The 57,671-nt window shown below is 36.5% G+C and carries 58 protein-coding genes, 2 pseudogenes and 1 other annotated feature (2 of these 61 cut by a window edge); of the genes and pseudogenes, 33 read left to right on the forward strand and 27 right to left on the reverse strand.

Going from position 1 to position 57,671, the window contains the following annotated elements; all coding sequences use genetic code 11:
- On the forward strand, nt 1-434 hold the 3' portion of the coding sequence (locus D0S48_RS13840) for an SDR family oxidoreductase (RefSeq protein ID WP_144541108.1). The gene continues 298 nt to the left of window position 1, outside the view; the window shows 434 of its 732 coding nt (coding positions 299-732); the start codon falls outside the window, past its left edge; it ends in the stop codon at nt 432-434.
- Between the two features lie 652 nt (nt 435-1,086).
- Here D0S48_RS13840 and D0S48_RS13845 read toward each other — a convergent pair.
- The 3 genes from D0S48_RS13845 to D0S48_RS13855 all read right to left on the reverse strand — a co-directional run bounded on the left by D0S48_RS13845 (nt 1,087) and on the right by D0S48_RS13855 (nt 3,394).
- Nucleotides 1,087-1,476: a DUF3185 domain-containing protein gene (locus D0S48_RS13845; RefSeq protein ID WP_144541111.1), complete on the reverse strand. Its 390-nt coding sequence runs from the start codon at nt 1,474-1,476 to the stop codon at nt 1,087-1,089.
- A 201-nt stretch (nt 1,477-1,677) separates the two neighbouring features.
- Nucleotides 1,678-1,914 carry a hypothetical protein gene (locus D0S48_RS13850; protein WP_151112174.1) on the reverse strand — a complete coding sequence of 79 codons (237 nt, stop codon included), beginning with the start codon at nt 1,912-1,914 and terminating at the stop codon, nt 1,678-1,680.
- Between the two features lie 127 nt (nt 1,915-2,041).
- The gene (locus D0S48_RS13855) at nt 2,042-3,394 is read right to left on the reverse strand and encodes an MATE family efflux transporter (RefSeq protein WP_144541115.1); all 1,353 of its coding nucleotides are present in this window, start codon (nt 3,392-3,394) and stop codon (nt 2,042-2,044) included.
- Nucleotides 3,395-3,524: 130 nt separating this feature from the next.
- Here D0S48_RS13855 and D0S48_RS13860 point away from each other — a divergent pair, with 130 nt between their 5' ends.
- Nucleotides 3,525-4,205 carry a TetR/AcrR family transcriptional regulator gene (locus D0S48_RS13860; RefSeq protein WP_144541117.1) on the forward strand — a complete coding sequence of 227 codons (681 nt, stop codon included), beginning with the start codon at nt 3,525-3,527 and terminating at the stop codon, nt 4,203-4,205.
- Between the two features lie 187 nt (nt 4,206-4,392).
- Here the strand turns inward: D0S48_RS13860 and D0S48_RS13865 are convergent, their stop codons facing one another.
- Nucleotides 4,393-5,388, reverse strand: a complete 996-nt coding sequence (locus tag D0S48_RS13865) for a glutaminase (protein WP_144541119.1) — start codon at nt 5,386-5,388, stop codon at nt 4,393-4,395.
- Nucleotides 5,389-5,779: 391 nt separating this feature from the next.
- A complete protein-coding gene (locus D0S48_RS13870) occupies nt 5,780-6,607 on the reverse strand; it encodes a TrmB family transcriptional regulator (RefSeq protein ID WP_144541121.1) in 828 nt (275 codons plus the stop codon).
- Nucleotides 6,608-6,743: 136 nt separating this feature from the next.
- On the opposite strand from D0S48_RS13870, the gene D0S48_RS13875 reads away from it, so the two are divergent.
- From D0S48_RS13875 to D0S48_RS13890, 4 genes are all read left to right on the forward strand, one after another.
- The gene (locus D0S48_RS13875; RefSeq protein ID WP_144541123.1) at nt 6,744-7,373 is read left to right on the forward strand and encodes a homoserine/threonine efflux transporter; all 630 of its coding nucleotides are present in this window, start codon (nt 6,744-6,746) and stop codon (nt 7,371-7,373) included.
- A gap of 1,233 nt (nt 7,374-8,606) precedes the next feature.
- Nucleotides 8,607-9,692 (forward strand): hypothetical protein, encoded by a 1,086-nt coding sequence (locus tag D0S48_RS13880; RefSeq protein ID WP_144541124.1) that lies wholly within the window; start codon nt 8,607-8,609, stop codon nt 9,690-9,692.
- A 53-nt stretch (nt 9,693-9,745) separates the two neighbouring features.
- Complete coding sequence (locus D0S48_RS13885) at nt 9,746-10,216, forward strand: hypothetical protein (RefSeq protein ID WP_144541126.1); 471 nt, start codon at nt 9,746-9,748, stop codon at nt 10,214-10,216.
- 1,297 nt (nt 10,217-11,513) lie between these two features.
- On the forward strand, nt 11,514-11,882 hold the full coding sequence (locus D0S48_RS13890) for a PH domain-containing protein (protein WP_144541128.1): 369 nt from the start codon (nt 11,514-11,516) through the stop codon (nt 11,880-11,882).
- A gap of 475 nt (nt 11,883-12,357) precedes the next feature.
- On the opposite strand, the gene D0S48_RS13895 is transcribed toward D0S48_RS13890, so the two are convergent.
- Entirely contained in the window at nt 12,358-13,113 is a 756-nt protein-coding gene (locus D0S48_RS13895) for a hypothetical protein (RefSeq protein WP_144541130.1), read from the reverse strand.
- Between the two features lie 384 nt (nt 13,114-13,497).
- Here D0S48_RS13895 and D0S48_RS13900 point away from each other — a divergent pair, with 384 nt between their 5' ends.
- The 3 genes from D0S48_RS13900 to D0S48_RS13910 all read left to right on the forward strand — a co-directional run bounded on the left by D0S48_RS13900 (nt 13,498) and on the right by D0S48_RS13910 (nt 15,191).
- On the forward strand, nt 13,498-13,971 hold the full coding sequence (locus D0S48_RS13900) for a GyrI-like domain-containing protein (protein WP_144541132.1): 474 nt from the start codon (nt 13,498-13,500) through the stop codon (nt 13,969-13,971).
- A 30-nt stretch (nt 13,972-14,001) separates the two neighbouring features.
- Complete coding sequence (locus D0S48_RS13905; protein ID WP_151112175.1) at nt 14,002-14,658, forward strand: uridine kinase family protein; 657 nt, start codon at nt 14,002-14,004, stop codon at nt 14,656-14,658.
- Nucleotides 14,659-14,792: 134 nt separating this feature from the next.
- Nucleotides 14,793-15,191, forward strand: a complete 399-nt coding sequence (locus D0S48_RS13910) for a cytidine deaminase (protein ID WP_144541136.1) — start codon at nt 14,793-14,795, stop codon at nt 15,189-15,191.
- 289 nt (nt 15,192-15,480) lie between these two features.
- Here the strand turns inward: D0S48_RS13910 and D0S48_RS13915 are convergent, their stop codons facing one another.
- A complete protein-coding gene (locus tag D0S48_RS13915; RefSeq protein WP_144541138.1) occupies nt 15,481-16,866 on the reverse strand; it encodes a DHA2 family efflux MFS transporter permease subunit in 1,386 nt (461 codons plus the stop codon).
- Nucleotides 16,867-17,005: 139 nt separating this feature from the next.
- On the opposite strand from D0S48_RS13915, the gene D0S48_RS13920 reads away from it, so the two are divergent.
- The 4 genes from D0S48_RS13920 (at nt 17,006) to D0S48_RS13935 (ending at nt 20,298) form a co-directional block, all read left to right on the forward strand.
- Nucleotides 17,006-17,545 carry a TetR/AcrR family transcriptional regulator gene (locus tag D0S48_RS13920; protein WP_144541140.1) on the forward strand — a complete coding sequence of 180 codons (540 nt, stop codon included), beginning with the start codon at nt 17,006-17,008 and terminating at the stop codon, nt 17,543-17,545.
- A 440-nt stretch (nt 17,546-17,985) separates the two neighbouring features.
- The gene (locus D0S48_RS13925; RefSeq protein ID WP_144541142.1) at nt 17,986-18,102 is read left to right on the forward strand and encodes a YjcZ family sporulation protein; all 117 of its coding nucleotides are present in this window, start codon (nt 17,986-17,988) and stop codon (nt 18,100-18,102) included.
- Nucleotides 18,103-18,495: 393 nt separating this feature from the next.
- The gene (locus D0S48_RS13930) at nt 18,496-19,272 is read left to right on the forward strand and encodes a MerR family transcriptional regulator (RefSeq protein WP_144541144.1); all 777 of its coding nucleotides are present in this window, start codon (nt 18,496-18,498) and stop codon (nt 19,270-19,272) included.
- On the forward strand, nt 19,273-20,298 hold the full coding sequence (locus tag D0S48_RS13935; protein ID WP_151112177.1) for a C45 family autoproteolytic acyltransferase/hydrolase: 1,026 nt from the start codon (nt 19,273-19,275) through the stop codon (nt 20,296-20,298).
- A gap of 164 nt (nt 20,299-20,462) precedes the next feature.
- Here D0S48_RS13935 and D0S48_RS13940 read toward each other — a convergent pair whose 3' ends face one another.
- Entirely contained in the window at nt 20,463-20,867 is a 405-nt protein-coding gene (locus D0S48_RS13940; RefSeq protein ID WP_151112180.1) for a hypothetical protein, read from the reverse strand.
- Nucleotides 20,868-21,196: 329 nt separating this feature from the next.
- On the opposite strand from D0S48_RS13940, the gene D0S48_RS13945 reads away from it, so the two are divergent.
- The 8 genes from D0S48_RS13945 to D0S48_RS13980 all read left to right on the forward strand — a co-directional run bounded on the left by D0S48_RS13945 (nt 21,197) and on the right by D0S48_RS13980 (nt 26,784).
- Nucleotides 21,197-21,697 carry a DUF2798 domain-containing protein gene (locus tag D0S48_RS13945; RefSeq protein ID WP_151112182.1) on the forward strand — a complete coding sequence of 167 codons (501 nt, stop codon included), beginning with the start codon at nt 21,197-21,199 and terminating at the stop codon, nt 21,695-21,697.
- Nucleotides 21,698-22,087: 390 nt separating this feature from the next.
- The gene (locus D0S48_RS13950) at nt 22,088-23,278 is read left to right on the forward strand and encodes a YhgE/Pip domain-containing protein (protein ID WP_151112184.1); all 1,191 of its coding nucleotides are present in this window, start codon (nt 22,088-22,090) and stop codon (nt 23,276-23,278) included.
- A 44-nt stretch (nt 23,279-23,322) separates the two neighbouring features.
- Nucleotides 23,323-23,862 carry a PadR family transcriptional regulator gene (locus D0S48_RS13955; protein ID WP_151112185.1) on the forward strand — a complete coding sequence of 180 codons (540 nt, stop codon included), beginning with the start codon at nt 23,323-23,325 and terminating at the stop codon, nt 23,860-23,862.
- 72 nt (nt 23,863-23,934) lie between these two features.
- Entirely contained in the window at nt 23,935-24,285 is a 351-nt protein-coding gene (locus tag D0S48_RS13960; protein WP_151113825.1) for a GntR family transcriptional regulator, read from the forward strand.
- 116 nt (nt 24,286-24,401) lie between these two features.
- A complete protein-coding gene (locus tag D0S48_RS13965; RefSeq protein WP_151112187.1) occupies nt 24,402-24,872 on the forward strand; it encodes a YjdJ family protein in 471 nt (156 codons plus the stop codon).
- Between the two features lie 15 nt (nt 24,873-24,887).
- Complete coding sequence (locus D0S48_RS13970) at nt 24,888-25,244, forward strand: peptide ABC transporter permease (protein ID WP_151112189.1); 357 nt, start codon at nt 24,888-24,890, stop codon at nt 25,242-25,244.
- A gap of 265 nt (nt 25,245-25,509) precedes the next feature.
- The gene (locus D0S48_RS13975) at nt 25,510-26,457 is read left to right on the forward strand and encodes a cation diffusion facilitator family transporter (protein ID WP_151112191.1); all 948 of its coding nucleotides are present in this window, start codon (nt 25,510-25,512) and stop codon (nt 26,455-26,457) included.
- Nucleotides 26,458-26,478: 21 nt separating this feature from the next.
- A complete protein-coding gene (locus D0S48_RS13980) occupies nt 26,479-26,784 on the forward strand; it encodes an ArsR/SmtB family transcription factor (protein WP_151112193.1) in 306 nt (101 codons plus the stop codon).
- Nucleotides 26,785-26,930: 146 nt separating this feature from the next.
- On the opposite strand, the gene D0S48_RS13985 is transcribed toward D0S48_RS13980, so the two are convergent.
- The 7 genes from D0S48_RS13985 to D0S48_RS14015 form a co-directional block, all read right to left on the reverse strand.
- A complete protein-coding gene (locus tag D0S48_RS13985; RefSeq protein WP_191963805.1) occupies nt 26,931-27,575 on the reverse strand; it encodes a hypothetical protein in 645 nt (214 codons plus the stop codon).
- A gap of 118 nt (nt 27,576-27,693) precedes the next feature.
- On the reverse strand, nt 27,694-29,055 hold the full coding sequence (locus D0S48_RS13990) for a right-handed parallel beta-helix repeat-containing protein (protein WP_191963806.1): 1,362 nt from the start codon (nt 29,053-29,055) through the stop codon (nt 27,694-27,696).
- 318 nt (nt 29,056-29,373) lie between these two features.
- The gene (locus D0S48_RS13995; RefSeq protein WP_144541167.1) at nt 29,374-29,568 is read right to left on the reverse strand and encodes an alpha/beta-type small acid-soluble spore protein; all 195 of its coding nucleotides are present in this window, start codon (nt 29,566-29,568) and stop codon (nt 29,374-29,376) included.
- Nucleotides 29,569-29,703: 135 nt separating this feature from the next.
- A complete protein-coding gene (locus tag D0S48_RS14000; RefSeq protein WP_151112199.1) occupies nt 29,704-29,988 on the reverse strand; it encodes a hypothetical protein in 285 nt (94 codons plus the stop codon).
- A gap of 217 nt (nt 29,989-30,205) precedes the next feature.
- Nucleotides 30,206-31,609 carry a DHA2 family efflux MFS transporter permease subunit gene (locus D0S48_RS14005; protein WP_151112201.1) on the reverse strand — a complete coding sequence of 468 codons (1,404 nt, stop codon included), beginning with the start codon at nt 31,607-31,609 and terminating at the stop codon, nt 30,206-30,208.
- Between the two features lie 615 nt (nt 31,610-32,224).
- Nucleotides 32,225-33,241, reverse strand: coding sequence for an HAAS signaling domain-containing protein (locus tag D0S48_RS14010; RefSeq protein ID WP_225321625.1), 1,017 nt, complete (start codon nt 33,239-33,241; stop codon nt 32,225-32,227).
- The gene (locus D0S48_RS14015) at nt 33,219-33,566 is read right to left on the reverse strand and encodes a PadR family transcriptional regulator (RefSeq protein WP_151112205.1); all 348 of its coding nucleotides are present in this window, start codon (nt 33,564-33,566) and stop codon (nt 33,219-33,221) included. Before D0S48_RS14015 ends, D0S48_RS14010 begins: the two co-directional genes overlap by 23 nt.
- A gap of 274 nt (nt 33,567-33,840) precedes the next feature.
- Here D0S48_RS14015 and D0S48_RS14020 point away from each other — a divergent pair, with 274 nt between their 5' ends.
- The 3 genes from D0S48_RS14020 to D0S48_RS14030 all read left to right on the forward strand — a co-directional run bounded on the left by D0S48_RS14020 (nt 33,841) and on the right by D0S48_RS14030 (nt 36,132).
- The gene (locus D0S48_RS14020; protein WP_151112207.1) at nt 33,841-34,602 is read left to right on the forward strand and encodes a glucose 1-dehydrogenase; all 762 of its coding nucleotides are present in this window, start codon (nt 33,841-33,843) and stop codon (nt 34,600-34,602) included.
- A 143-nt stretch (nt 34,603-34,745) separates the two neighbouring features.
- On the forward strand, nt 34,746-35,555 hold the full coding sequence (locus tag D0S48_RS14025) for an undecaprenyl-diphosphate phosphatase (protein ID WP_144541178.1): 810 nt from the start codon (nt 34,746-34,748) through the stop codon (nt 35,553-35,555).
- 190 nt (nt 35,556-35,745) lie between these two features.
- Complete coding sequence (locus D0S48_RS14030) at nt 35,746-36,132, forward strand: Hsp20/alpha crystallin family protein (protein WP_151112209.1); 387 nt, start codon at nt 35,746-35,748, stop codon at nt 36,130-36,132.
- Nucleotides 36,133-36,226: 94 nt separating this feature from the next.
- Here D0S48_RS14030 and D0S48_RS14035 read toward each other — a convergent pair whose 3' ends face one another.
- Nucleotides 36,227-36,793, reverse strand: coding sequence for an NADPH-dependent FMN reductase (locus D0S48_RS14035; RefSeq protein WP_151112211.1), 567 nt, complete (start codon nt 36,791-36,793; stop codon nt 36,227-36,229).
- A gap of 12 nt (nt 36,794-36,805) precedes the next feature.
- Nucleotides 36,806-37,861 carry an LLM class flavin-dependent oxidoreductase gene (locus tag D0S48_RS14040; RefSeq protein WP_151112213.1) on the reverse strand — a complete coding sequence of 352 codons (1,056 nt, stop codon included), beginning with the start codon at nt 37,859-37,861 and terminating at the stop codon, nt 36,806-36,808.
- Between the two features lie 153 nt (nt 37,862-38,014).
- On the opposite strand from D0S48_RS14040, the gene D0S48_RS14045 reads away from it, so the two are divergent.
- Complete coding sequence (locus tag D0S48_RS14045; protein ID WP_144541184.1) at nt 38,015-38,365, forward strand: winged helix-turn-helix transcriptional regulator; 351 nt, start codon at nt 38,015-38,017, stop codon at nt 38,363-38,365.
- Nucleotides 38,366-38,437: 72 nt separating this feature from the next.
- Here the strand turns inward: D0S48_RS14045 and D0S48_RS20980 are convergent.
- Nucleotides 38,438-38,556, reverse strand: a pseudogene (locus tag D0S48_RS20980) (transposase); the annotation flags it as partial.
- A gap of 705 nt (nt 38,557-39,261) precedes the next feature.
- Between D0S48_RS20980 and D0S48_RS14055 the strand changes: the two are divergent.
- Nucleotides 39,262-40,458, forward strand: coding sequence for a tape measure protein (locus D0S48_RS14055; protein ID WP_151112217.1), 1,197 nt, complete (start codon nt 39,262-39,264; stop codon nt 40,456-40,458).
- A gap of 104 nt (nt 40,459-40,562) precedes the next feature.
- On the opposite strand, the gene D0S48_RS14060 is transcribed toward D0S48_RS14055, so the two are convergent.
- Nucleotides 40,563-41,291: a DsbA family oxidoreductase gene (locus D0S48_RS14060; protein ID WP_144539188.1), complete on the reverse strand. Its 729-nt coding sequence runs from the start codon at nt 41,289-41,291 to the stop codon at nt 40,563-40,565.
- A gap of 208 nt (nt 41,292-41,499) precedes the next feature.
- Between D0S48_RS14060 and D0S48_RS14065 the strand changes: the two genes are divergently transcribed.
- Nucleotides 41,500-43,107 carry a thiamine pyrophosphate-binding protein gene (locus D0S48_RS14065; RefSeq protein WP_151112219.1) on the forward strand — a complete coding sequence of 536 codons (1,608 nt, stop codon included), beginning with the start codon at nt 41,500-41,502 and terminating at the stop codon, nt 43,105-43,107.
- Between the two features lie 220 nt (nt 43,108-43,327).
- Here the strand turns inward: D0S48_RS14065 and D0S48_RS20670 are convergent, their stop codons facing one another.
- Nucleotides 43,328-43,477: a hypothetical protein gene (locus D0S48_RS20670; RefSeq protein ID WP_186318196.1), complete on the reverse strand. Its 150-nt coding sequence runs from the start codon at nt 43,475-43,477 to the stop codon at nt 43,328-43,330.
- Between the two features lie 158 nt (nt 43,478-43,635).
- Between D0S48_RS20670 and D0S48_RS14070 the strand changes: the two genes are divergently transcribed.
- The 3 genes from D0S48_RS14070 (at nt 43,636) to D0S48_RS14080 (ending at nt 46,730) form a co-directional block, all read left to right on the forward strand.
- The gene (locus D0S48_RS14070; RefSeq protein ID WP_151112221.1) at nt 43,636-43,980 is read left to right on the forward strand and encodes a zinc ribbon domain-containing protein YjdM; all 345 of its coding nucleotides are present in this window, start codon (nt 43,636-43,638) and stop codon (nt 43,978-43,980) included.
- Nucleotides 43,981-44,152: 172 nt separating this feature from the next.
- Nucleotides 44,153-45,844, forward strand: a complete 1,692-nt coding sequence (locus tag D0S48_RS14075; protein ID WP_151112223.1) for a glycoside hydrolase family 13 protein — start codon at nt 44,153-44,155, stop codon at nt 45,842-45,844.
- A 1-nt stretch (nt 45,845) separates the two neighbouring features.
- Entirely contained in the window at nt 45,846-46,730 is an 885-nt protein-coding gene (locus D0S48_RS14080; protein ID WP_151112225.1) for an ROK family protein, read from the forward strand.
- 145 nt (nt 46,731-46,875) lie between these two features.
- On the opposite strand, the gene D0S48_RS14085 is transcribed toward D0S48_RS14080, so the two are convergent.
- Entirely contained in the window at nt 46,876-48,156 is a 1,281-nt protein-coding gene (locus tag D0S48_RS14085; RefSeq protein ID WP_151112227.1) for a glucose-6-phosphate isomerase, read from the reverse strand.
- Between the two features lie 181 nt (nt 48,157-48,337).
- Between D0S48_RS14085 and D0S48_RS14090 the strand changes: the two genes are divergently transcribed.
- Both D0S48_RS14090 and D0S48_RS14095 read left to right on the forward strand, forming a co-directional pair.
- Nucleotides 48,338-48,997 carry a hypothetical protein gene (locus D0S48_RS14090; protein ID WP_151112229.1) on the forward strand — a complete coding sequence of 220 codons (660 nt, stop codon included), beginning with the start codon at nt 48,338-48,340 and terminating at the stop codon, nt 48,995-48,997.
- A 290-nt stretch (nt 48,998-49,287) separates the two neighbouring features.
- Nucleotides 49,288-50,033 (forward strand): annotated as a pseudogene (locus D0S48_RS14095) (creatininase family protein).
- A gap of 94 nt (nt 50,034-50,127) precedes the next feature.
- On the opposite strand, the gene D0S48_RS14100 reads toward D0S48_RS14095, so the two are convergent.
- The 6 genes from D0S48_RS14100 to D0S48_RS14125 form a co-directional block, all read right to left on the reverse strand.
- Nucleotides 50,128-51,153 carry a PTS sugar transporter subunit IIC gene (locus D0S48_RS14100; protein WP_151112231.1) on the reverse strand — a complete coding sequence of 342 codons (1,026 nt, stop codon included), beginning with the start codon at nt 51,151-51,153 and terminating at the stop codon, nt 50,128-50,130.
- A 238-nt stretch (nt 51,154-51,391) separates the two neighbouring features.
- Nucleotides 51,392-52,222 carry an energy-coupling factor transporter transmembrane component T family protein gene (locus tag D0S48_RS14105; RefSeq protein ID WP_151112233.1) on the reverse strand — a complete coding sequence of 277 codons (831 nt, stop codon included), beginning with the start codon at nt 52,220-52,222 and terminating at the stop codon, nt 51,392-51,394.
- The gene (locus D0S48_RS14110; protein ID WP_151112235.1) at nt 52,194-53,927 is read right to left on the reverse strand and encodes an ABC transporter ATP-binding protein; all 1,734 of its coding nucleotides are present in this window, start codon (nt 53,925-53,927) and stop codon (nt 52,194-52,196) included. The genes D0S48_RS14105 and D0S48_RS14110 overlap by 29 nt, the downstream gene beginning before the upstream one ends.
- 18 nt (nt 53,928-53,945) lie before the next feature.
- Nucleotides 53,946-54,503 carry an ECF-type riboflavin transporter substrate-binding protein gene (locus D0S48_RS14115; protein WP_144539205.1) on the reverse strand — a complete coding sequence of 186 codons (558 nt, stop codon included), beginning with the start codon at nt 54,501-54,503 and terminating at the stop codon, nt 53,946-53,948.
- 45 nt (nt 54,504-54,548) lie between these two features.
- Nucleotides 54,549-55,406: an SAM hydrolase/SAM-dependent halogenase family protein gene (locus D0S48_RS14120; RefSeq protein WP_151112237.1), complete on the reverse strand. Its 858-nt coding sequence runs from the start codon at nt 55,404-55,406 to the stop codon at nt 54,549-54,551.
- 73 nt (nt 55,407-55,479) lie between these two features.
- Nucleotides 55,480-55,753 (reverse strand) — a binding site (T-box leader).
- Nucleotides 55,754-55,818: 65 nt separating this feature from the next.
- Entirely contained in the window at nt 55,819-56,367 is a 549-nt protein-coding gene (locus D0S48_RS14125; protein ID WP_151112239.1) for a GNAT family N-acetyltransferase, read from the reverse strand.
- 983 nt (nt 56,368-57,350) lie between these two features.
- On the opposite strand from D0S48_RS14125, the gene D0S48_RS14130 reads away from it, so the two are divergent.
- Nucleotides 57,351-57,671: the 5' portion of a GNAT family N-acetyltransferase gene (locus D0S48_RS14130; protein ID WP_151112241.1), read on the forward strand. Its footprint extends 129 nt past the window's final position; the window shows 321 of its 450 coding nt (coding positions 1-321); it begins with the start codon at nt 57,351-57,353; the stop codon falls past the right edge of the window.

Consider the following 57,671-nt stretch of genomic DNA (forward strand, 5'->3'; position numbering starts at 1 on the left):
AAGCATTAAAAATTGAAGAATGGAACCGGATGATTGATGTCAACATTCGCGGGGTGCTTCATGGCATTGCCACAGGTCTTCCGGTCATGAAAAAACAAGGTTTTGGACATTTTATCAACATCGCATCCATCGGCGCGTACGAAGTGACCCCGACAGCAACTGTCTACTGCGCGACCAAATATGCCGTACGTGCAATAACGGACGGTTTGCGGCAAGAGACTGTGGGTCAAGGGATCCGTGTGACCCTTGTATCGCCAGGAGTAACGGAATCAGAACTAGCTGATAGCATTACCGACAACCAGGCTAGAGAATTCATGAAGGAATACCGACGTAACGCTCTGCCAACTACTGCTATTGCCCGTGCGATCGTCTATGCTCTTGAACAGCCTGTTCAGGTCGATGTAAGTGAGCTGGTAATTAAACCTTCAATGTAAATGAAACAAAGAGAAATAAGGAATACAAAAATAGAAAAATTTAGATTTGCGAACGTATTTCGGATGACAGTCCTAGAACAACGTTCAATAGTTCTTACTTAACGGAACTGACGAACTTCTGAAGTTGCAGTTCTTATGTTAGAACATGAGGAAACTTATGTAACATCCTAAGTAAGTCAATGGTGTAAAGTATAAATCCCCCGGCTGAAAACTTCCTTGTAGATGATGGGTCAATGTGCGTTGACACTCAGCATCATACTAGAGGACTCTTTTTTCTGCAAGACCTCGAATAAGTTTCAAACAGGAATGCTGCACCATTAGTTTAAGTGAAACCCTTCACAATTTATAGCTATTTTAACATAGGTACCCAACAAAAAATCACCTCTCATTAAACTAGAGAGGTGATTTTAACGTTCGTTTAAAATATCAGTTACCTGCTTTTAATGTTAAATTACCAACTATAATGTAAAGTTACAACATAGTTGGTAACTCTAAAGCGCCGAACTGGGGAATTGCTTCTCGACATCCGTACCGACTTCGGCTAAGAAGCATATCGCCAATCAAACATTAAAAACAGGTATGTCGGTATCCTTAGAGACTGACCTACCTGTTTGAGTTATGAAATGCTATTACCACATACTTCTATCAACCATTAAACAATCGCTTTTGCTTGTAATAAATTTCGGTAGTCTGGAAAATTCCTCACCATTAAGAACACCGTCATAATGAAAATAAAGTATGCTGGGAAGCCTGTGAATGGCTCTAAGAAAATGTGGAATACAACCATATTTACTGCAAGTGACATAAAAATCAGTAACGCCAATGGCATAAAGCGTTTTGTTACAAATGATAACCCACAAATAATTTTTACAATTGCTAGCATCGGTATAAAGAAACCTGTTTCCTCCATGGCATTCATATAAAGCTGTGCTGTTTCGTTTTCGTATTCAGTTGTAAATCCCCCTGCTACGAACATAAAGATACCTGAACCAATCATCATGAAACCTAACAGAAATCGGACAATTGTATAAAGTTTATTCATTCGTTCATCTACTCCATTCTATTTAACTTGCTCATTTGCTAAGAACAGTACAATCGTTGTATTTGTACTTGTTTTTATCGTATCGTCATACAGTTCAAATCCTGCTATCGTATCACCTTTAGATAAAATGGTTTAGTTCACTTGAAGTTCCCTATCCATCACATAGAGGCACGGTGTAAAGCCATGATGCTTTGGTAGTTGTCACAATTCCCCTGCAAAGAATTTGGCGTCATTAATCGCTACTTGATTGCGAATGACAAGTGGTGCATCCATTTCTTTCGGTACACCGAGTAGTTGCCAGCCTTCTAATAGCTCCACATCTCGCAAAAAAAACTGTATGCCACTATCCAAATCCTCTTGTTCTGGACGGATTAAAATTTGTAGTGCTTCTCTTGCCTCTGACGTTTCTTTATGATAAAAGCTTTTAACTGCGTTCATCCTCATAATATTACTGGCAGATACTTCTCCTACTTGCCCAACCGAGTCTTTATGACGTATCGAACCTGCCTTCTCCGGAACGTAAAACAAATATGTTTTATAGAGCAAGAAGCTAAGTTTTATCTTTCTACTGTACTAAACTATCTAAATTCGGCTGCAATTTGTTCCGTAAAACATACAGCATGATAGCACCCACTAGGAATGAGACGGCATCTACAATAACAAGCGACCAGATTACTCCGTGGAATCCGTACATATGATTGGCGATAAACAACATAGGAATTAGTGTAATTCCTTGAATAATTGACATAATAAACGCAGCAGTTCCCTGTGCTGTTGCTTGAAATATACCTGTAAACAACGTGGTCATTCCGGTAATAAACAAGCATAAGAACGTTACATGCAGAATGTAACTTCCTACTTCAATTAAATGTGGGTCATTCGTAAATAAACTAATTAGGTTATCAGATATCAGGTAAACGATAACGCCGAATACAAAGGCTAACACCACAATTGTTTTAATTGTAAATCCGATTGTATGCTTCATGCGCATTTTATTCGCTGTAAAAGAAAAGGCGATAAGCGGCACTACTCCCTCACATAAGCCCATCAGGATAAACTCAGGAAATTGCAATAAACGTGATGATATCCCGTAAGCAGCTACTGCCTGATCCCCATATTCTATAAGAAAGTGGTTTAAGATGAGCGACATTGCACCCAAAAAGATACTCATAATAAAGATTGGAAATCCGATCTTAAATACATTACTCAGAATCTCTTTAGTAGCCTTGAACCATTTGGCTGAAACGGTTAGGAATTTGCTTTTATATCTTATATGAAAAGCGTAAAATGCACTGGCAACAACGTTTGAAGTTACCGTAGCTGTCGCAACCCCAGTTACGCTCCAATGGAAGACAAAAATGAATAGTGCATCTAGAATAATATTCACGACAACGCTGATAATCATACCAATCATAGATGTGATTGCCGCACCTTCTGAGCGCACGATATTCTCCAGTGTGAAGAACAATATGACAAATGGAGAGCCTATGATCATAATTGTGACATAGTCTTTTGTAAATTCGAAGGAGTCAGACGTTGCCCCAAGGCCATATACGATTTGCTCAATCAATGGGAAGCTTACACCTATTGCGACAAGACCGAGAACTAAGCTGCTGTAAAAGGCGAATGAAGACACATGCTTTACATCATCATATTTTTTCTCTCCTAGCAAACGTGAGATGAGTGTACCACTCCCCATGCCAATCAAATTTCCTAGCGCCATAATGATCGCGAATAACGGCAAGGTTAATGCGAGTGCTGTTAACATGGCAGTATCATTTAGCATACCAAGGAAATAGGCATTCAAGATGGAATAAATGACACTCATTGATGTGCCTAGCATCATCGGTACAGCAAAGTGAGCTACAGCCTTTGCGACCGGTGCTTTTTCAAAGTAATAGAGGTTTTCTGCATCCAAGTGGATCACTTCTTTCTTTTAAACATTTATCTAACGGTGTTAGTTTGAATCTTACAGTGTTAGATGTTATCATTAACTTATGAATCTGTAAAGCATAAACTTACAGTGTTAGATGAAATGGAGGATACCAATGAAAAAACAGCAGCCTCAGATTTCGGAGGATAAGATTTTAGAAGCCTCATGGGAGCTTCTTGGAGAGGAGGGTATCGAGAAACTCACTATGAGACGATTGGCACACAGACTTGGGATTCAGGCGCCCTCTTTGTATTGGTACTTCAAGAGCAAACAAAATCTCTACCAGCGGCTAGCCAACCAGGTATCTAAAATAATTTTGGAGGAATTCCACTCCGAAGGGGATTGGAAGGAACAGTTGACTGAGCTTGCGGTAACGGTAAAAAGTGTGCTCAGCCGCTATCCATGCTCTACGCAGATTATGATGATGACACTGCCCCACGAACCAGATATCATCCGATTCACCAACCGGATGCTGCTATGCGTGGAATCAACACCGCTTGAGCAAGTGCAGAAAATGCAAGTGGTTACTACACTCGTTAACTATGTCTATTACTTTGTTCTAGATGATGAACAACATCAACGTAATGTCTCCGCTATCCTTCAGGCCAAGGAAATGCTTCCAAGAGAAGAAATGATTTGCCTTTTAGACTCTATGAATGAGACGGATGTGGGACTGTTTCGGAGGATGTTCAAGAACGGATTATTTGAGCTGATGGGGACTGACAGAGCATTTGAATTTGGTTTGAAGTTGATTTTGCTCGGGGTCGATCAAGTTATTAAGGAACAGTTGGAGTAAATGTAAAAAAAACGCCCATCCAGTTAGGATGGGCTGATATGCTAGCTATGTATTATAACCAGTTAGAAGGCCTTCTACAATCTACAGAAGTCCTAACTAAACTGCACCGTTAGTTGAAGAATAAGTTAACGCTTAGCCTCATTTTCTTTTGGATTTGTTATTCCAATGTTGTGATAGGACACCACATTTAAAAAATATTAAAATCCCATTCTCTAGATATTTGCTGTAACAGCATAACACCTGCAACACTATTTCCAAATTCGTCAATGGCAGGACCATAAACCCCTATTCCACAGCCATCCATAAATGGGGAATCATCGGATCTAGCTCGAGGAGGAATTACTGCCAATATCCCGCCCGATACTCCACTTTTTGCAGGAATACCTACAGATGCAGCAAATTTACCAGAAGCATTGTACATACCACATGTCACCATCAACGCTTTTGTTAACCTAGCCACTTCCTTAGAGAAGATTTGCTCCTTACGGATAGGATGATATCCGTCATTTGCCAGGACTAAGCCAATCATGGCTACATCTTCTGTAGTTACTTCAATTGAACATTGCTTTAAGTATACCTCTATTGCTTCTTCTACAGAACAATCTAAGAATCCCATTTCTTTTAGATAATAAGCTAAAGCACGATTTCGATGAGCCGTTTGCCACTCAGATTGAAATACTTCTTCATTGATAATTGGGTGTCTTCCTACCATTCTATCTATTAAGAGGCATATAGATTCCACTTTTTCAACTGAATTTCTTCTCCCTAATAATGAGGCAACAGTGATTGCTCCAGCATTTATCATCGGATTGAAAGGTCTTCCAGGTTTATGAACTTCTAGACGAATAATCGAGTTAAAAGCATCCCCGGTTGGTTCGACGTCCACCCTTTCTAACACATATGAAATGCCATAATCTATACATGCAGCTATAAAGCCAATTACCTTCGATATACTTTGTAAGGTAAAAGCGGTATCAAAATCACCTGTCTTTACCATCGTACCGTCTGAACCAATGATACAAATACCTAACTGCGAAGGATTTGCTCTTTCTAAAGCTGGTATGTAGTTAGCACATTTCCCTAAGTTCGCATAAGGTCTGCTATCTTGTATCCACGCTTGTATTTTGTGGAAATGTCCATGATTATCAAATCTAATTTGTGTACCTTGCTGTACAACTTCCATATCTTCTCTTCCTTTCGGTATCTAGTGCACAGTAGTGGCTTAAATGGCCTAGTAACTACTTACATATATACCACAAACCAAGAAATCTAACTACATTTACTTTATAAAGGGAAGGTATATTTATCGAAATAGTCGAAGACAATAGAACGCTTCTTTTTCATATTATAAGGGTACTAATTTATTCTCCAGTTTCTGTACTATTTAAAACTATCGTTCAACCTCTAAATCTCTTTTGAACTAACCTGTATTTTTAGTTTAATAAGAAAAGAGCCGTCTTACCAGCTAAGTGATCTTCAAGTAAAGCACCCGTTTTTTGAATAAGAACAGCATTACTTTATTAAGAAGTAATGCTGTTCTTATTCTGTTGTATAAATGAGAGTATCGTACAAATCTATTTCACATAATGTTTTTTAAAATCTGGATGGATGGAAAATTTACGACGTAAATTGACGAGGTTTTTCCCAAAACTCACCTCCAACAGTTCTTTATGTTTTTCCATGATTTCCATTAGATACAAATCATGAATCATGACCTCTGTAATTGGCATGACTAAACCTACATGCATTGTCCATGCAGCACGGCTATCTTTACCCAGTGAGACAATACCTGCTACTACTTCCGAATCATCTCTACTGATGACAATCCACCGTCCACCATACTCTTCTGTAATTTCATGACCCATATAATGGAGGTAAACATTTGCAAAATCAGAGGTGATTTCCCCATAAGCAATTATCGTTACGTTGACTCCTCTTTTTGCTGCCTTGCTTAGTTCAAACTCCAATTCTTCGAATTCCTCTTCCCAAACCTCTAAGAGAATTCTTTTTTTAGCAGATATTATACAAGCTTTTACCTTATCAATTATTTCATTGCATCCCGTGATATTCCAGATATTTTCACGGTCATTTACTGAATTTTTAAAATCCTCTAATGATTTTTCTGCAAGTTCGAAATGCTCTTCCGCTTTCATCCGACGATTTTTAATTAGCTCCTTTGCAGGAATAGGAGTATACAGTGGTGTGTTTCCTGGACTGATTAGAATGTCTCCTTGCATGGCAAGACTCTCTAGAACTTCATAAATTTTTGATCGGGGTACACCTGATTGTTTTGCAACTGCATAACCAGTTAATGGCGATTCTTGTAATAAGGTTAGATATGCTTTTGCTTCATATTCGGTAAAATTCAAATTTTTTAATGTATCTAAAATGTTTTCTTTCATAAATCCTCCAACACAAATTTATTTGTAACTAATAGTTTAACAAAGTCTATTGATTTTTTCTGAAATATTCTGATATACTTTTGTTTGATAGTAGTTACTTTGGTAGCCACTATCAGAAGGGGAAGGGAGAAACAACATGGATAGCTTACTAATATATATTTCAATTGCTGCAATGATGGTTATCATACCTGGTGTAGATACGATGTTGCTAGTGAAAAATACGCTCGCCTATGGTCCGAAAGCTGGACGATTTACGGTACTCGGAATGGCAACGGGACTTTCTTTTTGGACGCTTATTGCCATTCTTGGTTTATCTGTTGTCATAGCAAAGTCCGTTGTTCTTTTCAGTATCATCAAATATATGGGAGCCGCCTACTTAATTTATTTAGGGATAAAAAGTTTTTTTACTAAGAGTATGTTTTCTTTAAAAGAGATTCAAACACAAGCAAATACACCTACTAAATGTTCAAATCAGCATAATAAAAGTTCCTTTATGCAAGCATTACTTAGTAATATTCTTAATCCAAAGACTGTTTTGGTTTATATAACTATCATGCCTCAATTTATCGATTTGAACGACAATGTAAATCAGCAATTGTTTATGTTAGCCTTAATCCTTACTTTACTCGCTGTTTGTTGGTTTCTAGCCCTTGTTTATATAATTGATTATGCAAAAAAATGGTTGGACAACTCCAAATTCCAGCAGGCATTCCAAAAATCAACGGGTTTAATTTTAATTGGTTTTGGAATAAAAACAGGAATTTAAATTCATTTACTAACACACCACAACTTAAGATTATAATAGACAAAATAGACCATCTAAAATGATGGTCTTGTTTCACTAAAGCACCGTTAGTAATAAGAACAGAGACACTTATTGAACAATCGCGCCCGATTGCGGAATAGCTCTCACTTTATAAAATTTAGTTTTATTATTTATTTCCATTGAAGTTATAAATAGATAACCAAACAAAATAGTTAGTAATAATAAGATCATCAGATTTATAAATTTCCAAACTCTGTATGGCAAATGGCAAATATGACATAGCTACCCGAATTACATTCACCCCAAATGGTGCGCTACTAATGGTTGAATGTTCTTTTGGAAAACTGGATTCTTCCTTGCATATTTAAGCTATTATTAACATCAATAATAACTTGTAAATTAATTTTCAAGAATATGGCCCGCTTGTTGAACAAAAATTAAACAACACTCTTCAACTAAAATGCCCCTTTAGTTTAAGTGTAACATTTCACAAACTAAATCACCCTAGCCTTTAACATAGCCTAACTTTTTTAAAAATAATAATGATGTATATGAAAAAGACAGTTATTCCATTTTTTTGAAGGCTATAGAAGTATTAAGTAATAGAGAATAGAGTCCTTAGCTAATTTAAATTAGAACTTAAAAAACAACACCGCTCATAAATTGAGCGGTGTTATTTATACTTAATTGTAAAAGAAAAGAATAAAATAAATTAAGCTATCAAAGCTGTTATTGTATGAAATTTGAAATAGGAATTTTTTTTATTATTATTTACTAATCCTCCACTATTATTACTCACATCTCTCCGTGTGAATAGGCTCTTTTTGCGGCAACTATAGCAATAGGTTACTTTATCATCCTCGTTTTTTTTTTAAATAATTTCCCCTCCCTGTTTCAATATTTATTGTTTAAAAAATTGAATAATTTAAAGGAGAAAGTAACATAAGATTAACCAATAAAGAGACTTCCTAACTTCCTAATCGATTGTGGTATCGTAATATGATTAAAATGCTATAGCATTTGTTTTTTCCGCAACGTTAAATTTCCCGCTTAATAAGTAGCGGTGATATACTAGTGGAAAGGATAATATTGGAACTGGAAAGTGAGATATTAACTTAAAGCAATACATAAAAAAACGTAGAGATTTGCTAATCTCTAAAACAATATTTGATAATTAAAATTACCTTATGGTAGGTAATTCTTATTAAAAATTAACATAAAGGGAGATTAAAATTGGAATACAAAACTAAGATTAGAGCATTTCAAAATTTCAGAACTGAATGGAGTAGGGTAAAGAAAATATATTACGTTACGATTTTTTCCTATGAGGAAACAATCTCAAGAGTAAATGATGAATTGGAAACAAAATTAATTTCTAATAACAATAAATTTCACTATAAAAATGAACTAATATCTAGGTCTCCGAGTGAATTAACAAGGAATTTATCAGATAGATATGCAAATATGTTAAGAGAATCATTGTTTGTAAGGCTTATATCAATTATGGAATTATATTTCAATGATGTTTTGCTAGAATTAGGTGAAATAACATTAAACCCTTTTAAAACAGAGGGCACTAAGGAATATAAAGTCGTTGATTTACTCAACATTAGTGATATAAAGGAAATCCAAAACGAAATTATTCAAAATAAAGTAAGAAATGTTGTATTAGGTGGTTACAAAGAAATAAATAAGTTTTTAAGGACGAAATTAAACATAAATACAGCCAACTCCAACTTAGACGAAACAGAAATAAAGGAGTTATACTCGAGAAGGAATCTCCTTGTACATGCTGGTGGCATCATTGATGGAATTTATTTTGATAATTTTATACAAGGTGGAAGTGAGAGTGTTGGAAAACGCTTAACCGTTCAAGAAGACTATTTTATAGCTTCGTTAGAACTGGTACTTAATTACGTAGAATTTGTTACGATAAAGATTGAAGAAGTTTACGACTTTTCTCAACTTGATTTGAAAAGAAAGCAAATAAAGCAAGCCAAAAGAAGTCAAAAGCTAAGTAATAAAACTAGAGAATTGTCTTGTACAATTATCTTTAAATCTAAGCAGGATATATTGACTTATTTAGATAGACAAAGTGAATTTGGCTTTGATAATAAATATTTATTAGGTAGTATACTTACCGAAACAATTGAGGTTGAGGATTTCATCGTTAAATTAACAGTAAAAGGACGTATAGATATTGTAGGTACATTTGAAGGGTATTATAGAATGTTAAAACGAAAAGAGATAATTAATGACTTTACTATAATTTTTAGTCAACTATACACCACTACTAATGATGAAAACTGGAATACGTAATGTTTACCCGTTCGTTTTAATCCTTTTTCTTTTATTTAAATGTTATATAGTACTTGTTAGAAATTGAGATATTAGAATATGCGGGCTTTATAGTTAAACGAGAATCTTCAAGGGCTATGAAAAGTGGTGGAAGAGGAGCTCGATATACACTCAATCTATGTAATTTATTAGAGGTTATTCCTCATGGGAGATTAACAAATGATCTTCTTAAAAAGTGGTTAACTCATGAGAAAGAGTACACTCAAATTTTCAAAAAAAGTAAATTAGATGAAGTGGAATTGCCGGAATTAGATGAGTTTAAAGAGTTAGGTATCTTATCGTCAGATATTAAAATTTTAGAGAAGTCTAATGCCTATCCATACGGATTAACAGATTATAAAATATCAATATTAAAAAATGCTGGGTATGAATCGGTAAAAGATTTATTCAATGCTAATGATAATGAAATTTTAAAATTAGAAGGAATAAGCTATTATTGGCTTGGAAGGATTAAAAGTGTAATAGGTCAGGCTATTTGGATGTGATTTTAATCAATCTTTTTTATAAAAACTAAATTCCCTGCAAAACCAAACCCACTCATTTGATCAATCTTTTTTCAAAATGAGTGAGTTTCTTCTTTAAAAAAATCAATGGTTGAAGCATACTTTTAATCAAACTTTATTTCAAACCTACAGCCATTTTGCAGAGGATTTCTTTAACATTTTTATTTTCAAAAGGAGTATCATATGGAAAAGGTATTAAAGTTTATAATCGCCATCTCATTATTAATTCTTGCCCTTAATAGTTTCCGTGTTGTTAGCTACCTACGCAACCTCACTGAATTAATGGGAGCATTAATAAACACTACAAATTAGAAGCGATTTATCGTGCTACAAACGGGCACGATGGTTGAACAAGTGATACGTGATTTATTAAGAAATATGGTAAGTAATAAAACGCACAGGCACAAAAATCTGTGCGTTTTTTCTAGCTTATTTTATTGTTAATCAATGTCTAAAACATATGCAAAATCGGTTGCTATTTGACTCGCTATTGGTGATTTTCTCCCCATCTGACGAGCAAAAATCACAACTAAATATCATGCTGGATGATGTGAATTTTAAAGGTCACGGGTTTACCGATAATTTCTTTATTCGTCCTAAAGATGTACTTCCATTTTTCGAACAGTTTAGTCTTGAAAAACTACATTTGCTTAATTCGAAAGTTTTTTATATCTACGTGAGGCAGAACTCCTTAGCCGACCGCCTGAAGTGGTGTCTGCGTGGCTAGACTTAGCAGAGCAAGTATGCGAACGCGAAGATATGCTGGGTTTAGCAGAACATATTATGTATATTGCCAAGAAAGTCAAATAAGCACTCTTCAACTAACGGGTGCTTAGTTAAATATTCGCTAGCCGAAATAATTAATAATATTAATGCGTACTTTAAAGTTAAAACCATAACATTGAGTTACTAACTATAATGTAAAAACCTTATGGTGCAATTAGATGGGTTACCAACTAAAATTAAATATTACGAAAAACCCGTATTTTGTTGCTGTTATTGAATTTTTGAGATACCGACTATAATGTAACTGGACATCCAGTTAGATCATAGTTGGCAACTGATATTTAAATCACCTCTCTAGTTTACTGAGTGGTGTTTTTTTATTGGATAATTATATTAAAATAGCTGATTGCAAAAATTTTCACTTGAACCAACGGAACAGTATGATGAAACCAAGTGGTTATTAAATCGTATGTATTATTAAAATATTTTGACATATTGAACTTTAAAGATGTGTGGAGAAACGATTCTGACATTGTAAAGGAGGTGATAAAAGGTGAGTGTTCAAATTGAATTTGGTGATACTTCTTTAATATTGAATATATCAGGCAAGACAATGGTTACTACATTAAGAAAAAAGATAGAAATTCCTTACAATTCGGTTGAAGAAGTACAAATTAGTAATTTCAAGTTTCCTTTGACAGCTGTAAAAAGAACAGGTATTACTACAATTGGCTATAAAGCTGGGATTTTCATTATTGATAAAAAGAAATATTTCTTATCCTATCATGACGCAAATAAAGTAGCTATCCTTGGTTTGAAAGGATTTGAATTTGACAAAATAGTGGTTGAAAGCGAGGATCCAGAACAACTAGAGAAAAATATCTTGATGCGTTGCTCTCACATAAATGATCAAACGCCCTAATTATATAGGCTCTATCTTCAGGGTCTTATCGTATTTCCAGTGTGACAAATTGTGAAGCAGACTTCAAAGAGGATGCAGAATCCGTTTGGAATTACTATAACAGCTATAATGTTCCAGAATATTTAGCTGTTAAGGAAATAAATGTAATGGTTAGCCAAGGAAATCACAGCTTCCTTGGCTTTTTTAGTTGTTAGGTGAATATCGGCAATTCAGAAGGTGAAGCACTCTTCAGACATATTAAGAGAGAGAATATTGAATTTTGGAGTTAGCAACTATGTTGTAACTGAACAGGTTTTTTCTAATGAGTGGCTTGTCCTAAAAGAAGGATTAATATTGAGAAGAATGAGTTCTTTTTATTGATGAAAATCGTTGTAATCACTTTCTTCTTCCCCATATAACCCATGCCTTGTGGTGGATTCTAGTGTATTTATACCGAAAAAGTGAATCTTTCAACCAACTAGGATTTCTGTTGTATTTATTCAAAAGTTATAAGCCAATTAAGCGTGTTGTCACCAAAATTTGTTAGCGTATAGACAAATTTTTCTTTTTGCCATGTTGCAAGGCTACCTTGATCATTTGCATCAATATGCAGATGGCCATATTGCTCTGGAATTGGCATCATATGTGTTTCCAAAAATTCCACAGTTTCTTTTGCTATCGTTAAGCTTTCCTCTGATTTTTCTGTTGTTGAACGTGCAATAATGGCCCAGCGCCCTTCATTCCAACTTGTAAATATTGAGCCTGCTCCTGCATCTTGATACCCAGTTATACCATGCCCTAAATCAACAGCTTCCCCATCACTGAAAACCGTTTTATCTATTTCTTCACCTGCGGATTTTGCCGTGGCATGTTTAGTAATTACTAACTGCCCAACTAATTGCCCACTTTCTTTTATCTTAGGATCGTTCATCTCTAGTTGTTTGTCTGTTTGATAAAATTCAAAAGTTACAACATTCTGTTTTGAAGAAGCAATAGCCGTTAAATGTTTTCCTTTTGTCACAGGGAAATCTGTTGGTAACTGAATGTCCCAGTCACTCGGGATAATACTTTCGAAATTTGTATTTCTAGCATTACTATCACTTGTTACGTTTTCATTCGATTTAACTGGTTCTTTATATTCTGTTCCTAGCTCTTCTGACTGACCATTATTTATTTCAACATCGTCTACTATTTGTTCAGGATCATCCTTTTGTAAAGCTTTATTATCTTCATTTCCACAAGCAGTCATCATTACAAAAATAAAAGGTAGTATTATTAGCTTTTTCAGCGTAATCCCTCTCTTCTTTTTTGTTTATCTTCTTCAATTGAATTTACCCTAAAAACCTCTTTCAAAAACTAATCTTAAACTAGGATAGCCGGTAGTATAACTTCAATAGGACTAAAAATATAACTCATAATGAGAACAACTTATAGTTGATAACCTATCCAATCATATTCATTTTGTTTAAGTTTTTAGCAAAGATTAAGTTTATAAATTAATGTTTAAATATGGAAATGTTAAACTCGCTTGCTTATAATTCATATAAGCGAACGATTTTTTTATATTGCCATGCCGTATTAAAACAGTAACAAACAAATAAAAGTAGAGAAAAATAGAAGAAAGGTGATGTGTACGATGGAACAAAATACTATAGACATGGAAGCACTTTGGACAATTCGTACGGAGCAATTCAAAAAAATATTTTTAATTGGACTACAAAAACAATTACCACAGTCTTATGAAGAAGAACAGGAACTCTTTGCAAGAGTTGAAGCGAGAAAAAACGAAATAATGGAACAAACATTGACTAGTAACACCTTTATGGTGATACATGACAATGGATCAAAAATGACTGTAGGATTAATGGTTAATAAAATCGAAGAAGTACCGGAAGGGATGGTATCTTTAAGCCTGTCCGCGGAAGAATATGTAGTTTTTAGATTTGAAGAAAAACATATTTGTTCTTTCTGGCGGTATTTTAGTTCCCAGGATAATCAAAAGAAATACGATCTCGATATAGGAAAAGCTAGGCTCGAAACATTTAATGATTCTTTACAGCCAAAAGGAATGACTGAGATTTACTTTCCTAAGGTGAGCAGATCGTTGTGAAATACAGCTCATTAATAAAAGGAGATAATGATGGATAAGCTATTACAAGAAATTATATATTGGGTTAGAATGACGAATGAACAAATTATTATTGGTGTTTCAGGACATGGTGCTGCGGGAAAAACAACGTTTGCCAATAGATTAATAAGCCTACTAAATGAAAATGAAGTGAATTATATTAATACAGATCCATATATTATTACCTCAAACATTCGAAAACATGCCATTATCGACTATACATACCAAAACGAAAATCATCGGTATAAAATGACGGCATGCCATCCATCAGCTCATCATTTAATTTCTTTAGAAAGAGATATTCAAATGGTTAGAGATGGTTTAGATTTATATACGATTGATACAGATTATATGAAAAGCGAGCTAATATCTTCGAAAAACAAAATTACGATTGTAGAAGGAATGAGTGTAGGATTTATTAATCCAGATTTATTTGATTTAAAAATTTACTTCTATACAGATGGTGAAACAGAATTAATGAGAAGGTCGGGCCGTGATATTGTTGAAAGGGGTGCCGATCTGAATTACTTAACACAATCTCATGATGAAAGAAGAATTCAGTACGAAGTGTTTATGCATCCGTACAGTAAGCATTTTAATATCATTATCAAAAATTCTAATGACACAGTTTATATAGAAAAAAATACATTTAAATTTCCAGTTTCATAGATATATGATTACTATAATAACTAACGACATTGACAAAAACATTGTAGAAATATTATATTAGAAGTCCTGCCAACAAACGTTGGCGTAAAGGGGACTGTGAAAAGTTCATTCTTATTTGAAAGAGGATGGATAAAATGAATAAAGAAATGTTAATGGAAAGTGCACGTAACATGAAAGTAAAAGCATATGTACCGTATTCCAAATTCCCGGTTGGAGTAGCATTATTATTAAAAGATGGTACTGTAATTAATGGAGTAAACGTGGAAAACGTTTCATTAGGTGCAACTAATTGTGCTGAGAGAACAGCTATATATACTGCAGTAGCGAATGGTTATAAAAAAGGTGATTTCCAAGCTATAGCTGTAGCAGGCGATACGGTTGATTTTCTTCCACCATGTAGCATTTGCAGACAAGTTTTAGCTGAATTTTGTTTACCTGAAATGCCAGTTTATTTAACTAATGAAAAGAAAGATATATTAGAATTGACCTTAAGAGAATTATTACCTTACGCATTCACAGATTTAGAGATGTAATATTAAGATATAGATATTATTATACAATAAGTATTAGGAGCCTTTTTTATTGAGTTTTCTCAAAATAGGCTCCTTCTATTTGTTCGGAGCGAAGGCGGCGACTCCTAGGGGACAAGCACGGGGGAGAGACTACAGGCTCGACCCGTGCCCCGTCCGTCATAGCGGAGAACAAAGACCTTGGAGAAGACAAAAAAGCCCCGGTAATTTTACATGTCGTAAAATTTTCGGGGCTTTTGGTTTTCTAAGGTGGGTTTTGTCCCAGCCTCTATCGAAGTGTATTAAAATTATTTTAATTTGTCTTTTTCGGGGTAAACCATGTGATAATGAACGCTATCATAGAGATAACAAACATATATAAGTATGTGTTACTTGTTGCACCAATATAACCTGTCGTAGATTCTAAAGAGACATTCAATAATTGAATAGAATAAATTGTCATGATAACTGCTGTACCAATCGCTCCAGCCAGTTGGCGAACTGTATTATTGATCGCAGATCCGTGAGAGGCTAATTCTTTTGGTAATGAATTTAACGCGGCTGTGTTTAATGGCATCGTAATAAACGCCAAACCTATACGTAATAAAATTGTACGAACTAAAATATATGCTGTTGTTGTTTCTGGTGATAAATCAATCACTGCAAGCATGGATAAAGCGATTAAACCTGTTCCTAGAATGAATAAAGGTTTTGCTCCAAATTTATCGAATAGCTTACCGGTTACTGGGGAAAGCATAGCATTGATAATGGCGCCAGGTAATAATAATAATCCTGCTTCAAGTGCTGTAAAACCTCGGCCATCTTGCAAATAAATCGGCAGTAATATTAAATCGGCATACATTAATATTGTAATCGCAATATTGACTATCGACGTCATCGTAAAAATTTTAAATCTGAATACATTTAAATTCAATAAAGGTTCAGTAGCCTTTATTTGTCGATGACAGAATAATATTGTTACAAGCAAACCGGCAATAATTGATGTAATGACGATAAGATCATCCCATCCTTTGCTGCCTGCACTACTAAAGCCAAAAAGTACAAGTCCAAAGCCAACAGTTGAATATATAACACTGATTATGTCGAGCTTTACTTTTGATGTTTCAGCTACATTAATTAAATATTTACTTGCTAGAATAATAATCAATGCTGCGAATGGAACCATGATGATAAATAACCATCGCCAAGATAAGTACTCTAAAATAAAGCCTGCTAATGTTGGTGCAATTGCTGGTGCAAAAATAATTGCAAAGCCAATCTTCCCCATCATTGCTCCGCGTTTTTCAGCCGGATATAAATAAACAATTACAGTCATCATTAAAGGAATGATAATTCCAGCACCTACTGCTTGAACCATTCTACCTGTTAATAGTATGCCGAAATTATTTGCACATGCTGAGATAATAGAGCCTATTAGTAAAAATAGCATTGAGCTAATAAATAACTGACGTGTGGAAAAACGTTTCATTAAGTAAGCTGTGATAGGTACTAACACACCATTTACAAGCATAAATCCTGTTGCTAACCATTGAATCGTTGCCGTGCTTACATCAAAAACAACCATTAAATCACTAAATGCAACATTTAACAATGTTTGATTTAATGTAGAAAAAAAGGTTCCAGTTATCATTATAATAATTAGTAACTTTTTAGTACTATTTGATATTTCATTTTGCATATTAATTTCCTTCCCATATAATACATATTATCGACATAGTGTCTGAAAAATATCATAGCAGAAGAATTAAAACGTCCATATACAATCAAGTCATTTCTGTCGATTAGTAGAAATTTAATATATAAAAGGAATGATTTAAATGTCTTTTAAAGAAGATCCTCGTGCCATTCGTACACAGGAAATGCTTAAAGCTACCCTACTTGAACTGTTACAAGAAGGTCACTCTCTACACCAAATTTCTATTCAAGAATTAACGAAGAGAGCAAATTTAAACCGAACCACCTTTTATTTACACTATCAAAATATTAATGAATTAAAGGAACATTTAACATATGACATTTTACAAGTGCTAACAGACAAAATAGAAAATTTGACTGCCGTTTTTGATAGGAATAGAAAAGAGAACTTAATACAGCTATTGGATTATCTGCGTGAGCAAAGAAATCATATACTTGCGTTAGTGCAGTTTGAACAAGTTGAAAAACATTTACTTTTTTTGATGAAGGATTTGATTGTAACCCGGAGAAATCAATCTAAAAATATAGGAAGAAAAACCTTTGTAGACAAAGATATTAAAACTGCTTCTATTGTCGGCGTCATTATGTGGTGGTTAAAATATGGCTTACATTTAGATTCAGCATATATTGCTGATCAAATCAATCTTATGTATAGAACTTGAGTGTTCGCTACTTTTTATATTGTCCTTTCAAATGCAAAATGTTCCCTATCTATGGAAACAAATAGGGAACATATAATGGCGGCTCCTTCCTTTAAATCAAAAAGTAAAGCAATTGCGCCTCTTGTGGGATGAGTGAGACAGACAAGTCATCACAAATTGATATTGAAAAGGTTAACTGGTTTTACTCCGTTGGGTAATTTTATCTAAACCTTGTTTTTTATTTCCAAAATAAAAAGAAGGAAAAATAAATGTGCATATAAAAAAAGAAAGAGCCAGTTAAAATCCAAGATAGCTTCAAAAGCTTACCTATTGCTAACGGGCAATAAACAATTTATTATCAGTGCTCAATAAATTATTTATTTGATACGTGTTATATTACCTTATCCACATGCTTACTTTTTCATATTCTGTAAGTATCAGTAGGAAAGGGGGTATATATGATGTCTGGATATGAAGGTCAAGGTGGCGGCGGTTACGGTAATAGTGGATCGGGCTTCGTTTTGCTTGTAGTACTGTTTATCCTACTTATTATTGTAGGAGCAAGCTTTATTTATTAAGCATGGTGGAGAATAAGGTAGTGTTTCAGCTTTGACTACAAGACTTTTGGTCGTGGGTCATTTTATTTGTCAGTTTTCTACACGATCTTTAAAAAGAAAAAAAAAGAATCAATTAGGTTATAATGATACATTCCCATTTTGTATCTCTTTTCTAAAAAAGTCGACTTCCTCTTAAGTGAGCTAGTCGATTTTTTTTAGCATCTACAATAAAAGTTAGCATATGCAAAAATTTAAATACATAAAAATGCGTGTCATCTTTCATTTCTTTTATACTTGAATTAATTAGAAAAATGTAAAGGATTGTAAGATGTGAATTACGAGGAATTCTGTCATTTATTTTTCTTGAGGTTCAAGTTACTTTAAGGTTTATGATGTATTTAAGGAGGTAATTATTTGAAGCATTCTATTACTATTAAAGAATTATCTAAAAAGACCGGTATTTCCCCAAGCGCAATCAGATTTTATGAAACAAAAGATTTAATTCGTTCCAATAGAAATATGAGCGGCTACAGAGTATATGAAGATGATCAGATAGAAATGTTAAAGTTAATAGCCAGCTTGCGACTTATAAATGTGCCTCTAAAAGATATTCAAAGATATCTCCTAGAAAAAGATAATTTTCGAAAGCACGAGATGGTAACTGTATGGAAGAGCAATCTTGAGAAGCAAAGAAAATTATTAGATGTTAGCTATCGTTTTTTAGATAGCAATTCCTTAAATGAGCCAATTTATTTAAAGGAAAAATCTGAAGAAGTAATTATTTGGTTTGATAGTGAGGGCGAAGTTGGTGAATTTGGTGAGCATATTAAAGCGAAGGCAAAGCTGTTAAAAAGGAGGAACATTACATTTGAGAATTGTTATTTAAGGTATTTATCTGGAGATCATTTTTTAAAGGTAAGGATTGGTTTTGTAATAGACTCCAAAGTAGATTTAGAGCAAATAGAGAGACCTTTTACAATAGAAATTATGCAGCCTTGTATTGTACTTGCACTTCCATTTAAAGAGTCTATTAAGATGGTTAAATATGGGTATTTGAAATTATTGGAATACGCAAATGAAAATGAGTGGATTCCAGTTGGTTCTATAATGGAATGCTATTACGGAAATGATTTTATGGAAATGGAAATTATTTTGCCTGTATTTCATTTAGAGGAAGAGGAGAGGAAGTAATTGTCCAATGAAGAGCTAATATTGAAGTTAGTAAAATTGCAAGGAAGCTATTTCGAAATTGGTGTACAGCAAGGTGAGGAATTACTTACTTCGGTAGCATCTGAAAATCAAGAAATGTTAAAGAAGATGACAGCACATTCAAAATACGAGAAAAGTGAAAAATGGCTGGAGCAAATCTCCCCAAGTATTTTAGAAGAAATCAAAGGACTTGCAAAAGGTGCTCGAATGAATATTCCTCATGCAATTCGATTATATAGTGGATATGATATGGAATTCCCAACAATGGGCTGCACGTCTTTTGTTAGTAATGGCATGTACGTACGGAATTACGATTTTAGTCCAGACTTTTATGACTCAAGATTAGTTTTTATGAAACCAAAAGGTGGGTATGCATCCGTTGGTTTTAGTCAACAAATCATTGGTAGGCTCGATGGGATGAATGAAAAAGGTCTAGTTGTAGGATTACATTTTGTAAACAATGAAGAACGTAAAGAAGGTTTTATGGCCACTACAATAGTCCGTATTCTCTTGGATAACTGTAAAAACGTAGAGGAAGCAATTGAACTGATAGAAAAAATTCCTCATGCCTATTGTTATAATTATTCAATGACAGATAGTAGTGGAAAAGGGGTTGTTGTAGAAGCTGCTTCTAACAACATACATATCAATATAGATAAACAAATCACTTGTACTAATCATTTTGAAGCGCATAGATTAAAAGAAAAAAATAGAAAAGATATACAGAGTTCTATTTTGCGTAAAACGTACTTAAATGAACTATTAACAAAAACACTATCTAAAAATCAGTTGTACCATCAATTTAATGACGGAAAATCTCCACTCTTTTTTAATTATTACAAACAATATTTTGGTACATTACACACAGTTATCTATTCCCCACAAGATTTAAGCATCACGTTTGGAGTAGGTGAAAATTGTAAGCCTTATACAGTAAAATTACTAGATTTTATTAACCAGAACATAAGTCTACCAAGCTCTATTAGAGGAGAAATCAGACAACAGTGAATGTAACGATTGAGGCCAAATTAATCCGATCTCTGTATTCTCAATCATTTTTAAACTAATCAAATTTTATTGGTTTACTTTACTAGCCTCTCATAATTTTTGCATGGGAGTAGTATTATTAGAAAAAGCCGATGTCCCATATGTAAAAGAACATCGGCTTTTCACTATCTAAACAAACCTATAACAGACCCTAATTGTCTCATCATAGTATAACCATTCCGTATCGTACCTGCATGACCCATAAGTGTGTTGATGTGATTTGGTAGGTTTCCTAAAACACCTGGAGAAGATTGGTTCCCTCTATTATTATAAGGAGGGCCAAACTGCTGTCCTTGATAAGGGGCTCCAAACTGTTGTCCTTGATAAGGAGGACCAAACTGTTGCCCTTGATAAGGGGGGCCAAATTGTTGTCCTTGATAAGGAGGACCAAACTGTTGTCCCTGATAAGGAGGACCAAACTGTTGTCCCTGATAAGGGCCGCCAAACTGTTGCCCCTGATATGGAGGGCCAAATACTTGTCTATTTCTTGGGGGAAAAGATCTTCCCGGAACTGGTGAAAAAAGTGGCATATGCTCACCTCCTAACAGAGTAACCTATCTATAATATATGGCAGTATGCTTTATAGAATTAGACTTTTAATGGAACTATTATAAGAAGAAAGAAAATATACTTTACCATCAACTATTTTATAACTCATATTAACTGAATCATTTAATTTGTTAAAAAAAGGATAAATAGTTCTCCTTAGCTTTAAGAATTGTGTTATAATTTAAATATCAGTGTGCAGCAATAAGTAGGGCCATCTGTATGGTCTTGCTTTTTTTGTGCCGTTTTTGCACAATTTTTTTTGTTTGCAGGTATCTGCCATCTGAAATATTACAGTATGGAGATGAAATTTATGCAATACAGAGAGAATCGTCTACCTCAAAATGCAAAAGAAGGTATTTTGTTTTTATTAATCATTTCAATTATTTCCGTCAACACGATTGCTCCAATTATTATGGGGTTGGAACGTGAATTTAGCAAAGAAGTTTATATAGATACACTAAAGATTATTCCTATTATGTGGGTCGTCGTAGTATTATTAGTTAGACTAGTTGCAGGACCACTTGTAGGTAAAATAATGCCAAAGTTTGTTGGACAAACTGATGGCTTTAATGCTCGTATTTTATTGAATACTGTATTAAATGTAACCGTTTTGTCTATCTGTTTATCTATAATCGGCACATGGATTGGCATGGGTGAAGTTACTCTAGATCCTTTTAAAAACTTTCTTCATATTTGGCCGAGAAACTTCGCTATCGCATTTTGGATTGAATTGATTGTTGCACAGCCTATTGCAAGATTTGTTATGAAAAAAATGCATCAAAACAAAGCAAATAAAGTAGTAAGTGCCTAATTAATACGAAAATAGAGAGAGCCCTGCCTGAACAAATTTTGTTCAGGCAGGGCTCTTATTTTTTTTATATCTTTGATACACCATTCAGCTATTGGAGGCATAACCCGGAGTTGAGAAACTGGGGTCTTACTACTAAGAACGATTATCCTTCAGCTCTTTATATAGTTAATTTAATTTAAGACATTATCTACATTATGCTGTGATATGTTGATTTCGTCTTATTTTGGACAAGTTTATCGCAAGAATATGTAAAAGAGAGCTTTTTCATTTGCCTATCTAAAAATAAAGGATTATACTAACAAAGTTATATAAACAAAGTACTCTAATTAAAGTACTTTATTTAAAGTATATAAGAAATTAATTTTATTTGAAAGAAGGAAAATTAAACACATGAAGTTTACACAATTTTTGAAAACAAAGGGAGCTATTGCTTCTATTTTTATGGGGATATTTTATGCAGTTGCAATGCTAGGTATCTTTTTACCTGGGTATACGGCTATTCCAGGTAATATCGATAAACTACCTATAGCGATCGTTAATGATGATGCTGGGGAATACGGTACGATGATTGCCGATCAGCTAAAAGAAAATTTACCTTTTGAAGAGGTTAAAACAGATTTAACCAATAAAAGAGCATTAGAACAATTAGAAGAGAATGAAATTACTCTAGTAGTGCACATTCCAAAAACATTTTCAGCAGATATGGAAAACGGTGAAGTATCATCCAGTATTGATTTCACAGTAAATGAAGCAGGAGCAACGGTTGTTTCATCCTCTATGACATCTATTATTACGCAAATAAACAATCAGTTAAGCGCTCAGTTTTCTCAGCAAACAGCACAGGGAGTATTAATGAACTTTAATGTGCCGGAGGAGCAAGCTGCTGATATGGCAAAAATGATTGAAACTTCTTATGTTGGAAACGTAGTGACTATAAATGACATTCCAGATGGTATGCATAACAATATGTTGCCTATGTTCTTAACGATGGCTGGTTATGTAGGGGCAATGATTGCAGCAATGCAATTAGTAGCTTCCTTTAACGAAAGTCGTGGGAAAGCGAGTAAAACTCGTTTATTCGTATATGTGCAATTGACTGCGTTAATAATCGCAGTATTAGCAGGATTAGCATCAATGGGTATTGCTTATCTAGTAAATGAACCAAGTGGAGAACTATTCTTAAGTCTTTTCGGACAGCAAGTTTTAAACTACATGGTTGCCTTCAACTTTACAGCAATGTTTATATTCCTTGTTGGAGAGGGTGGTATGATTCTCAACATACCAGTGCTTCTTGTACAAACAATTGCTAATGGCGCTACAATTACAAGAGACATGATGTATGGTCCGTATGAATGGGTAAGTTATATTTCGCCTATGTATTACTCTGTCCAAGCATACTTTGCTAATATGTATAGTAGTATTAGTCCAGCGCCTTTTGTATGGGGTATGATTGCAGTAGGTTTAGGAGCAATGCTAATTAATATTTTGCTTGTTGCCTTCGTCCATAAAAAAGTTCCATTAGAAGCTACTTTGGTAGAGGATACAAAGGATGTTATAAATAATACTGAAATTACTGTATGATTTTGCTACAATGAATATAATTCTTGCCAAAGGAGCGGTACTATATGGCAATTCAAATATATATTTTGGGTAAATTAATGCAGGATAATAACTATCCATATAAATTAAAAAAAGAGCTTTCAGAGCCTATCCCCTTTGACCAATTAGGCGGAGTTACAGAAAGCAAACTGTACTATCACTTTGAATCGTTAGTAAAGCAAGGGCTAATAGAGCCAGTAGAAATTATTAAGGAAGAACATCGACCAGATAAACAAGTATTTGCTATTACTGATAAAGGTAGAGAAGCCTTACCACAAAAGATTTATCAATTATTTGGGAATGCCGATACAATTAGCGGAATGGTTATAGCGTTAGCGAACATTGAATACGTGGATCGAGAAAAAGTGATTGAGTTACTTTATCAAAAACTAGCTAGAATCAAAGAACATTGGGCTCATATTAAGGATTTGGAAATTAAAGTACAGTTATCGGAAGAAAAAGAGCATTTAGTAAAGTATCTTGGAGAATATTTTTCAAGTAAAAAAGAGCATACTACGTATTGGCTCGAGGAGTTAATTAAAAGAATTGAAAGAAATGAAATATAAAATAAGGGTTATTCAGCTATGGAAATGGCTGAATAACCCTTTTTCTTATGAAATACATTTATGGTTTTTTGCATACAAATTATTATTTCAAACAATTCAAAGGAACCAATTTACGAGCAAATTTACTTGCAGATTAAAAAACTAATCCTTACAGGTGAATTAAAGAAAGGGCAGTCCCTACCTTCTATGCGACAGCTTGCAAAGGATTTAGACATTAGCGTTATTACAACTAAGCGGGCGTATGAATTGGAGAAGAATGGCTTTATTTATTCCATAGTGATATTATTTGTAATACTTTTAAAGATTTTTCAAGACTCTATTCCTAGGATTACCGAACCAATAACAAATACGGTTGTTCTCGTTGGTTTTGTAATTTTAGCAATTGTGGTTGGTATATCGCAACTAACAAGAAGTAGTGATTAGTAAGCCAAAAATTTTATAATACTTGGATAAAAAGCTGTTTAGACTTATTGAGCAGTTTTTTTATCCATTATAAGGGAAATAATGTTAAAATAGATTAAAATGGAGGTGAGAAGTTTTTGAAACTATCGATTCAAGCAGGTTTAGCTATAATGGTTTTAGCGTTTTCTACAATCGCAGCTTGGTATGAAGGGAGTACGCTTATACACTCTACATGGGAATGGAAGCATACTGCTATTTTTTCGAAGTGGATCAATGGATCTGTAAACCATGCGAATGATATTTGGACAATAGACTATTTTATATATGCTGCTAAATTCGCTCCTGCCTACCCTTTAGCTATGCTTGTAAGTGGAACGTACTTACTTATCCTTATTGGTTTCGTTTTATTTAAGGGTAATACTCAGCCATTTTATTATTTTTTAGCTTGTGTTGGGATTATGTCCTTGGTCCTGTGTAGTTTAGTATCAGGTTCACCAACGACGGGTTTAAAAATGCTTTTTAATACCTCTTTATTATTAGGTATCTTAGCTGTTGTTATTTCACTTACATTCGTTATTAAAAACAATAATAAAGAAATTACAAACTAAATTGGAGATTTCCTTATGAGTATTTCAGAAATACTGATTATTTCTTTAGTTTATGGCGGTTTATTTATATATTTATCGACAGTTTTCAGTACAAAAAATAAGAGACGCAACAACTTTTTAACAAGTATAAACCTTAAGAATACGTTATTATTTGTGCTATACAGCTTTACTATTTCATGTGTATGGTCAATGTTTAAAGCAGAAGAAGCACATAGGAACGAACATAGTGGGTTGAAGGAAGTCAGCCTCAATGCACCTGCCTTATTGTTTATAGCCGGTGTAACCTTATATTCTCTATTACTTTTTTTGCTGAGCAGATATTTGATAACAAGAGGGAGAGGCCAATATTGGCCCAAAATGAAATACCGATAAAGCAAAGGAGCCGATACTTCATTAGTAAAGGTTTCTTTTTTTTTGGCAACTCCTTGGTTTTATTTAGCTTCAGCAACGGTGATGGTTTATGGCTCACCCTACGAATGCGTCACTTTAGAAAGGAGATTTATCCCATAATTTAATTTTCTTCTTTGATTAATTCATCCCGTTTACAAAATATTGAAGATGGTATACTATGTATATATGAATATATAATCATATATTAGTTTTATTGTTTATATTAAGGGGAAGGAGAGGATTTATTATGGCCGATCAACATAATCACACGCATAGTGCCAACAAAAAGGTATTGCTCATTTCATTCTTTGTTATCTTCACCTATATGATTATTGAGGCAGTAGGAGGATATCTGACCAATAGCTTGGCCCTGCTGTCTGATGCGGGACATATGCTAAGCGATGCAGTTTCTTTGGCTATTGCTTTATTAGCTTTTACTTTTGGAGAAAAAGCAGCAAATTTGAACAAAACGTATGGCTATAAGCGTTTTGAGATTTTAGCAGCTGTGTTAAACGGCATTACTCTAATGGCAATCGCATTCTTTATCTTTTATGAGGCAATTGTTAGATTTGCCAATCCACCGGAGGTAGCTACAACCGGAATGCTAATTATTAGCTGTATTGGATTAGCAGTTAATATTTTTGTAGCATGGTTTATGATGCGAGGCGGTGACACGGAAGACAACTTAAATATGCGAGGAGCATTTCTACATGTTATCAGCGATATGCTAGGCTCGGTCGGTGCTATTATTGCTGCCTTACTTATCATGTTCTTTGGTTGGGGATGGGCAGATCCATTAGCAAGTGTGATTGTAGCAGCACTTGTTTTAAGAAGTGGATACTTTGTAACAAAAGCTTCTCTTCATGTTCTAATGGAAGGAACGCCACAAAACGTAGATATGAATGTTATTGTTCAAACGATTGAGCAAAACTCTGAGATTAAAGGGGTTCATGATTTACACACTTGGTCCATCACTAGTGGACTGAATGCACTTTCTTGCCATGCGGTAGTTAGTGAAGACATGACAGTTGCTGAGGGTGAAAAACTACTGCAGAAAATTGAGCATGATTTAGCCCATCAAAATATACAGCATGTCACTATTCAATTGGAAACAGAATTCCATAAGCATGATTGCTCCATTCTTTGTACAACTAAAGCCGAGGACACAGGTGCACATCACCACCATCATCATTAATCATAAATAGGAGGGTATGAAATGGAGGAAAAATTACAGCATGAGTTAGACGATGAAACGCTATTCGTCGTATCTCAGACTTTTAAAGCATTAAGTGATCCCACTCGTATTCGTATATTAAATTTTTTATGCTGTGAGGAACATTCAGTAAACGAAATCGCAGAGGCATTAAATTTAGGGCAAACAACCGTTTCTCACCAGCTACGATTTTTAAAAAACTTACGCTTAGTAAAATTTAGACGTGAGGGGACTACCTTGTATTATTCAAGCGATGATGATCATGTGATGAATTTACTACACCAGGCAGTGGGTCATGCAAAGCATTAATATGTAAAACCTCACTATATCGAATAGTGAGGTTTTTTGTGTGCGATGACTTAATTTTTCACATCGCTGATGATGTCTCTTACTGCTGGAATCGTGCGATGGCTGTGCTTTTTCACCAGTTCATAGTACTCGTTCAAGCCGCCGAACTAGGACTGTTTCCAGTCTGCAATTCGTTTCGCAGCGATATGCTCCGCGTGCTTTGCTTCTAGGTCTAAACGAAGTCTGCGCGCCTCTGCATTGGTTTTCATGGCTTGGCTGCCTGATTTGTATGCATTTTTGTACATTTGGTCCTCAACTGCCAGCTCTTTCACGCTAGGGAACAGGCTGAATCGGTTGACTCGTGTACGGTAGTGATCCATCATGATGAATGCTTTGTCATGCTTCGGGTTCGCCGATTGATTGATAATCGCAATTGTCTTCTGGTTGATATTGTAGTGCGTCACCAATGTTTTGACGTTGAAGTATGCCATATGGTCACTGATTTTGCGTATAGTGAAGAATAAACAGATGGCGTAGACGGTGAATAGCAATAGAATGCCACCGTTTGGAACCGTGTAACCGTCGATTAACTCTTTCGCAATGCTGTGGATGACGAACAGTAAGCCGTGAAGGAATAGTGCAGGCGTCATGTGCCACACGCTGTTTCGGATGAAAGTCCACACGATCATCAGAATACTTGTTTGAAAATTGACTCCCATTTTGAGTCCCGGACGCGCAACACGTCTATGTTTTGTGTGGCGATTGTTCTTTTTGTTCTCTAATTTGATGTCTCTGATATTTAGGTTAAGCATTATTGTATTCACCTCTTTCATCTTTTAATTTTTGGTTTATTTTAGTCCGACAATATTTGCACTGTGCGTCGCTTGTTCTTCGGTGAAACCTTCATGTATCAATTGGCTATTTGTTTTATTATTTTACATACGTAACATGACTCCCAGTTCCACCAGCAATAGGTAGTTTAAAGGTATTTGTATTCGTACCAATTTTCAGCTTTACATTAATTTTAGTGGATATGTTAATCCCACGGACAGATACATATTTGTTTGATAACTTACCATCACCAGTTAGGACGTTTTGTGAGATGGTTCCTTCGTTATTAGTAGAGCGTATTGCAATAGCAGCAGGTACTACGTACGTCTTGTCCTGTACATCCTGAATTTTATTTTTAGTAATTAAAAACTGATTATTATGGGTGTTGATACTAATACCATTAGCGAAGCTATTCTTCAAGGTATTTTCTTTTATTATTAAATCTTTCGTAAACTTGGCGCAGATTGCACCTGAGATACTGCTTCCTTCTTTCCCTGCATTTGTTAATTGGTTACCGCTTATCGTAAAACCACTGGCATAATCTGACGTTGATCCGGCAACAATAATGCCACAACCTTTGCCGATTCCTTCGATTTGGTTACCTTTTGCCGTTGAGCGCTGTGTACCAAATATTCCTTTTTTGCCATCACCTGTCGCATTAACAAACGCTATACCGACTTTCGCGTTTCTTATTTTATTATGGTTAAACGTAATATTTTCTCCACCATGCGTGTCTAACGCTTCCCATAATGGGATATCTTCTATGGTGCTATTTGTTACCGAGCTGTCTTTGCTTCGTGGATATTGTATCAGGTCACTCTTAGAACCTCGCCTAGAAAAGAACACACCATATGCATTTCCGTTGGTTCCCGGAGCAATAGCTTTAATATGGCTCTTATCTACGTTGAAATTACTAACAGAGAATCCGCCAATGCCTGCATAGCCGATGTCCTCAATGTTTGTATTTGTAACAGTCACATTGTCTGCAAATTCGGCTTTAATGCCATAAAAACCGATGTCATGAATAAAGCTATCATGAATAACAATATTTTTAGCATAATTCGCTGAATTCGCGCCATTAATGTTTATTCCGATACCCTTTACACCAGCATCTTTGTTGCCTGCGCCCTGTATTTCTAAACCGTATATATTCACCCCGCTACCTATCGTTAGCAGTGTCGTGTGCTTTTTATCATTATAAATTTTAGAACCATAACCAATAATAGTTGTATTATCAGGAACTTTTAATCCGCTCACCTTAAACGAACTACCATATGGTAATACAACAATTTTACCGGCTCCGAGGTTCAATGCATCTTGTAGTCTTTCAGTCTCACCCGCAGTTTCTACAAGTACAACTTTGTCTTTATTACTATCTGAAATGCCAAGTTCAAGTCCAAGTTTAGCCTTTTCTGATATTTCTTTTCCTAACGTATTGATATCATGGGATTCCGCGTTCACTTTCACATCTGCACTGACACCAATAGTCAGCACCATAATAATTGCTAAAATACTGGTAAATAATACTCTCGATAATCTCATCATTTTCATCGTCTTCTTTCATCTTTTAATTTCTGGTTTATTTATATTCATGCCTTTTATCGCACATGGCGGTACAAAGTATCACATCAGGTCATCTTTAGGTGGGAGAAAAAAATCACTCCGCTTTAAAAAAGGTAGGTCTTAATCACTTGGACTCAGACTATGTATCGGATTTTTAAACCACATATTTACATAAAAACAAAAAAAAGCCCCGTCATAAAAGGGGCGTGAGTCTTCTTATTTACCGCGTAGTTGCGTTTGTGCTTGACGCACTAAACGTTTCGTTATTTCTCCACCCACAGAGCCGTTTTGACGAGACGATGCGACTGCGCCGAGTGTTACACCGAATTCTGATGCAATTTCTGCCTTCATGCTATCTAGCGCTTGCTTTGCACCGGGAACAACGAGTTGGTTTGAGTTAGAGTTAGCCATTATTTATGTCTCCTTTGTGTGCATCATCAAGATGATTTTTCATCTTGTGCTGTTCAGTATGCTCCTGTTTTTTGCGATTATTCCTTCTCTACACGTTTATAAAAAAAGAACCCCACGGCGCTATGCCGAAGCGTTTTATTTTGGGTTAAGTTGGGTGTCGATCAGCGATTCGATGTGTTCGTTGTAGTCGGAATAATCGTAGTCCGATAGCTGTTCGACGATTTTTGCCACATCAATCTGATTGTGCTGTTCATCTGTCAAGTCCGCATAGGCGTCAACAACGACTTGTACGTCCTCGTATCTGTGTTGGTTGTCATGACGGTCTCTTTCGACGACCTCCATTTGTGTGTCCTTTTGAGCAAAGGCAAACGTTTCTGCTGCCTCTTTGGTTTCAAATTGGGCGATAACGTAATACGACATGTGATACGACTAGGTATTCCAAGAACATATTAGACAATCCCGAACGAATGTAGATCTATTAGCTGCGGAGATGAAGGAAGCATCTTACAGGGAGCAGAATGATTTGATGGATGAAAAAGCTCTGATGAAAGACTAAATATATATTTTGATTATCTGTATTTTATATATAAACATAAAAAAACTCCCGTAATTTTACGGGAGTTTTCAGCTTTTTCTATTAAGCTTTCAGCTTTACTTCTCCTGGCTTTTTCATGAATAGAGAAAGAACAAGGTTTACGATTGCTAAGATCAACCCAAGCGTAAATACGAATGATGACCCGGAAGCAGTTGCTTCTGCTAAGTTATCACTAACAGTTGTTAAGTAACTGTCTTGTTTTGCTGATAACAGAGATACCATAATAGCGATACCCATTGCCCCAGCTACCTGCTGAACAGTTTGAGTCAATGCAATGCCGTCTGGATAATATTCTCTTGGTAAAGAATTTAGTGTATTTGTTTGCGTAGAAGCTAGTACCATACCAATACCAAGCATCATGATAATATGTGTGACAACTATTAACCAAGTAGCCGTATCAGTACCAAATGAAGCATAAAGAATATATCCAATGACAACAAAAATAGTACCTGGTGTTATAACAGCTTTTGGACCAAACTTATCAAACATACGTCCAATTGTAGGTGCTAAAATACAATTTAATAAGCTACCCGGCAATAAAACAAGGCCCGTAGTGAAGGCAAGCATTAATAATCCCATTTGCATATACATCGGTAAAACAACTAGTAATGACAGCATATTAAAGAATGTGATAAAGCTCATTACTACTCCAAGGATGAAAAGAGGGTATTTAAATGCTTTTAAATTCAGCATTGGATTTTCCATTTTCATTTGACGTATGGAGAAAAGTATTAATGCAATAATCCCGACAATTATCGAGGTAATAACAATTGTACTTGTCCAACCATGCTCTCCAGCGACACTCACTCCATAAACAACTCCACCAAATCCAATAGTTGAAAGAATTACAGATAGAATATCGATAGAAACTTTACGTATTTCGTTAACGTTAGGCAAGAATAGATAGCCAAATACGGCAGAGAACACTAAGAAAGGAAGGGTTACCCAGAAGATCCACTCCCATGATAATGTATCTAAAATAAGTCCGGCGATTGTTGGTCCTAAAGCTGGTCCTGCTAACATAACTAAGCCCATAACACCCATTGCAGCCCCACGTTTGTTAGGAGGGAAGATGGTGAAGATTACATTTTGAGTTAGTGGTAAATTAATCGCTAATCCTGCTGCTTGAATAATACGTCCAACCAATAAAATGCTAAATGTCGGTGATAGAGCGGCTAGAATTGTTCCGATAATTGATAAAGAAATAGAAGTAAGGAACATTTGTCGCGTTGTGAATTTTTGCATCAGAATACCCGTTACTGGCACTAAAATACCTAAAGTTAAAAAGTAGCCCGTGGCTAACCATTGGATGGTTGTTGGTTTAACATCAAATAATGAACTTAAGTCTCCTAAAGCAATATTTAATGCAGTTTCACTAAAAAGTCCGACAAATCCTGCAACTAAAAGAGCAGCCATTATCGGTCCTGTCTTGATCTGTTTATTCATCTTTGTTTGAAACTCCCTCTAAAAATAGATAATCCCCCTAGACATAATCAGTAGGGGAATACTTCTTTGTTTTGTAAACTTAAGTATAATTGACAGGAGCTACATCGAATTCATTCATGAAAATGCAATTCTATTGAAACTCGCTGTTTGTACTATCCGTTCCATTTTAGAGAAATATGTTATTCACCATTACTGTACAGCTAGAAACAACACATACTCTTATCTATACGATGTATTAAAAATTTGAAATAATAGTTAGAGAGCTCTATTCATATTCCCTCTTCAAATAAAAAAAGTAATCACTATATGTCGACTATAAGCGATTTTAACATTTCTTTTTACCATTTTTCCTTTTGCTTCGACCGGTCTAGTTGTTACTATAACAAAATAATTTCGAGTGGTGTAAGTGTTTTTTTTCTACTAAATTTTATGGTGTTCACATTTCAGACACATTTAAGATTGAATAAGAATGTTTAATGGTGAGCTGAACGAGGGAAATTGGTCTTGTTTGGGAAGGAGAAGAACGTATACTTCTAAAATGGTCATAAAGTATAAGTGTTCGAGAAAATAGTTAATCCTCCAAACATTATTTGCTTGGAGGAAGAGTATTAATTTTTAAATTTTAGCCTTTTTATAGCTGTCTACTAGCTCCATAACTGTAGAAATGACTACAGATACCACAATGATAATCCATATTATTTCAATTACAGATAGCAACGAGGGGATGTTCATTTCTAAAACTTTTGCCATATAAGGAATCGTAGCCTCGTTATATAAATTAGCATTACTTGTAATGATGATAAAAGTAATAATACTCATCGTATGGATGATTCCATTTACTATTGCAACATTCTTTGTCCATTGACCAACGTTCCACTTGTAAAGAGCCAACCCAATCTCCAGTACAATAAATGCTACTACTAAAGGCCAATAGGATAGTAACATCTGATGGTCAAAAATAGGCATTACTAGCTGTAAGCCGGTACCTTCAGTTGATCTGTATATTCCAACGAGGTGATCAGCGTTCCAATAAATTACTGCCCAGATTACAGTCCACATGATACTAAAAACTATTTCTCCGGTAGATATAATTTTTTTTGCTGGGATGATTTGAACATTCTTTAAATCCTCAGGAGTCCAAGGTGTACCTTTCTTCGTTAAAGGTAGGTCATTTTTGGATAGACCAACTCGTTCTACAATGACAAATACTATAGTGACCCAGATAAATATTTGTGAAACAACGTATATGACATTGACGATAATGTCTGTAAAAGTATTAATTATTACCGTTAATACTGCATCTTCTCCATTGAACAGTCCAATGCTTGCAACAACACTTACGATGATACATATAAGGATTGCCCAAGGAAAAATCATTTTTAGTGTCTCTATATAAGCATCGTAAACCTTAGGACCGATTAAATACATTGGCTTGTCACGATAGCTTGCCGCTAAAACAGCAGGGTCATCCATTTTAGCTAATGCTTCTTTAACTTCCTTTTCGGTGTAGTCCTCTGGAAGCATATCTTCAATTGAAAATCTAAGCTCCATTGCAATATCATCTCGTGATTTCTTTGGAAGCCTTCGTGTTACCTCATATACATAAGCATCAATCAAATTCACTGCGTTCATCCCCCTCTAGAAGTGACTTCAATTCTAATGTCATTTTCTCCCACTCTCCTTTTAATTGTTCAAAAACTTCTATGCCATAATCACTTAATACATAATACTTTCTTGGTCTGCTTTCTGTTGTATCCCAGCTGCTTGTTAATAGATCTTGTTTCTCTAAACGACGAAGTAAAGGATATAGTGTACTTTGTTCAATAGAAACCCCTGCAATTTCTAATCCTTGAACTAACGAATATCCGTACTGGGGCTTTCGCAATTGACTTAGGACGGCTAAAGGAAGAGTTCCTCTTCTAAGCTCAGTCATGTATGAATCCAACAAATTAACCAATTGTACTCACCTCTTTTTCTATACTGTATATCATACACTAATGTATTACAAATTATAACATATATAGTACTTTATTTTTATTTTTTTATATTGTGTAGGCAGTCTACAAAAAACTTTTTTGTATAAAACAGATTCAGGTTACTGGGTTTAAAGCTAGTTAATAAATGGAGATAATGGAGTAACTGTTTTTAGATATACTACTAACGTGAATTGTAGTAAATTTGTTATCAGGACAACCTGTACCAAAAATGTAATATAGAAAGGAAGATTAAAGATGAATAGATTACAGAACAAAGTTGCCATAATTACAGGAAGCGGAGCAGGAATTGGCAAGGAAATAGCAACTGCTTATGCAAAAGAAGGAGCTAGTGTAGTGATTGCTGACTTCAACGAAGAAGCTCTGCAATCTACTGTAAGTGAATTAACGGAATCGGGTTATTCCGCTTTTGGCGTAAAAGTGAATATTGCTAACGAGGAAGATGTTCAAAAAATGGTTTCCTCTACAATTGAACATTTTGGACACATTGATATTTTAGTGAATAATGCAGGTGTTGGAGACAATATGCAGGCTGCTGCTAATGTTGAGGACGATGTATGGAATCGAGTGATGAATATTAATGTAACGGGAGTTATGCGTTGTATACGACAAGTACTCCCTCATTTTGAAAAGAACGGGAGCGGTACGATTGTTAATATGGCATCTTTAGCAGGCGTAATGGGAGGACGCGGTGGTCTAACTTATACTGCGGCGAAGCACGCAGTTGTGGGAATGACTAAAAATGTAGCTTCTCATTATGGTCCACTTGGTATTCGTTCTAATGCAATTGCACCAGGTCATGTTGAAACAGGATTCTCAGCTGCTATGAATAATATCGACCCATTCGGTATGAAGCAATCTACACGTGGTGTTGGAATGATGACTAGAGCTGGGCAGGTTACTGATATATCCAATATTGCTCTGTTCCTGGCTTCTGACGAATCTTCACTTATCAACGGTATTGTAGTAACAGCTGATGGTGGCTGGAGCGCTTATTAATCATAAAAACTCTCTAGATAGCTTCTAGAGAGTTTTTTATTTTGTAATCAATATTACTTTCCTTGTGTTACCTAGCATACAATGGAAACAATCTATATTTTAAGGCGTCTGTATAAATTATAAAACGTTTTATAGGGGGTAAAATGGAAGATTTACTATTTACTTTAAAAATGATTGTTATTGGTCTTGTTCAAGGCTTTACAGAGCCAATCCCGGTTTCATCCAGTGGACATGTGATGATTGCAAGTGAGCTATTAGGACTTGGAGAGCAAGGCTTCACCTTTGCAATACTAACGAATACAGCCTCTTTGCTAGCCATTCTAGTAATTTATAGACATGATATTATGAGGCTAGCAACGAACTCAATTTATTATGTAAAAAAGAAAGACACACGTTACAAAAGTGATTTTCGATTTGTACTTTTTATCGTTATAGGAACCATTCCCGCAGGCGTATTAGGAGTTTTATTGAGTGATTGGATAGCTGAAAGTATCAGTATGACGGTAATCGCAATCATGCTTTTCATTACGGGTTTAGCTTTATGGACCATTCGTAATATGAAGGGGACAAAAGGGGAGAAAGATCTAACAACTAAGGATGCTTGGATTGTCGGTCTTGGCCAAGCTGTTGCTTTAACACCAGGTATTAGTAGGTCAGGAGCTACCATTATTTCTTCCATTGCAGTTGGGATGAAACAGGAGACCGCTTTACGATTCTCCTTTATGCTCTATATTCCGATAAGCTTGGGAGGAGTTGTGCTTGGTCTATCAGATTTTATCAATGAACCTAACAAGGCAGATCTGGCAGTTCCTTATCTAGCAGCATTTATAAGTACATTTATCATGTCCTATTTTGCTATGAGATGGTTTATGGGAATTATGAAAAATGGAAGGCTTCATTATTTTACTTATTATTGTTTCATCGTCGGTATACTATTGTTAATATTCTTCTAATGAGAGTTTATGAGAGCTAGGAATTAGGGGATTGAAGGATGAGGCAAGAATAACTTCTCTTCATTCGATTAGATGGTTCGCCTAGATGGACGTAATGGATTTGCATATACAAATGGTGAGACTATTTATGGTTATTGTACAAACCAATTGCTCGAAATAATCACTATGAAATAAATAAGGAGGCAAATCAATGTCATTACTGCCATCTGATCCATTTAATCAGCTAACAAATAATATATTTAAAGAAATAGAACGCTTTTTTGCGGAAATTCCTCTTTTTAAAGAACTGCCAATCGGAAGTTTGCGTATGGATGTACAAGAAACAGAACATGAAGTGGTTGCCATATGTGATATGCCAGGTCTAGAGAAAAATAGTGATTTAAAGATTGATGTCATAAATAATATGTTAACGATTAATGGTGTTATTAACCATTCTGCAGATACAATCGATCGAAATGCACAGTACATGAGCAGTTTCCATCGTTCCGTATCACTACCGAGCCCTGTTTCTAAGGAAGACTTGTCAGTGAATTATCAAAATGGCCAACTAGAGGTTAGGATGCCAAAGCTAAATTAAATGGCAGAAAGAGGAGCTCTCAATATGTTGAGTTGCTCCTCTTAGACTTTAAACACAACCATTATTCTTCTGGAAGTGTAGTATAGACGATTCGTTAAAAGTCGTATTCTGCCTCCTTCTTCTCTTTGATTGCCTTGTAGGTCTCTGTTAAGACAAGGGTATCTTCTACTAAACGTTGAATCCGAAAAATCACATCATCATTTACAATTTCCTTGCGATGAAAGTCCTTTTCTTCTATGAAGACATACGTCTGAACCATTTGTGCTTTCATATAAGCCAAGATTGGCTTTAATTGTTGTTCAACTATTAAGTAATGCTTAGCAGAACCAGCAGTAACAATCATGCTCACAATTTTATCTCTAAATGCACTAACAGGGAGTAAGTCAAAGATATTCTTAAGAGTGGCAGGGATAGAAGCCTGAAAGATAGGCGTACCTATAATGATGGCATCTGCCTCCATAATCTTTGTCGTTACGAATCCTGTATCCCCTTCATACTCTAAAAAATTTCGACCATCGCTAAATTGAATATCATAATCTGCTAAATCGATTAAAGTTATCTCTACCTCAGGATACTTCTCTGATATTTCTTTAATTGTATAATTCATAGCCGTTCGGGTTTTAGATCCAACTCTGGATCCAGATAATCCAACAATTTTCATCTAAAGACACTCCTATTTAGAGGTATATTTTTTTATGGCAGGCAGGATTTCATTACCAATTAATTCAATATTTTTCACTAAATACTCATAAGGGACTCCTCCGAAATCCATTTGTGCAATATAGCGCTGATGTCCGAAAACTTCATGCTGATAGAGAATTTTCTCAATAATTTGTTGAGGGCTACCAATATTCATCACATTACGAGGATCGGCGCCTTGTGCAAATTGTTGCTTAGGATACCCATGCCCGTTTATCAGCTGTAGCCCCTGATTCAAATATGGATAAATTTCTCGTTGTGCCTGCTGAGTCGTTTCGGCAGCATAAAAGAACCCTGCTGTTGCAACTGGAAGTGTTGCCGGATCATGACCATTTTCCTTAGCGGCATCTCGGTATGCATCTACGGAAATCTTAAAGCTGGTTGCAGGACCGCCTAACGTTGCGATAAACATTGGTACACCTGCATAACCCGCTTTAATAGCACTTGCTGGTGGCCCGCCAACTGCTCGCCAAATTGGGATGAAGCCGTTATCAGGACGCGGCAGAACCTTGGCGTTCCTTAATGGTGCACGAAATTCACCATTCCAATTCACTATATCTTCTTCATTGATTTTAAGAAGCAGCTCAAATTTTTCCTCAAATAACTCCTCATAATCTCTTACGTTGTAGCCTAATAAATCGAAAAGACCAACTCTAGAAGCTCGTCCAGCAATAATCTCTGCGCGTCCTTTAGATATTAAGTCAATCGTTGCAAAATCCTCATAAACTCGTACTGGATCTGAGGTACTTATTATTGTTGAGGAACTAGCGATTTTAATTTTGCTTGTGGCTTGTGCAATTGCAGCCAATACAACAGAATGTGCTTGTGTTGTAAAGTACTCCTGATGACTTTCTCCTACACTAAAAAAGTCTAGCCCAGCTTGCTCTGCTAACTTTGCTATCTCTATTATTTCTTGAATACGTTGAGCAGAGGAAATACGCTCACCGGTATGTGGATTGGGAATGTGGTCACCCAGCGTATAAAGTCCAAATTCTAAGCCTTTGCTTGGGTCTATTCTATAGTTTTGCATGTATCTTCAACCTCTCTTAGTGTTTATTCTTTGTTTTAAAGTTTGAAGTAGAGATGAGCTTATATTATGAGTATGACGCATCTTTTAAATTAGGGTAAGTACGCACATAAAAGTGGTATAGTATACTTAAAGATACTTAAGGTGGTGTGCAATATGGACTTACAGCCTGAACTATGTAGAGTAGACGATGCACTTGGGATATTGGTAGGAAAATGGAAACCTATCATCTTATTGACGTTATTACAGGAAGGTACTCAGAGATTTAGTGATTTAAAACGAAAAGTACCAGGTATTACACAGAAGATGTTAACCAACCAGTTACGTGAACTAGAGAAAGAGGATATTATTGCGAGAAAGGTATACCCTCAAGTCCCTCCAAAGGTAGAGTATTCCATTACCGAATATGGAAAAAGCTTAGAACCAATTTTAAATGCGATGCATGAATGGGGAACTGCCCATATTCTACATAAGCAAAAAAAACAACAAACCAACAAAATGCTGTAAGAGATACAAGAGTACCTCTCACAGTGTAGACAAAATGGTTGGAAACCATTTCGATTTCCAACCATTTTGCAATTAATCTAGGTTTAATCTGGCTAGTTTCTTAAGATTTAAGTCAGCAAAAGTAAGCATCGCCTGCATGGACAATTTTTTTATTCCATTAGGGTTGTCCATCGCATACCATGCTTTTCTATACTCTTTCCATATATTTCTTTAAAAATTGTGTCGCAAGTCCTCAGCTACATTATCCATCCCCTCATTCCTTTAATAGGAAGCACTGTTGATGAGAGCGGAGAGCGGCGAATCCAGCGGGACTAGCGCGAGCTGAAGACCCTGGACTGAGCGTAGCGAGGGAAGCGGCTGAAGCCGTGCCCGCGGAAAGCGTCCGCTCGCAGCGGAGATTAACATTTCTAGCTTTATCTCTTAAAAGAAAAAAAGACTGTAGGCAAAACGCCAAAATTCATGGTGTTTGTCTACAGTCTGAGAGATACAAGAGTATCTCTTTTTTTTTTGAGCAAGAAGGTATTTCAATTTAGATATGGTAAATGGGAACAGTCCATGCTCTTATCTTATGGATTTATATTTATAAACAACTTTTCCCCAGTGTACAATTTATATTGTATTAAATACATCTAAACTTAGATGTTCTCCACAAAGTTACTCACATATCCCATGCTAAATATCTTCATCAGAGTAAAATTAACATCTTACTCCAAAAGTTATGCACTTATACACAGAATATCCATACTTAAACAACAAATATAAAGTTATACCCATCGCTATAACCTTTCACAAAAAACGTGTGACAAATTAGTGTTGTTATTTCTTTTTATCTGTACAACTCCTTCGATATATGGTTTCCTTATTTGTTAGAGGAAACTAGTGGAGGCAAGACGAAAGTGGAAAATATTGAATATATTAAGAATGAGCATTTTTTACAAAATATTTATTGCTCTACGGTGAAAGAAACGGTTGAGTCAAGTCTGTCAGATGAGCAGTTACTATATGTTAACCAACTGGGTGCTATTAAATTAGAGGTACCTTTTGATCAATACGATGAGGTTGTGGCTCAGCTAACAGTACGTTTGCAAAACGAGGAACTTGCGAAAGATACCGTGAAGCAAGGTGCTTTTACATATAGGCAAGTACGCTATATAGCAGAGGCGGGCTTAATAGAGGGACTAATCTTGGAGGAAAGCGGACGTGTTCAGCTACAGAATGAGTCATTAGGAATGAGTGCTGCTATCGCTTTTGCACAAAGTGCTTGGAATGGTGCTACGCGTGAGGAAGCAGTAGAAAATGCCGTCTACACAGGCTTAAATATAGTAGGAGAGGCCGTAGTGGATGAGATACTGGCAAATGATATGCAGGATATTGAGCTAGATGATGCCTTTGAATTAGGGAGTGGGGTTAGAGGTGCCATTCAAAAAAATGGCGCGAAGGTTGTAGCAAAGAAAGCTGCGGGGAAGTTCACTCACAAGGCAATGATCAGTTCTCTAGCAGCCAAAAAAACAATTTTGTTGCTCAATGCCAACGTAGTTACGGGAGCGCTTGTAACTGGTGTGCTTTCAACATTAGATATTTCACGTGCTGTTAAGGGCGAAATGTCTAAAACCCAATTATTTAAGAATATAACGAAAACAGCGGCAAATGTAGCGGGTAGTATAGGTGGTATGGCAATCGGTGCCAGCATCGGCGTTCTCGTTCCTTGGGGAAGCACAAGCACGGGCGCTTTGGTCGGTGGTATAGTTGGTTTAATCATTGGTAGTATCCTCACCTCTAAAATTGCCGGTAGAATTTTAGATCGTTTTATTGAAGATGATGCAAAAGAAATGCTAGATATATTTGAAGTAGAGCTGGAGCAGCACGTCTATGATCATTTATTGAATGAGTTGGAGCTACAGAAGCTTTTAGATATATTTAAGTCGAAATACAAAATCCCTAAATTGTTACGTAATATGTTTAAGGCTGAGAATCGAGAGCAATTTGCTGGGGAGATTATTCAAAAGGAACTGATTAATATTTACAGTGAACGAAAATTACTAAAGCTACCAACGATAAGTGAAATCTATAAAGTTCTATTAGAAATAAAATAAAAAAAGGCCATAAGCTGAGTATTACTCAGCTTATGGCCTTTTTGATGGTTTTTCATGTTTTAACGATTTCTATCCTACTATGCTAATACTTGAACTTTCAAGATTTAAGCCTCTTTATTTGTCTCGGTTATTTCACAGCCATCGTCGGTACAAGTTGCTTCCGAATCCGAATGGATATGTTGCAGAGGAGAGGACTGATTCTCTTCTTCCCATACCTTTTTCAGTGTTTGGACAAAAGCTTCATGTGGTTGTGCTCCAGAAATAGCATATTTTCGGTTGAAAACAAAGAAAGGTACACCTTGAACACCAAGCTGTTGGCCTTCCTGTTGATCCATACGGACATCATCTAAATATTCGGAGCCAGAAAGTACTTTGCTTGCTTCCTCACGATTTAAGCCTACATCAGTAGCTAAGCTTAAAAGAGTTTCCTGCTCTCCAAGAAATTGAGATTCCAAGAAATGTGCGCTTAAAAGGCGTTCTGTTAACTCGCTACCTTTTCCTTTTGTTTCCGCATATTTAACTAAACGATGTGCATCTAGCGTATTTGTTTGTTTCATCTCGTCAAATTGGTAAGCTAACCCTACTGTTGCTGCACTAGCAATAATTTGTTGATTCATCGCTTTAGCCTGCTCAGGTGTCGTATTCATCTTTTTGGCAAGCATTTCATGAATAGTTACATTTTTATCACTTGGTAGATGAGGCTGAAGCTCAAAGCTTTTATAGCTAACCTCTACCTTGTTTTTGTGGTCAAATTCCTCTAAAGCTTGCTCTAAACGACGCTTTCCTATATAACAAAATGGACAAACAAAATCAGACCATACTTCAATTTTCATGATCTCACCCAACCTTCCTTTTTATAGAGTTAATATAGCATATTTTCTAGAAAACCCCTCTTTGTCTGCTCAGTAATTGCCAAAGGTTTACTATACAAGAATGTTAATAGTAAGTATTATAATTCCCTCTTCTAAAAGTAATTTGTTTAACCCATTTGTATAAGGGAATTTAATTGGTAACAAACTTTTTTTAAAGGAGAGGATTTCTATGAGTAAAAACGTCGCAGAGGTTATATTAGACCAGCTGTCGCTTCTAGGGGTTAAGCGCATTTATGGTGTGACAGGTGATACCATTATTGGATTGTTAGATGCGATGGCCAAACAGGATAAAATCGAGTTTATCGCAGTAAAGCATGAATCAGTAGCAGCTTTCATGGCTTCGGCGGAAGCAAAATTGACAGGAAGATTGGCAGTATGTACATCCACTATGGGACCAGGAGCGGCAAATCTTTTAAATGGGCTAGGTGACGCATACTCAGACAAGGCTCCTGTCTTAGCCTTAACTGGACAGGCTGCTCAAAAAGATATGGGAACGGACTTTCAGCAGTATGTCGATCAGCAGGAGTTGTTCAAGCCATTCGCGACCTATTCTGCAAATCTAAACAGTGAAAGTGCTATTGTAGATTTGCTTCAGAAGGCAGCTGAAATTTCTCTTCAACAGAGTACCGTTACACATATATCAGTTCCTAAGGATTTATTTGAAAAAGAAACTAAAGCAAGGGCACGACAGCTCCCTCGTATTTTAGAGGGGACAGGCTCCTTTGAACTGAACGATTTAGAAGAGGTATCCAAGGTGATGAAGCAGGCTCGACAGCCAATGATCTTAGCTGGTGCAGGAGCAAGAAAGGCCGCTGGGGATTTAGAAGAGCTTGCTATGACCTGGGGAGCAGGAATTTTAATAAGTCTAGGAGGTAAAGGAATCTTTAAAGATTCTACGCCTCATCTTCTTCAGGGAATTGGGGAAGGTGGAAATCCTCATGCGCCAAAAGTTTTTAAGGAAGCTGATGTTGTTTTAATAGTAGGTGCAACCTGGTGGCCAGAGGGATATGTTCCTGAAAATGCGACTATCATTCACATTGATCTAAATCTAGAGCATGCCAAGAAGAGAGTTGCTGCAGATTTTGGGATAAAGGGAAGAGCCGAGCAAGTTGTTCCTTTACTGCAACAAAGTGTGAATGGACACAAAAAAAATGATGAGTGGCTTAATCGTATAGAGACAATAAAAGAAAAATGGGCAGATCAAAATGAACAGGAAGGCCAAATAGAAGGGGCGCCAGTCCATCCATCTCGAATAGCTAGAGGTCTAGAACAAACGGTGGCAGACGATGCGGTCATCACTTTAGATACAGGAGATGTAACAGTCTGGATGAACAGGAACTTCCGACAAACCAACCAAAAGGTACTCTTTTCAGGCTATTGGCGTTCCATGGGCTTTGGGCTTCCAGCAGCAATGGCTGTAAAGCTGGAGCAACCAGAAAAACAAGTGGTAGCTGTGGTGGGTGATGGCGGTCTTGAAATGACGTTAGCCGACCTATTGACTGCTACTCGCTATGGGCTAGATATCACGGTAGTCGTTTTTAATAATGGAGCACTTCAAATGGAAAGTGATAAAATTCAAGCGTCCGGCAATGAAGAGCTAGGTACACAACTTACCAACCCAAATTTTGTTCAGGTGGCAGAAGCCTGTGGATGGAAAGGGTTTCGAGTTGAGAGTGATGAAAATTTAGAAGAGTTACTAAGTCAAGCCCTTCAAACAAAAGGGCCAACATTGGTGGATATATACACAGAACAAGCATTCTTCCCAGAGACAGAATAACCGTATAAAGAAGTCCTTATTAATAGGGCTTCTTTTTTTATATGAAAGTAAATAACTTTAGCTCCTAAAAATAAAGTGAAGGTGCAGGCAACGTGGAATGTGCAATAGAACTTTTAAGTAAGGCAAATGTAGTTGAAATATAAGAAGGGTGAGAGGTAAAGGGATTTTTAAAAGGGAAAATCCACGTCCGCATGTGGTCAGACGTGGATCTTAATACCAATTAAAACATTGGAAATACGTAAGAGATTAGGAACCAAAGGATACCAAAGAATATTATTAAGTAAGCAGCATACTTGATGAAAGTTGCTCCTACCATCCCAGAATCTGTTCGTTCTTCACGATGTACTTCTACTCGTTTTTCTTCATCCATGTCCATTCCTCCTCTCGCCGTATTTTTGAATATATTTTAATTAGGAAGGTTAATAATTAGTTACCCACAAAGAAATCTGGATAAACCTTCCTCATATTGAAATGTGTTGAATGGCTTAGATTACTATATTAAAATGAAGAGTAAATGGAGGTAATATAATGACGACAGCTTTGCCGAATTGCCCGAAGTGTAGTTCTGAATATACATATGAGGATGGCTCTCTTCTAGTTTGTCCTGAATGTGCACATGAATGGTCATTGATAGAAGAAAGAGCAGAAGTAGTAGACGAGTTAGAAGTAAAGGATGCTAACGGCAATATCCTCCAAGATGGAGATTCTGTAACCGTTATTAAAGATTTAAAAGTAAAAGGAAGCTCCTCTACATTAAAAATTGGTACCAAGGTAAAGAGCATTCGCCTAGTAGACGGAGACCATAATATTGATTGTAAAATTGATGGATTCGGAGCTATGAAGTTAAAATCCGAATTTGTAAAAAAGAGTTGATTTGCACCCTTTCCAAGTGGAAGGGTTTTTTCTTTATAAAATGTTGTTATTAAGATATTTAATAAAAAAGATAGAAAGAATAGATTGAAGTTTTTCAAAAAAGATATCACTTTATGCAAGCGTTTGCATTATAATGAATATATCAAATATTTCTGATGGGGGTCGGAGAAGCATGAAAACAAATAAAGAGCCTTGGTGGAAACGAAGTGTGGTCTACCAAATCTATCCACGGAGTTTTATGGACTCTAATGGAGATGGGATTGGAAATTTACCAGGGATTATATCTAAATTAGATTATTTACAGAGACTTGGCGTAGATGTTATTTGGTTGAGCCCTGTTTTTGATTCTCCGAATGACGACAATGGCTATGACATTAGAGATTACCGTACTATATTGGATGAGTTTGGAACAATGGAAGACTTTGATAGATTAATACAGGAAGCAGATGCAAGAGGATTACGTATCGTAATGGATCTTGTCGTAAACCATACCTCCGATGAACACGCCTGGTTTGTGGAATCGAAATCCTCGAAGGACTCTAAGTATCGAGACTATTATATTTGGAAAGAGGGAAAAAACGATCAGCCACCAAATAACTGGGGCTCTGTGTTTTCAGGCTCTGCATGGGAAAAGGATGAGGTAACAGAGTCTTATTACTTACATTTATTTTCAAAAAAACAACCAGATTTAAACTGGGAGAATAAGGCTCTTCGTGACGATATATATGAGATGATGACCTATTGGTTGGATAAAGGAATAGGTGGATTCCGAATGGATGTAATTAATTTCATTTCCAAAGTGGAAGGTCTGCCGGATGGAAAAGTGAATCCGGGTCAGGCGTATGGAGACGGAAGTCCATATTTTATAAATGGACCTAAAATTCATACTCATTTAAAAGAAATGAATGAACGAGTACTCCAAAACTATGATGTGCTAACAGTTGGGGAGATGCCAGGAGCTACACCAAAGGATGCGCAGCTCTATACAAATCCAGCGAACAAAGAGGTGAATATGGTATTCACCTTTGAGCACATGGATATCGATAGTGGACCTTTTGAAAAGTGGGACGTGAAGCCACTAGATTTAGTAGCATTGAAGCAAAACTTCCAAAAGTGGCAACATGCACTTCATGAGGTAGGATGGAATAGTTTATATTGGAATAATCATGATCAGCCTCGCATAGTTTCTCGTTTTGGTAACGATCAGGAATTTCGAGTAACTTCTGCAAAAATGTTGGCTATCTGTCTCCATATGCTTCAGGGAACCCCTTATATTTATCAAGGGGAAGAGCTAGGTATGACTAACGTAAAATTTGATAGAATAGAAGATTACAAGGATATTGAAACTATTAATATGTATAACAGTAAAATAGAACAGGGAGTTTTAGAGAAAGATATTATGAGGGGCATTTATGCAAAAGGAAGAGATAACGCTCGTACCCCTATACAGTGGACGAAGGATGGCGGATTTACAACGGGGATTCCCTGGATTCAAATGAACCCAAATACTAACGAGATTAATGTAGATCAGGCATTAGATGATAAAACGTCTGTTTTTTATACGTATCAGAAGCTTATTGAGTTGAGAAAAGAACACGACATCATCACGTATGGTAGCTTCCATTTGCTATTACCCAATAATCCAAGCCTTTTTGTGTATAAGCGAAAAACTGAGAAGGAAGAATGGCTTGTCATCACGAATTTCTCAGATAATACGGAGAAGCTTGAATGGACAAGCTGTGAAGTGGATGGACTAGATGGAAAAGTAATAATAGCTAACTATGACTCTCAAGAATTGGGAGAACAAGGGATGAATGTACGTCCCTATGAGGCATTGGTATTAGCTTTTGAGAGGAGATTATAAAGTGAAGAAGGTACTTGGAGTAGATATTGGTGGAACAAAGATACGGATGGGTGTTGTCAATGAAGCTGGCGAAGTGTTAGCAGATATTACAGTACCAACCGAGCTGCCATTATACCCTTATTTAGAGGAACAAGTTTTAAAGGTCAAGGCTGAGTTTCCAGACATCACAGGGGTTGGTATTGGGACTAGAGGAATTGTAGATGCGGATACTGGGACCGTGACGTTTGAGAAGGAGCTTCCAGGTTGGGAAGGTACACCTGCCAAACCTCTATTAGAAGCTGCTACGGGACTGCGAGTAGAATTGAATAACGATGCTAATTGTGCAGCTCTTGCAGAAGCACGTATTGGCGCAGGACAGGGATTTTCTAGGGTTGTCTGTATTACAGTAGGCACCGGGTTAGGCGGGGGCTTTGTTTTTGATGGACAAGTTATGAATGGTGCAAACGGTGGATCAGGAGAAATCGGTCATTTGATCTTATATCCAAATGGGTTAGTTTGTGGTTGTGGTAGACCGGGCTGCAGTGAACAATATGTGTCGGGAACTGCACTAAAGAGGTTAATCAAAGAAGAAGATGTGGTAGACCCGACAACAGGTGAATTGGCGAAACCACATACTTTATTTAAGTTGGCCTCTCAAAATATAGAAAGTGCGAAGCTTGCAAGAGATCGCTTTTTAGCAGACTTTGCTATTATCATTTCTACCCTTCAAGCGGTTCTAGATATGGATTGTATTGTGATCGGTGGAGGCGTTTCGGAATCAGCTGATGAATGGTGGGACTTGCTTCTAGAAAAAGTTAAGCCATTATTGATAAAACCAGTAGAAATTAAACGAGCAGCCTTCGGTAACGAAGCAGGCATGCTTGGAGCTGCAATGCTTGTAGTATAAAAACGGTTTGCTTTATAGTGAAAAATTGACAAGCGGTCGGTTTTACCCAATAATCGATCGGTATCAATATTCGGGTGGAATAGCGAAAAAAACGCAAAACACGACCCAAAAAATAAAAATGTAGCCCCAAACAGGGGCTACATTTTTAATATCCAGGCTTTTTAAGGATTTTAAAGATATTGCGTTTATAGTCTTCTACACCTGGCTGATCAAAAGGATTAATATCTAGCAAGTAAGCACTATAAGCACAAGCCATCATGTAAAAGTATAATAAGTGACCGATATGCTTTTCGTCCAGTTGTTCCATCATTAACGTTATTTGAGGAACGCCTCCGGCTAAATGAGCAGATGCTGTTGCTTCGTGACATGCTTTTTTGAAGTCGTGTAAAGTCAAGCCGCTTAAGTAATTTAGTTCATCACGATTATCTTCTGCCTCAAAGACAGTCAGGTCATCTGATGCTTTTTCTACCATTAGAAACGTTTCAAACAGCATACGTTTACCATCTTGGATGTATTGTCCTAAGGAATGCAGATCCGTTGAATATAGAACAGAGGCTGGGAAAATACCTTTTCCTTCTTTTCCTTCACTCTCACCAAATAACTGCTTCCACCATTCTTGGACATACGTCAGCTTTTCATCAAAGGTTGCCATGATTTCTACTGGATAACCCTTATCATATAAATGCTTTCGTATTACAGCATATTTAACTGCAGCATTTGATTTAATATCAAATACTTGTAACTCCTCTTCTGCTTTTTTAGCTCCAGCTATCAATTGCTCAATATCATGCCCAGCTGCTGCGATTGGTAGTAGACCAACCGCTGTAAAAACAGAATAGCGGCCACCAATGTCACCTGGTACCACATATCGTTTATAGCCCTTTTCCTTAGCAAGTGATAATAAAGCGCCTTTTTCCTCATCCGTAGTCACAATGATACGAGATGCTGATTCCTCTCCATAACGTTCCTCCATGTATTGGCGGAGAAAACGGAAAGCTATAGCTGGCTCAGTTGTTGTGCCAGACTTAGAAATAACGTTTAGAGTTACTTCCTTAGAGTCTAGGTAGGCAATCAATTGCTTTAAATAAGACCCACTTACCAATTGTCCTGCGAAGATGACCTCTAAATGGTCATCCTTTTGGAAGGGAGTAGAAAGTGCCTCAAGCACTGCCTTTGAACCAAGATAGGATCCTCCGATTCCAATTACAACTAATACCTCAGAGTTTGAGCGTATTCGATCTGCTGTTACTTTAATATCTTGAAGGAACTCTGGAGTTAGGGAGCTTGGCCAATTCACCCAGCCTAGAAAATCTGATCCCGTACTCGTTTTTGTTTGAATACCCTCATGAATAGCCTGTAATTTTTCATGTAGTTCAGCTGAAACCAGACCCTGATAGTCCTCTGAGTAATTAACGGAAATGTTCATGAAATACCCCCTTATCTTGCATTATTTAATGTGACTTAATTTTACCATATTCAACTAGAAAAAGTTAAAAAGGAGCTATGAGACTATTGATTGAAATTTAACCTATTCATGCTATTGGCCGAGTTGTCTCTTTTACGAATTGTATATATTGATAGTAGAAATTACAGGGAGGAGGATAGAAATGAAGATAATGCAAATTGACTTGTGGATATCTAACTATGAAGAAACAGTCGCTTTTTATCAGCATACATTGGAGCTTCCTTTAAAGTCCTGGAATGAGACAGAGGCTACATTTCAGGTCGGAAATAGTGTACTTAAACTAATAAAGGATTTGGAAGCGAGGAATTATTACTACCACTTTGCATTTAATATCCATGCTAATATGTTTCAAAAGGCCAAATCGTGGCTTCAAGAACGTGTTACTTTATCGACAGAGGATGGGGAGGATGAGGTAGAATTTGCCGGTAGATTTAAAGCGACATCCTGCTATTTTGAGGATCCTGCAGGGAATATAGTAGAATATATAGCAAGAGATGGTATTGCCCCATCATCGGAATCCACACATTTTTCCACACGAAACGTTATTGAAATTAGTGAAATTGGTTTAACAACAAAGAACATCCTTAATAGTGCTGAGCAAATATTACATTTAGGTATACCTCCCCAAGATGGAAAAATAGTAGACGAGGTAGATTATTTGAACTTCATGGGCGAACAAGAAGATGGAGCATATATCCTGCTTGGACCAGTAAGAAGAACGTGGTTTTTTTCACACAAAAAATCAATTGAATCGCCAGTAACGATCTATACGGATAGAGGTATAATCAGTAATCTTTTGTAGATGATACCTGCTAGCAATAGCAAGTGGTAATACAATTAATCTCTAGTTCCTTTTCTAGTTTAAAAAATCGTATAATACGTTTATGTTGTTAAATTTAGTCAACTCAAATAAGTAATGAAATAAAAGGTATGAACATATAGAAAAGAACAAAAAATACTTCATAAATTGATTTTCCTATTGGCTTACGTTCAGTGGGGTAATTGATAAGCTATCATTACAGCAATCGTGTCATTTGTCATGGTTTATCAGTTGCTCTGCTTATACATAAAATAGATTAAAAGGAGAAACCCATGTTAAGTTATAAAAATTCAACTAAAGAGATCAAGGACAGCGGTACAGAAACAGCAATCATATCGCTTGGGGCAACGGAGCAGTTTGGCCCATATTTGCTCATGCACTTAGATACATTAATAGCAGAAGTCTATGCTAATTCCTTTGGAGAAGCTTTACAGGCGTATGTGTTGCCAACTATACCTTTTAACACCTCTGAAGAACATGCCAACTGTATAGGAACTGTTACTTTAGTCCTAACATTTTGACAGCTATGATTGAAGAGATAATTACAAATTTACATAGACAAGGTTTTAAAAAATTTGTGATTTGTAATGGTCATGGAGGAGCCTACTGGGAATCAGCATTGGTAAAGTATATTAATTTTAAATATCCAGAGTTGCTCGTCATTACTACTCATCGACATTTAGCATGGGAAGAGGCCTTGAAGGAAGCGGGGATAGAAGGACTTAATGAGACTCATGGAGGTCTGTTATCTGTTTGTACAGCCATGTGGCTTTGTCCTGAGTTAGTAAAATTAGAATCCATGGGATCGGACGTTCCTACAGAAAACAACAAATTTGCCGATTATATTTTCTGGGACAAGCTAACTGCGGATGGATGTTGGGGGAAATTTGAAAAGGATCATTACACCCCTGAAGAGCTTGCTAATATAGGGAAAAAATTTTGGACAACGTATATTTCTAAAAGAAGTGAAAAGCTAAACTCCGTAATGGAGGAGGCATATAGAAGGAAAATGACTTAAAACGGGAGAAAGAGAGGAGACCACTTTCTAACGAAAATATTTTTCTTTCCTACCAATAAAAAAGGTCATGACAAGTGGTCATGACCTTTTTCTATTACTGAACTTCCATATGTAAATCTCCAGTTTTAGCTAATCCTCGTGCTTTTAACAAATGATAAGCGGTCAAAGAAATAACTGCAGGTAAAATTACACCTAATACTATATACATTAGCAATACTCCAATTCCTTGGTTTGCTAGAACATTTAGTGGAGCAATAAATGAATTTAGCCCGAGCCCAGCTAATGTGTAAGGTACCTCAAAATTAAATAATAAAATAGCAATTGGAGCGCAAATCACAGAGGATAGAAACGGATCTATTACTAAGCATGGATTTTTCACCAAATTTGGAACTTGTACTTTAGGAGTTAGGAATGATTGTGCAATGTTGGCTCCTAAATCATTTTCTTTAAAGGACATAGCTGTCCATCCTGCAAATTGAGCTGTACATCCTATTAATGCTGCAGCACTTGAAACTGGATCCAGCTGTAAGGCAATGGCAATTGCTGCGGAGGAAGCAGGCGACATAAGAAAAATACTCCAAACGAGAGCAATAACAATGGATCCAACCAGAGGTGACCCTGACACAGAGCTTGCTATAAATCGACTTAATTGTTCTAAAAGAGGAGTAGTTACAGCGGCCAAGCCGACCCCGACAACCCCGCCTATAAGAATTGCTGCAAAAGGAATGGCTAGCATATCCAGTTTTGTTTTCCCTGCAATACGTTTTCCGACCCATATAGCAACAATTGCTGCTAATACTGCACTAATCGGTTGCCCTGTTGTCAGAACCCAAATTCCATCTTGGAGTATTAAAGCATTGGCCCCTATAGTACTACAAGCCATAGCACTAAAAATAACTAATGTATTACCACCGAGCTGATAAGCTATACCTGCCCCTATCGCGGGAGCAAGCATCAATTGAGCTGTTTTCCCAATAGCTGTAAAACCATCCCAGCCTGTAAACGTACCAATTGTCTCGATAAGTAGTCCAATTCCTAATGTTACAAGTACGGCATTTGCAAGTCCTTGTGAGCCTTTATACATTCGATTGATTAAGTACGTCTTAGTTGCCTGTTTCATAGTAAATCCCCCTAATTATATAATATATCGCATGAAATATATTGTTGAAAAGAAAAAATAAAAAGTCCTTAATGGACTACAGCAATACATTATATTTGAATAACAAATAAATGTCATTCTAAACCGTTAAATTGTTATAATATTAATATAATTTTCATATACAGTCAATACTTATTTTTCAGATAAAATAATAAAGAAAAAGGGCTACCTTTAAGAGGTGGCCCTTTTCAATCGGATTTTATATAAATGGATTATAAAATCGTCCATTATTTATAAAAATAAATAAAACCATTAATAAAAATAGCATGAAAGATAACAGAATAGCTATTAAATCTCTTCTTCTGAACTCTTTTAAACTGAACCAAGATCTTGTTTTAAATTTCCCAAAACCTCGCAAATCCATTGTGTTACTGACAGTTTCTATTCGCTCTAGGCTAGAGAAAATAAGCGGCATTATAATAGATCCAGCATTTTTAATACGGGTATATAATCTTTCGTTGCGAGACATGTCCACACCGCGTGCCTGCTTCGAACGAGAAATTGTTTTAAAATCCCTTTGTATATCTGGGATATAGCGAAGGGCAATAGAAACAGAGTAGGCAAGACGATAGCTTACACCAATTCGGTTTAATGAGGCTGCGAACTCACTTGGATGTGTAGTGACTAAGAACAAAAGAGCGGGAGGGATGACGGCAAAATACTTCAATGTAATATTAAGCTGATAAAATAATTGCTCCTGCGTTAGTGAGTAACGCCCCAGAGATCCTGTGATTGGATGGGAAGTGCCGTAAATAGTTGTCCCATGCTGGGGGGCAAACAAAAATATAGCTATATTGTTTAACAATAAAAAGACTAAGATGAAACCGAGGACGAAGCTGATATCCTTTAATTTAATATCGGATACATAAAACAATATAAAGCTCCCAAGTAGCAACACCATTAACACTCTTGTGTCATAGGTTAACATAGCTGCAGTGGACCAAAGCAGAAAACATATCAGCTTGGTGGAACCTGTCAGGCGATGGATAATAGAATCACGGTCAAGATAGCTTAGCAGTTCGTTGCCCATTAAAGCGCACCTCCCGATCGTATTGTATAAATTGCTCTACAAAATCAGAGGGATGCTCCATCTTGAGCTGTTTTGCAATTTCGTATAAGGAGGATTCTTTTAAGTTTGCCTCCTGGATTAAGGTAGGGTTAGATAAAATATGTGCAGGGGAATCATCGACTAAAATTCTTCCGTTTGATAGGACAATGGCTCGATCTGTGTATTCCGTCATTAGGTGCATATCATGGGTGATTAGTATAATTGCTGTACCATTTTTCGCTAAATTTTCTAAGAACATCATTAACTCTGTAGTATGCTTGTAATCCTGCCCCGCAGTTGGTTCATCCAATAAAATAATTGGAGGTTCCATTACAAGGATAGAGGCAATGGATAAACGTTTTTTCTGCCCATAGCTTAAAGCAGCAATTGGCCAATTTCTCAATGGGTACAAACCACAAATTTTTAATGTCTCCTCCACACGTCTTCTCGTCTCTTTATCGGATAACTCGAATTGAGCAAGCCCAAATGCAACCTCATCAAGGACATTTTGTTTTGAAAACATATGATTGGGGTTTTGCAGAACAAAGCCTACGCGATGTGCACGTTCCATTATAGAGTCGTTAATCGCATTGAATCCTTCAAAATAAATAGTACCTTCTGTAGGACGTTCAAATCCACAGATAAGAGAGGAGAGTGTAGACTTACCGGTTCCATTTGCTCCAATAAGACTGATCATTTCACCTTTATGTAATTGAAAGGAAACATTTTTAATAATGTCTAGGCCGTTCCCATAGTGGAAGCTAATATTATCTAATGTCAGTACAGGCTCATTTTTAAAACCTAACTGAATAGGCGAGCATCTTGCATCACTAAATGCTTTTAGTTTTTGATGAAAGGAATCATTCACGATGGAGTCTACCTGAGTTAGGTTAATCTGATCATTCAGTTCACAGCCGGCATATTTCAAAGCTTTAATATAGAGTGGCTCTCGTATCCAGTTATCCGTCAATAATGACCCTGCCAGAAGCTCATTAGGGGTACCATCCGCTATAATACGACCGTGATTCATTAATATAATACGGTCGATAGGCTCAGACAAAACATCCTCTAGTCTATGCTCGACAATAATAATCGTTTTATTAGAATCCACTTGAAGCTGGTGAATCAGCTTCATTGCATCCTTTCCAGATGCCGGATCAAGGTTGGCAAGAGGTTCATCAAACAAAAGAATATTAACGTCATTTACTAAAACACCAGCAAGAGCGACGCGCTGTTTTTGCCCGCCGGAAAGTTCATGAATTCGAGAGTTTAAGTGCTCAGACATTTTTACTAGTGCAGCGGCTTTTTGAACACGTTCATGCATCTTTTGCATAGGAACTGAATTATTTTCCAAAGCAAAGGCTATATCCTCTCCAACTGTAAGGCCGATAAACTGTCCATCTGTGTCCTGTAGAACAGTCCCTACTTCCTGCGAGATGGTAAATAGATCAAGTTCCCTTGTTTCTTTTTCTTGAATGGTAAGATTTCCTGTAATTTCGCCTTTATAAGCAAAAGGAACAAGCCCGTTCAAGCAATGAACGAGCGTGCTCTTTCCGGAGCCAGATGGTCCAACGATTGCTACTTTTTCTCCTTCATAAATTGTTAAATTAATGTCATGTAAAGTAGGCTCGGATTGACTATTATATTGAAAGCTAAAGTGTTTAAACTCGATGACTGGCTTTTTCATGTGAATCTCCTTATCTACTTATTCCTCGTAGCTCAGGCTTCCTTTTTTGGTTCTTGTCTTTGCATAAGCAGTAAGCAAGAGTGTGCCAAGTATTGCAACAGTACCAATATTAGAAATAGCGGCTACGATTCCTTGTGTAAATACCTTGTTTGCAGGCTCTGCATAAATGATAATATCTAGTAATGGAGCTACTAAAGCCCATGCAATAGCCTGAACTATGATTTGAACGATATTAAATAATATAATATGCTTTTTACCAAATTCTCCATCCTCAAAAGAAAACCTTTTAAAATATAACCCGATACCTAATCCTACAATTGCGGATGAAATGACCCAGCTCCACCAAATAGAACCGTAAGAAGTAAGGTCGTTTAAAGCATGACCAAATAACCCGACAAATAAACCTGCTATTGGTCCAAAAATAGCTGAAATAAGTGCTAGAAAACCATAGGATGTTTGAATCGTTGTGTTCGGTATTCCTGTAGGGACTGCTGCAAATTTGGCTAGTATCAAGAACACCGCCGTTCCAATACCTATCGCTACAACAGTCTTTGTTGAAAAGATAGACTTTTTCATTCTTCATTTCTCCCCGTATTTATATTTTTAAACCAGTCATCCTTGTTAATTGATTGCAATAGCAGCTTTTCGAATAGTTATTTCTGTGCTAGAACCAGTGAGAACTTGGTAGGTATCGGCAAAGGAACCTTGGTTTAATGCAATTCCGATATTATCCAGAGAATTCACGTACATGAGAGCTTCTCCGATCCCTGCCGCAGCGAAGGAGCGACCATAGGTGACTATTCCCTCATAAACAAGTTCTCCGTCTATGGTGAGAGAAACTTCAAAGGCATCTCCATAGGTAACGTCCAGCTGTTTAAATTGAAGTCGGCGAATATTGGTCCAGAGATTGCCGAACGGTCGATCAATGACGTCAATAACACCCGTAATGCAGTTATCTTCAATAATTGTTTCCTTAAGTGGTAGCTCCACGATAAGAGAAAGGGGGATAGATGGTCCAATATCCTCCAAACTTATTTCTCCTGTTGCTAAACGCGCTCCTGTATAAGCAAATATATCTCTACCATGAAATGTATGTGATTCTCCAGATTTTGGTAGGCGATTCTTGCTTTCATCAATTTCTCTTACTTCTTTAATACCAATAAATCGGTTAACGTGCGTTAATGTCCCATTGTCCGGAGTGACAATATACTGATCCTTCACTGTTTTCACAACTACACTTCTTCGATCTGATCCAACGCCTGGGTCTACTATGGAAACGAACACTGTGTCACTTGGCCAATAGTTGATGGTTTGTAGGAGACGATAGGATGCCTCCCAAATATTGTACTGAGGAATCTGATGAGTTAAATCGAATAACGGCAGCCCACGCTTCACGCTATTGGCTACCCCATGCATAGCGCTTACTGCCCCGTCGTTAATACCAAAATCTGATTGAAATACTAATAATCCCTCTGTCATGTTTAAACACTCTCCTTATTATTTTTGTGGAGGAGAGCGAATTAAAAAACTCGCCCTCCTCAATCATTGGATTGAAAAGGACGAGATACTCGTGTTACCACCTTTGTTCACTGCTTACTCACATAAGCAGCCTCAGCTAGTGCAGAATCCTATTAAGATGGATCCTAGACTGTGGTGTGGATAACGGGTACCAATCCCGCTAGCATCTCAGGCACAGGTAACTAACTGCACGTTCAATGTAGTGCTCAGAGGCCATTGTTCAAATGGTGTTTTCTGCTTCTTTTCAGCTACCGAAGCTCTCTATGGAGAAATCTACCCATTTTACTTTTTCTCTTCATCGCATTAACTTATTATAGAGAATTTACAATTAATTCTGATAACTGTCAAGTGTTTTTTAGTTCTTTATGATGGGCTATAAAATTGTTGCTTGTGTCTTTTCCCATTCTTCTCTTAAAATACCCATTCGAATGGAGTCATAGTAAACACCATTATATAAGCGTACTTTGCGAATTCGTGCCTCCATTGTCATACCAAGCTTTTCTCCAACCCGAATCATCCGTTCATTACCTGACCAGGTTGTATAGCCTACTCGGACAAGTGGCATTATGGTAAACAGGTGATTCATCCAAAGTTTTAAAGCACGTGTGCCAAGTCCCTTACCCCAGCTTGGTGCCTCATGGAAACCAATACCCATTTCAAGCCATTTAGAAGGTTCATGTTCCCAATAATATGACACGATCCCACGTAATATTCCATCTACCTCGATACCCCAGAACCTTTCGCTATCCACATAGGTATCTGCTTTTTCCATAAATACATCATAAGGAGTTGGTTTATATTCATAGTAAGGAGCATCCCATTCTTTCCACTCTGGCTTCTCGTCCTTACACATTAATTCCCAAAGTCTCGGCAAATCATTGTATTTAATTGGTCGGATCATTAACTCTTGATCTTGATACATTCTGTTTCCTCTTTTCATTTTAGTTATGTTTTCATCTGTTTGTTTGATAAGAGAATTTATTATTTATCTACTTTTCAATCACCATTAAATTGTTTTTCATTTAAACCACTCCCTTCATTACTAATAAAATATGTTGAGATAATTTCATTATCAATCACGCACGTACAAAGAGAAAGAACATTCGGGATATATATAAAGTATAATAATTTCCGCTTTAGTCGGACGCTTTCCGTGGGGTGAGCGATAAGCCATCACCGGCGCTGTCGCGCACGTTGTGATGTCTTATCTGTCTCACTGATCCCACAGGAGTCGCCGACTGTCGCTACAATCAGAGGTGGTGTGGCACTAAGAAAGTCAGATGATAATCTAACTTAGCTATTTAAGCTATTAGTTATATTCCATTTATAAAGGCAGGAACTATACATGCCGATTTCCGCTTTAGTCGGACGCTTTCCGTGGGGTGAGCGATAAGCCATCACCGGCGCTGTCGCGCACGTTGTGATGTCTTATCTGTCTCACTGATCCCACAGGAGTCGCCGACTGTCGCTACAATCAGAGGTGGTGTGGCACTAAGAAAGTCAGATGATAATCTAACTTAGCTATTTAAGCTATTAGTTATATTCCATTTATAAAGGCAGGAACTATAGATGCCGATTTCCGCTTTAGTCGGACGCTTTCCGTGGAGTGAGCGATAAGCCATCACCAGCGCTGTCGCGCACGTTTGTGATGTCTCATCTGTCTCACTGATCCCACAGGAGTCGCCTCCTGTCGCTACAATCAACATAGAGAATAATATTTCATTCGTGTTTTTTGTAATGATTATTTTTTATGTCCAATTCAATTATATGTCAATTTTAGAAAAATGAAAAAACAAAAAATATATTGTGCTATAATATTGTTACTTTAATGCAGAGAGGGGATAGTTCTATGTTTTGTATATTTACTTTGTTAGAGGTGAAATATCTAAACTAAGGAGAGTCAAAATGAAATTAGAAACTGAGAGATTAGAAATTATCCCCTGTACACAAGAATCTGCTCAAATAGCAGTGGAGCAGAGTTATGACAACGGTCCACAGATTTCCATGTCATTAGAAATGCTAAAAGCAGATGCTACATCATTGGGGTGGGGTACATGGTTGGTAGTAGAGAAAAGAAATGGCAAAGTTATTGGGGATATCGGTTTTAAAGGGAAACCAGATGCAGATAACCAAGTTGAGGTAGGCTATGGCTTTTTAAAGGAACATTGGAACAAGGGATATGCGACAGAGGCAGTGGGTGCAATTATGCAGTGGGCTTTTGTAACT

It is taken from the genome of Psychrobacillus sp. AK 1817 (assembly GCF_008807035.1).
Classification (GTDB): domain Bacteria; phylum Bacillota; class Bacilli; order Bacillales_A; family Planococcaceae; genus Psychrobacillus; species Psychrobacillus faecigallinarum.

Bases quoted from the DNA above. Each gene is read 5' to 3' on its own strand.
- D0S48_RS14065 (WP_151112219.1), top strand. From the start codon at position 41,500: ATGAGTAAAAACGTCGCAGAGGTTATATTAGACCAGCTGTCGCTTCTA.
- D0S48_RS13860 (WP_144541117.1), top strand. From the start codon at position 3,525: ATGAAAAAACAGCAGCCTCAGATTTCGGAGGATAAGATTTTAGAAGCC.
- D0S48_RS13870 (WP_144541121.1), bottom strand. From the start codon at position 6,607: ATGAAAGAAAACATTTTAGATACATTAAAAAATTTGAATTTTACCGAA.
- D0S48_RS13995 (WP_144541167.1), bottom strand. From the start codon at position 29,568: ATGGCTAACTCTAACTCAAACCAACTCGTTGTTCCCGGTGCAAAGCAA.
- D0S48_RS13970 (WP_151112189.1), top strand. From the start codon at position 24,888: ATGAGTATTTCAGAAATACTGATTATTTCTTTAGTTTATGGCGGTTTA.
- D0S48_RS13845 (WP_144541111.1), bottom strand. From the start codon at position 1,476: ATGAATAAACTTTATACAATTGTCCGATTTCTGTTAGGTTTCATGATG.
- D0S48_RS14045 (WP_144541184.1), top strand. From the start codon at position 38,015: ATGGACTTACAGCCTGAACTATGTAGAGTAGACGATGCACTTGGGATA.
- D0S48_RS13875 (WP_144541123.1), top strand. From the start codon at position 6,744: ATGGATAGCTTACTAATATATATTTCAATTGCTGCAATGATGGTTATC.
- D0S48_RS13980 (WP_151112193.1), top strand. From the start codon at position 26,479: ATGGAGGAAAAATTACAGCATGAGTTAGACGATGAAACGCTATTCGTC.
- D0S48_RS13910 (WP_144541136.1), top strand. From the start codon at position 14,793: ATGAATAAAGAAATGTTAATGGAAAGTGCACGTAACATGAAAGTAAAA.
- D0S48_RS14085 (WP_151112227.1), bottom strand. From the start codon at position 48,156: ATGAACATTTCCGTTAATTACTCAGAGGACTATCAGGGTCTGGTTTCA.
- D0S48_RS13940 (WP_151112180.1), bottom strand. From the start codon at position 20,867: ATGCCACTTTTTTCACCAGTTCCGGGAAGATCTTTTCCCCCAAGAAAT.
- D0S48_RS13895 (WP_144541130.1), bottom strand. From the start codon at position 13,113: ATGATGACTGCTTGTGGAAATGAAGATAATAAAGCTTTACAAAAGGAT.
- D0S48_RS13900 (WP_144541132.1), top strand. From the start codon at position 13,498: ATGGAACAAAATACTATAGACATGGAAGCACTTTGGACAATTCGTACG.
- D0S48_RS13950 (WP_151112184.1), top strand. From the start codon at position 22,088: ATGAAGTTTACACAATTTTTGAAAACAAAGGGAGCTATTGCTTCTATT.
- D0S48_RS14040 (WP_151112213.1), bottom strand. From the start codon at position 37,861: ATGCAAAACTATAGAATAGACCCAAGCAAAGGCTTAGAATTTGGACTT.
- D0S48_RS14090 (WP_151112229.1), top strand. From the start codon at position 48,338: ATGAAGATAATGCAAATTGACTTGTGGATATCTAACTATGAAGAAACA.
- D0S48_RS14020 (WP_151112207.1), top strand. From the start codon at position 33,841: ATGAATAGATTACAGAACAAAGTTGCCATAATTACAGGAAGCGGAGCA.
- D0S48_RS14075 (WP_151112223.1), top strand. From the start codon at position 44,153: ATGAAAACAAATAAAGAGCCTTGGTGGAAACGAAGTGTGGTCTACCAA.
- D0S48_RS14000 (WP_151112199.1), bottom strand. From the start codon at position 29,988: ATGTCGTATTACGTTATCGCCCAATTTGAAACCAAAGAGGCAGCAGAA.
- D0S48_RS14005 (WP_151112201.1), bottom strand. From the start codon at position 31,609: ATGAATAAACAGATCAAGACAGGACCGATAATGGCTGCTCTTTTAGTT.
- D0S48_RS13865 (WP_144541119.1), bottom strand. From the start codon at position 5,388: ATGGAAGTTGTACAGCAAGGTACACAAATTAGATTTGATAATCATGGA.
- D0S48_RS13975 (WP_151112191.1), top strand. From the start codon at position 25,510: ATGGCCGATCAACATAATCACACGCATAGTGCCAACAAAAAGGTATTG.
- D0S48_RS14035 (WP_151112211.1), bottom strand. From the start codon at position 36,793: ATGAAAATTGTTGGATTATCTGGATCCAGAGTTGGATCTAAAACCCGA.
- D0S48_RS14070 (WP_151112221.1), top strand. From the start codon at position 43,636: ATGACGACAGCTTTGCCGAATTGCCCGAAGTGTAGTTCTGAATATACA.
- D0S48_RS14025 (WP_144541178.1), top strand. From the start codon at position 34,746: ATGGAAGATTTACTATTTACTTTAAAAATGATTGTTATTGGTCTTGTT.
- D0S48_RS13925 (WP_144541142.1), top strand. From the start codon at position 17,986: ATGTCTGGATATGAAGGTCAAGGTGGCGGCGGTTACGGTAATAGTGGA.
- D0S48_RS14010 (WP_225321625.1), bottom strand. From the start codon at position 33,241: ATGAACGCAGTGAATTTGATTGATGCTTATGTATATGAGGTAACACGA.
- D0S48_RS13945 (WP_151112182.1), top strand. From the start codon at position 21,197: ATGCAATACAGAGAGAATCGTCTACCTCAAAATGCAAAAGAAGGTATT.
- D0S48_RS14120 (WP_151112237.1), bottom strand. From the start codon at position 55,406: ATGACAGAGGGATTATTAGTATTTCAATCAGATTTTGGTATTAACGAC.
- D0S48_RS14100 (WP_151112231.1), bottom strand. From the start codon at position 51,153: ATGAAACAGGCAACTAAGACGTACTTAATCAATCGAATGTATAAAGGC.
- D0S48_RS14060 (WP_144539188.1), bottom strand. From the start codon at position 41,291: ATGAAAATTGAAGTATGGTCTGATTTTGTTTGTCCATTTTGTTATATA.
- D0S48_RS13915 (WP_144541138.1), bottom strand. From the start codon at position 16,866: ATGCAAAATGAAATATCAAATAGTACTAAAAAGTTACTAATTATTATA.
- D0S48_RS13920 (WP_144541140.1), top strand. From the start codon at position 17,006: ATGTCTTTTAAAGAAGATCCTCGTGCCATTCGTACACAGGAAATGCTT.
- D0S48_RS13955 (WP_151112185.1), top strand. From the start codon at position 23,323: ATGGCAATTCAAATATATATTTTGGGTAAATTAATGCAGGATAATAAC.
- D0S48_RS14125 (WP_151112239.1), bottom strand. From the start codon at position 56,367: ATGTATCAAGATCAAGAGTTAATGATCCGACCAATTAAATACAATGAT.
- D0S48_RS14110 (WP_151112235.1), bottom strand. From the start codon at position 53,927: ATGAAAAAGCCAGTCATCGAGTTTAAACACTTTAGCTTTCAATATAAT.
- D0S48_RS14105 (WP_151112233.1), bottom strand. From the start codon at position 52,222: ATGGGCAACGAACTGCTAAGCTATCTTGACCGTGATTCTATTATCCAT.
- D0S48_RS14115 (WP_144539205.1), bottom strand. From the start codon at position 54,503: ATGAAAAAGTCTATCTTTTCAACAAAGACTGTTGTAGCGATAGGTATT.
- D0S48_RS13905 (WP_151112175.1), top strand. From the start codon at position 14,002: ATGGATAAGCTATTACAAGAAATTATATATTGGGTTAGAATGACGAAT.
- D0S48_RS13985 (WP_191963805.1), bottom strand. From the start codon at position 27,575: ATGCTTAACCTAAATATCAGAGACATCAAATTAGAGAACAAAAAGAAC.
- D0S48_RS14030 (WP_151112209.1), top strand. From the start codon at position 35,746: ATGTCATTACTGCCATCTGATCCATTTAATCAGCTAACAAATAATATA.
- D0S48_RS13850 (WP_151112174.1), bottom strand. From the start codon at position 1,914: ATGAACGCAGTTAAAAGCTTTTATCATAAAGAAACGTCAGAGGCAAGA.
- D0S48_RS20670 (WP_186318196.1), bottom strand. From the start codon at position 43,477: ATGGATGAAGAAAAACGAGTAGAAGTACATCGTGAAGAACGAACAGAT.